The 56071-nt window shown below is 61.8% G+C and carries 57 protein-coding genes and 15 pseudogenes (2 of these 72 running past the window's edge); 56 read left to right on the top strand and 16 right to left on the bottom strand.

Going from position 1 to position 56071, the window contains the following annotated elements; translation table 11 throughout:
- The 38 genes and pseudogenes from rpsL to L0A91_RS08300 form a co-directional block, all read left to right on the top strand.
- Positions 1-317 (top strand): annotated as a pseudogene (gene rpsL, locus L0A91_RS08485) (30S ribosomal protein S12) (it extends 57 nt beyond the left edge of the window).
- 31 nt (positions 318-348) lie between these two features.
- Positions 349-785, top strand: a pseudogene (gene rpsG, locus L0A91_RS08480) (30S ribosomal protein S7).
- Positions 786-875: 90 nt separating this feature from the next.
- A complete protein-coding gene (gene fusA, locus L0A91_RS08475) occupies positions 876-2978 on the top strand; it encodes an elongation factor G (protein ID WP_235243878.1) in 2103 nt (700 codons plus the stop codon).
- A gap of 110 nt (positions 2979-3088) precedes the next feature.
- Positions 3089-4284, top strand: a pseudogene (gene tuf / locus L0A91_RS08470) (elongation factor Tu).
- 451 nt (positions 4285-4735) lie between these two features.
- On the top strand, positions 4736-5029 hold the full coding sequence (gene rpsJ, locus L0A91_RS08465) for a 30S ribosomal protein S10 (RefSeq protein ID WP_235246575.1): 294 nt from the start codon (positions 4736-4738) through the stop codon (positions 5027-5029).
- Between the two features lie 14 nt (positions 5030-5043).
- Positions 5044-5700 carry a 50S ribosomal protein L3 gene (gene rplC / locus L0A91_RS08460; protein WP_235243872.1) on the top strand — a complete coding sequence of 219 codons (657 nt, stop codon included), beginning with the start codon at positions 5044-5046 and terminating at the stop codon, positions 5698-5700.
- A gap of 4 nt (positions 5701-5704) precedes the next feature.
- Positions 5705-6355 (top strand): 50S ribosomal protein L4, encoded by a 651-nt coding sequence (rplD, locus tag L0A91_RS08455; protein WP_235243870.1) that lies wholly within the window; start codon positions 5705-5707, stop codon positions 6353-6355.
- A pseudogene (rplW, locus tag L0A91_RS08450) lies at positions 6352-6647 on the top strand (50S ribosomal protein L23). Before rplD ends, rplW begins: the two are co-directional and overlap by 4 nt.
- Before the next feature lie 41 nt (positions 6648-6688).
- A complete protein-coding gene (rplB, locus tag L0A91_RS08445) occupies positions 6689-7525 on the top strand; it encodes a 50S ribosomal protein L2 (RefSeq protein WP_235243868.1) in 837 nt (278 codons plus the stop codon).
- Between the two features lie 19 nt (positions 7526-7544).
- Positions 7545-7826, top strand: coding sequence for a 30S ribosomal protein S19 (gene rpsS, locus L0A91_RS08440; protein ID WP_220121641.1), 282 nt, complete (start codon positions 7545-7547; stop codon positions 7824-7826).
- Positions 7827-7852: 26 nt separating this feature from the next.
- The gene (gene rplV, locus L0A91_RS08435; RefSeq protein ID WP_397333869.1) at positions 7853-8308 is read left to right on the top strand and encodes a 50S ribosomal protein L22; all 456 of its coding nucleotides are present in this window, start codon (positions 7853-7855) and stop codon (positions 8306-8308) included.
- Positions 8226-9070 (top strand): annotated as a pseudogene (gene rpsC / locus L0A91_RS08430) (30S ribosomal protein S3). Before rplV ends, rpsC begins: the two are co-directional and overlap by 83 nt.
- Positions 9070-9488 (top strand): annotated as a pseudogene (gene rplP / locus L0A91_RS08425) (50S ribosomal protein L16). The pseudogenes rpsC and rplP overlap by 1 nt, the downstream one beginning before the upstream one ends.
- Entirely contained in the window at positions 9488-9751 is a 264-nt protein-coding gene (gene rpmC, locus L0A91_RS08420) for a 50S ribosomal protein L29 (protein WP_235243866.1), read from the top strand. The pseudogene rplP and the gene rpmC overlap by 1 nt, the downstream one beginning before the upstream one ends.
- Position 9752: 1 nt before the next feature.
- Positions 9753-10049, top strand: coding sequence for a 30S ribosomal protein S17 (gene rpsQ / locus L0A91_RS08415; protein WP_220121637.1), 297 nt, complete (start codon positions 9753-9755; stop codon positions 10047-10049).
- 94 nt (positions 10050-10143) lie between these two features.
- On the top strand, positions 10144-10512 hold the full coding sequence (gene rplN, locus L0A91_RS08410) for a 50S ribosomal protein L14 (RefSeq protein WP_220121636.1): 369 nt from the start codon (positions 10144-10146) through the stop codon (positions 10510-10512).
- 2 nt (positions 10513-10514) lie between these two features.
- A complete protein-coding gene (rplX, locus tag L0A91_RS08405; RefSeq protein ID WP_235243864.1) occupies positions 10515-10880 on the top strand; it encodes a 50S ribosomal protein L24 in 366 nt (121 codons plus the stop codon).
- Positions 10880-11449: a 50S ribosomal protein L5 gene (gene rplE / locus L0A91_RS08400; RefSeq protein WP_235243862.1), complete on the top strand. Its 570-nt coding sequence runs from the start codon at positions 10880-10882 to the stop codon at positions 11447-11449. The genes rplX and rplE overlap by 1 nt, the downstream gene beginning before the upstream one ends.
- A 1-nt stretch (position 11450) precedes the next feature.
- Positions 11451-11636: a type Z 30S ribosomal protein S14 gene (locus L0A91_RS08395; RefSeq protein WP_220121634.1), complete on the top strand. Its 186-nt coding sequence runs from the start codon at positions 11451-11453 to the stop codon at positions 11634-11636.
- 107 nt (positions 11637-11743) lie between these two features.
- A complete protein-coding gene (gene rpsH / locus L0A91_RS08390; RefSeq protein ID WP_220121633.1) occupies positions 11744-12142 on the top strand; it encodes a 30S ribosomal protein S8 in 399 nt (132 codons plus the stop codon).
- Between the two features lie 18 nt (positions 12143-12160).
- Positions 12161-12699: pseudogene (gene rplF, locus L0A91_RS08385) on the top strand (50S ribosomal protein L6).
- 61 nt (positions 12700-12760) lie between these two features.
- Positions 12761-13078 carry a 50S ribosomal protein L18 gene (rplR, locus tag L0A91_RS08380; protein WP_235243860.1) on the top strand — a complete coding sequence of 106 codons (318 nt, stop codon included), beginning with the start codon at positions 12761-12763 and terminating at the stop codon, positions 13076-13078.
- Positions 13079-13121: 43 nt separating this feature from the next.
- Positions 13122-13760 (top strand): 30S ribosomal protein S5, encoded by a 639-nt coding sequence (gene rpsE, locus L0A91_RS08375; protein ID WP_235243858.1) that lies wholly within the window; start codon positions 13122-13124, stop codon positions 13758-13760.
- A gap of 17 nt (positions 13761-13777) precedes the next feature.
- Positions 13778-13936, top strand: coding sequence for a 50S ribosomal protein L30 (gene rpmD, locus L0A91_RS08370; RefSeq protein ID WP_220121629.1), 159 nt, complete (start codon positions 13778-13780; stop codon positions 13934-13936).
- Positions 13937-13938: 2 nt separating this feature from the next.
- Positions 13939-14424, top strand: a complete 486-nt coding sequence (gene rplO / locus L0A91_RS08365; protein WP_235243856.1) for a 50S ribosomal protein L15 — start codon at positions 13939-13941, stop codon at positions 14422-14424.
- 176 nt (positions 14425-14600) lie between these two features.
- Entirely contained in the window at positions 14601-15929 is a 1329-nt protein-coding gene (gene secY, locus L0A91_RS08360) for a preprotein translocase subunit SecY (protein ID WP_235243853.1), read from the top strand.
- Complete coding sequence (locus tag L0A91_RS08355) at positions 15929-16516, top strand: adenylate kinase (RefSeq protein ID WP_235243851.1); 588 nt, start codon at positions 15929-15931, stop codon at positions 16514-16516. Before secY ends, L0A91_RS08355 begins: the two co-directional genes overlap by 1 nt.
- A gap of 5 nt (positions 16517-16521) precedes the next feature.
- The gene (gene map / locus L0A91_RS08350) at positions 16522-17388 is read left to right on the top strand and encodes a type I methionyl aminopeptidase (RefSeq protein ID WP_235243849.1); all 867 of its coding nucleotides are present in this window, start codon (positions 16522-16524) and stop codon (positions 17386-17388) included.
- A 103-nt stretch (positions 17389-17491) separates the two neighbouring features.
- Entirely contained in the window at positions 17492-17713 is a 222-nt protein-coding gene (infA, locus tag L0A91_RS08345) for a translation initiation factor IF-1 (RefSeq protein ID WP_235243847.1), read from the top strand.
- A 76-nt stretch (positions 17714-17789) separates the two neighbouring features.
- Positions 17790-17903 (top strand): 50S ribosomal protein L36, encoded by a 114-nt coding sequence (rpmJ, locus tag L0A91_RS08340; RefSeq protein WP_007928044.1) that lies wholly within the window; start codon positions 17790-17792, stop codon positions 17901-17903.
- Positions 17904-18109: 206 nt separating this feature from the next.
- Positions 18110-18487, top strand: a complete 378-nt coding sequence (gene rpsM, locus L0A91_RS08335; protein ID WP_220121623.1) for a 30S ribosomal protein S13 — start codon at positions 18110-18112, stop codon at positions 18485-18487.
- 23 nt (positions 18488-18510) lie between these two features.
- The gene (gene rpsK / locus L0A91_RS08330) at positions 18511-18921 is read left to right on the top strand and encodes a 30S ribosomal protein S11 (RefSeq protein ID WP_235243845.1); all 411 of its coding nucleotides are present in this window, start codon (positions 18511-18513) and stop codon (positions 18919-18921) included.
- A 26-nt stretch (positions 18922-18947) separates the two neighbouring features.
- Positions 18948-19561 (top strand): annotated as a pseudogene (rpsD, locus tag L0A91_RS08325) (30S ribosomal protein S4).
- Positions 19562-19715: 154 nt separating this feature from the next.
- Positions 19716-20738: a DNA-directed RNA polymerase subunit alpha gene (locus L0A91_RS08320; protein WP_235243843.1), complete on the top strand. Its 1023-nt coding sequence runs from the start codon at positions 19716-19718 to the stop codon at positions 20736-20738.
- A gap of 23 nt (positions 20739-20761) precedes the next feature.
- Complete coding sequence (gene rplQ / locus L0A91_RS08315) at positions 20762-21556, top strand: 50S ribosomal protein L17 (protein ID WP_235243841.1); 795 nt, start codon at positions 20762-20764, stop codon at positions 21554-21556.
- Positions 21557-21876: 320 nt separating this feature from the next.
- On the top strand, positions 21877-22527 hold the full coding sequence (locus tag L0A91_RS08310) for a hypothetical protein (protein ID WP_235243838.1): 651 nt from the start codon (positions 21877-21879) through the stop codon (positions 22525-22527).
- Positions 22524-22697 carry a hypothetical protein gene (locus tag L0A91_RS08305; protein WP_235243836.1) on the top strand — a complete coding sequence of 58 codons (174 nt, stop codon included), beginning with the start codon at positions 22524-22526 and terminating at the stop codon, positions 22695-22697. The genes L0A91_RS08310 and L0A91_RS08305 overlap by 4 nt, the downstream gene beginning before the upstream one ends.
- Before the next feature lie 612 nt (positions 22698-23309).
- Entirely contained in the window at positions 23310-23960 is a 651-nt protein-coding gene (locus L0A91_RS08300; protein WP_311197732.1) for a tRNA pseudouridine synthase A, read from the top strand.
- A gap of 194 nt (positions 23961-24154) precedes the next feature.
- Here the strand turns inward: L0A91_RS08300 and L0A91_RS08295 are convergent, their stop codons facing one another.
- From L0A91_RS08295 to L0A91_RS08280, 4 genes and pseudogenes are all read right to left on the bottom strand, one after another.
- The gene (locus tag L0A91_RS08295) at positions 24155-25018 is read right to left on the bottom strand and encodes an ABC transporter permease (protein WP_235243834.1); all 864 of its coding nucleotides are present in this window, start codon (positions 25016-25018) and stop codon (positions 24155-24157) included.
- Complete coding sequence (locus L0A91_RS08290; RefSeq protein WP_235243833.1) at positions 25018-25995, bottom strand: ATP-binding cassette domain-containing protein; 978 nt, start codon at positions 25993-25995, stop codon at positions 25018-25020. The genes L0A91_RS08295 and L0A91_RS08290 overlap by 1 nt, the downstream gene beginning before the upstream one ends.
- A gap of 197 nt (positions 25996-26192) precedes the next feature.
- A pseudogene (locus L0A91_RS08285) lies at positions 26193-26509 on the bottom strand (DUF779 domain-containing protein).
- 122 nt (positions 26510-26631) lie between these two features.
- Positions 26632-28154, bottom strand: a pseudogene (locus L0A91_RS08280) (aldehyde dehydrogenase family protein).
- 200 nt (positions 28155-28354) lie between these two features.
- Here L0A91_RS08280 and L0A91_RS08275 point away from each other — a divergent pair.
- On the top strand, positions 28355-29497 hold the full coding sequence (locus L0A91_RS08275) for a GAF domain-containing protein (protein ID WP_235243831.1): 1143 nt from the start codon (positions 28355-28357) through the stop codon (positions 29495-29497).
- A 19-nt stretch (positions 29498-29516) separates the two neighbouring features.
- Here the strand turns inward: L0A91_RS08275 and L0A91_RS08270 are convergent, their stop codons facing one another.
- Positions 29517-30074, bottom strand: a complete 558-nt coding sequence (locus L0A91_RS08270) for a helix-turn-helix transcriptional regulator (protein WP_235243829.1) — start codon at positions 30072-30074, stop codon at positions 29517-29519.
- 154 nt (positions 30075-30228) lie between these two features.
- Between L0A91_RS08270 and rplM the strand changes: the two are divergent.
- From rplM to L0A91_RS08250, 4 genes and pseudogenes are all read left to right on the top strand, one after another.
- Positions 30229-30670, top strand: a pseudogene (gene rplM, locus L0A91_RS08265) (50S ribosomal protein L13).
- Positions 30671-30683: 13 nt separating this feature from the next.
- On the top strand, positions 30684-31178 hold the full coding sequence (gene rpsI, locus L0A91_RS08260; RefSeq protein ID WP_235243827.1) for a 30S ribosomal protein S9: 495 nt from the start codon (positions 30684-30686) through the stop codon (positions 31176-31178).
- A 129-nt stretch (positions 31179-31307) separates the two neighbouring features.
- Positions 31308-32655: pseudogene (gene glmM / locus L0A91_RS08255) on the top strand (phosphoglucosamine mutase).
- A gap of 105 nt (positions 32656-32760) precedes the next feature.
- Positions 32761-33174, top strand: coding sequence for an Ohr family peroxiredoxin (locus L0A91_RS08250; protein WP_235243825.1), 414 nt, complete (start codon positions 32761-32763; stop codon positions 33172-33174).
- 73 nt (positions 33175-33247) lie between these two features.
- On the opposite strand, the gene L0A91_RS08245 is transcribed toward L0A91_RS08250, so the two are convergent.
- The 5 genes and pseudogenes from L0A91_RS08245 to glpX form a co-directional block, all read right to left on the bottom strand.
- Complete coding sequence (locus L0A91_RS08245) at positions 33248-33763, bottom strand: carbonic anhydrase (RefSeq protein ID WP_235243823.1); 516 nt, start codon at positions 33761-33763, stop codon at positions 33248-33250.
- Positions 33760-35469, bottom strand: a pseudogene (locus L0A91_RS08240) (fumarate hydratase). The gene L0A91_RS08245 and the pseudogene L0A91_RS08240 overlap by 4 nt, the downstream one beginning before the upstream one ends.
- A 19-nt stretch (positions 35470-35488) precedes the next feature.
- On the bottom strand, positions 35489-36022 hold the full coding sequence (locus L0A91_RS18870; protein WP_311197731.1) for a PfkB family carbohydrate kinase: 534 nt from the start codon (positions 36020-36022) through the stop codon (positions 35489-35491).
- Positions 36010-36414, bottom strand: a complete 405-nt coding sequence (locus tag L0A91_RS18865; RefSeq protein ID WP_311197730.1) for a PfkB family carbohydrate kinase — start codon at positions 36412-36414, stop codon at positions 36010-36012. The genes L0A91_RS18870 and L0A91_RS18865 overlap by 13 nt, the downstream gene beginning before the upstream one ends.
- 54 nt (positions 36415-36468) lie before the next feature.
- The gene (glpX, locus tag L0A91_RS08230) at positions 36469-37485 is read right to left on the bottom strand and encodes a class II fructose-bisphosphatase (protein ID WP_235243821.1); all 1017 of its coding nucleotides are present in this window, start codon (positions 37483-37485) and stop codon (positions 36469-36471) included.
- A gap of 115 nt (positions 37486-37600) precedes the next feature.
- Here glpX and L0A91_RS08225 point away from each other — a divergent pair, with 115 nt between their 5' ends.
- The gene (locus L0A91_RS08225; protein ID WP_235243820.1) at positions 37601-38137 is read left to right on the top strand and encodes a DUF4245 family protein; all 537 of its coding nucleotides are present in this window, start codon (positions 37601-37603) and stop codon (positions 38135-38137) included.
- A 12-nt stretch (positions 38138-38149) separates the two neighbouring features.
- Here L0A91_RS08225 and L0A91_RS08220 read toward each other — a convergent pair.
- The 3 genes and pseudogenes from L0A91_RS08220 to L0A91_RS08210 form a co-directional block, all read right to left on the bottom strand.
- Positions 38150-38362, bottom strand: a pseudogene (locus tag L0A91_RS08220) (exodeoxyribonuclease VII small subunit); the annotation flags it as partial.
- A 10-nt stretch (positions 38363-38372) separates the two neighbouring features.
- Positions 38373-39514, bottom strand: a pseudogene (gene xseA / locus L0A91_RS08215) (exodeoxyribonuclease VII large subunit).
- 179 nt (positions 39515-39693) lie between these two features.
- The gene (locus L0A91_RS08210; protein ID WP_235243819.1) at positions 39694-39987 is read right to left on the bottom strand and encodes a hypothetical protein; all 294 of its coding nucleotides are present in this window, start codon (positions 39985-39987) and stop codon (positions 39694-39696) included.
- Positions 39988-40065: 78 nt separating this feature from the next.
- Between L0A91_RS08210 and L0A91_RS08205 the strand changes: the two genes are divergently transcribed.
- A complete protein-coding gene (locus tag L0A91_RS08205; RefSeq protein WP_235243818.1) occupies positions 40066-41091 on the top strand; it encodes a 4-hydroxy-3-methylbut-2-enyl diphosphate reductase in 1026 nt (341 codons plus the stop codon).
- Positions 41092-41141: 50 nt separating this feature from the next.
- Here the strand turns inward: L0A91_RS08205 and L0A91_RS08200 are convergent, their stop codons facing one another.
- On the bottom strand, positions 41142-42362 hold the full coding sequence (locus L0A91_RS08200; RefSeq protein ID WP_235243817.1) for a DNA recombination protein RmuC: 1221 nt from the start codon (positions 42360-42362) through the stop codon (positions 41142-41144).
- A 125-nt stretch (positions 42363-42487) separates the two neighbouring features.
- Between L0A91_RS08200 and L0A91_RS08195 the strand changes: the two genes are divergently transcribed.
- The 6 genes from L0A91_RS08195 to L0A91_RS08175 all read left to right on the top strand — a co-directional run bounded on the left by L0A91_RS08195 (position 42488) and on the right by L0A91_RS08175 (position 52017).
- Positions 42488-43411: an alpha/beta fold hydrolase gene (locus L0A91_RS08195; protein ID WP_235246574.1), complete on the top strand. Its 924-nt coding sequence runs from the start codon at positions 42488-42490 to the stop codon at positions 43409-43411.
- A 91-nt stretch (positions 43412-43502) separates the two neighbouring features.
- Positions 43503-44606 carry a redox-regulated ATPase YchF gene (ychF, locus tag L0A91_RS08190; protein WP_235243816.1) on the top strand — a complete coding sequence of 368 codons (1104 nt, stop codon included), beginning with the start codon at positions 43503-43505 and terminating at the stop codon, positions 44604-44606.
- The gene (locus tag L0A91_RS08185) at positions 44603-45991 is read left to right on the top strand and encodes a class I SAM-dependent DNA methyltransferase (protein ID WP_235243814.1); all 1389 of its coding nucleotides are present in this window, start codon (positions 44603-44605) and stop codon (positions 45989-45991) included. The genes ychF and L0A91_RS08185 overlap by 4 nt, the downstream gene beginning before the upstream one ends.
- A gap of 902 nt (positions 45992-46893) precedes the next feature.
- Entirely contained in the window at positions 46894-47400 is a 507-nt protein-coding gene (locus L0A91_RS19840) for a restriction endonuclease subunit S (RefSeq protein WP_397333684.1), read from the top strand.
- The gene (locus tag L0A91_RS08180) at positions 47400-50732 is read left to right on the top strand and encodes a type I restriction endonuclease subunit R (RefSeq protein WP_235243812.1); all 3333 of its coding nucleotides are present in this window, start codon (positions 47400-47402) and stop codon (positions 50730-50732) included. Before L0A91_RS19840 ends, L0A91_RS08180 begins: the two co-directional genes overlap by 1 nt.
- A gap of 235 nt (positions 50733-50967) precedes the next feature.
- The gene (locus L0A91_RS08175) at positions 50968-52017 is read left to right on the top strand and encodes a hypothetical protein (protein WP_235243810.1); all 1050 of its coding nucleotides are present in this window, start codon (positions 50968-50970) and stop codon (positions 52015-52017) included.
- Between the two features lie 66 nt (positions 52018-52083).
- On the opposite strand, the gene L0A91_RS08170 is transcribed toward L0A91_RS08175, so the two are convergent.
- Positions 52084-52560, bottom strand: a complete 477-nt coding sequence (locus tag L0A91_RS08170) for a hypothetical protein (protein ID WP_235243809.1) — start codon at positions 52558-52560, stop codon at positions 52084-52086.
- Positions 52561-52678: 118 nt separating this feature from the next.
- Between L0A91_RS08170 and L0A91_RS08165 the strand changes: the two genes are divergently transcribed.
- The 5 genes from L0A91_RS08165 (at position 52679) to L0A91_RS08150 (ending at position 55139) form a co-directional block, all read left to right on the top strand.
- Complete coding sequence (locus L0A91_RS08165) at positions 52679-53353, top strand: recombinase family protein (protein WP_235243807.1); 675 nt, start codon at positions 52679-52681, stop codon at positions 53351-53353.
- A 223-nt stretch (positions 53354-53576) separates the two neighbouring features.
- A complete protein-coding gene (locus L0A91_RS08160; protein ID WP_235243805.1) occupies positions 53577-54230 on the top strand; it encodes a hypothetical protein in 654 nt (217 codons plus the stop codon).
- A gap of 137 nt (positions 54231-54367) precedes the next feature.
- Complete coding sequence (locus L0A91_RS19835; RefSeq protein ID WP_397333683.1) at positions 54368-54583, top strand: antirestriction protein ArdA; 216 nt, start codon at positions 54368-54370, stop codon at positions 54581-54583.
- Positions 54547-54921: an antirestriction protein ArdA gene (locus L0A91_RS08155; protein WP_260115165.1), complete on the top strand. Its 375-nt coding sequence runs from the start codon at positions 54547-54549 to the stop codon at positions 54919-54921. Before L0A91_RS19835 ends, L0A91_RS08155 begins: the two co-directional genes overlap by 37 nt.
- 11 nt (positions 54922-54932) lie before the next feature.
- A complete protein-coding gene (locus tag L0A91_RS08150) occupies positions 54933-55139 on the top strand; it encodes a hypothetical protein (protein WP_235243804.1) in 207 nt (68 codons plus the stop codon).
- Positions 55140-55188: 49 nt separating this feature from the next.
- On the opposite strand, the gene L0A91_RS08145 is transcribed toward L0A91_RS08150, so the two are convergent.
- Positions 55189-56071: the 3' portion of a hypothetical protein gene (locus tag L0A91_RS08145; protein ID WP_397333682.1), read on the bottom strand. Its footprint extends 422 nt past the window's final position; 883 of the gene's 1305 nt are visible here — the last part of the coding sequence; the start codon falls outside the window, past its right edge — the gene reads right to left on this strand; its stop codon occupies positions 55189-55191.

Here is a 56071-nt window from a genome sequence, read left to right as displayed (position 1 = left end):
ACAGTCCTGCGCTGAAGTCCAACCCGCAGCGCCGTGGTGTTTGCACTCGCGTGTATACCACCACCCCGAAGAAGCCGAACTCCGCTCTGCGTAAGGTCGCCCGTGTGCGCCTCACCAGTGGCGTTGAGGTCACGGCTTACATCCCAGGCGTTGGTCACAACCTGCAGGAGCACTCGATCGTGCTCGTGCGTGGTGGCCGAGTCAAGGACCTTCCCGGTGTCCGCTACAAGATCATTCGTGGCTCGCTTGACACCCAGGGTGTCAAGGGCCGCAACCAGTCGCGTTCGCGCTACGGAGCAAAGAGGGTGAAGAAGTAATGCCACGAAGGGACCAGCACCCAAGCGTCCGCTGATCGCGGACCCGGTTTACGGCTCACCGCTCGTCACCCAGTTGATCAACAAGGTCCTGGTGGATGGCAAGAAGTCCGTCGCTGAGCGCATCGTCTACGGCGCTCTCGAAGGCTGCCGCGAAAAGACCGGTACCGACCCCGTCGCAACCTTGAAGCGTGGCCTGGACAACGTCCGTCCCGCCCTTGAGGTTAAGAGCCGCCGTGTTGGTGGCGCGACCTACCAGGTGCCGATCGACGTCAAGCCCAACCGCGCCACGACCCTGTCGCTGCGTTGGTTGGTTGGCTACTCGCGTCAGCGTCGGAGAAGACCATGACCGAGCGTCTGATGAACGAAATCCTCGACTCCAGCAATGGGCTGGGCGCCGCTGTGAAGCGTCGCGAGGACATGCACAAGATGGCCGACGCCAACAAGGCGTTCGCCCACTACCGCTGGTAATTCGCGAGCTGCGGCTCGTGGCCTTGATGGTCGCGAGCCGCGCCCCGAAGTACCGCACCCCGTATACGCACTGAGCAGAGAAGAGAGACAGTGGCACTCGACGTCCTCACGGACCTCACCAAGGTCCGCAACATCGGCATCATGGCTCACATCGATGCTGGCAAGACGACGACCACCGAGCGGATCCTGTTCTACACCGGGATCAACTACAAGATCGGCGAGACACACGATGGCGCCTCGACGATGGACTGGATGGAGCAGGAGCAAGAGCGCGGCATCACGATTACGTCCGCCGCGACGACTTGCTTCTGGAAAGACAGCCAGATCAACATCATCGACACCCCGGGCCACGTGGACTTCACCGTTGAGGTGGAGCGTTCCTTGCGTGTGCTCGATGGTGCAGTCGCAGTCTTCGACGGCAAGGAAGGCGTGGAGCCGCAGTCCGAGACTGTCTGGCGCCAGGCCGACAAGTACGACGTTCCCCGCATTTGCTTCGTCAACAAGATGGACAAGTTGGGCGCCGACTTCTACTTCACCGTCCAGACCATCAAGGACCGCTTGGGCGCGACCCCGCTCGTTCTCCAGTTGCCGATCGGCGCTGAGAACGACTTCATCGGTGTCGTTGACCTGATCAAGATGCGTGCCCTGACCTGGCGTGGCGAAGTTGCCATCGGCGAGGACTACACCGTCGAAGAGATCCCCGAGGACCTTCAGGCCAAGGCCGTGGAGTACCGCGAGACTCTGGTTGAGCAGGTCGCTGAGACCGACGACGCCATGATGGAAAAGTACCTGGGCGGCGACGAGATTTCCGAAGAAGAGCTGGTTGCTGGCATTCGCCGGATGACCGTCAACTCCGAGGCATACCCCGTCATGTGTGGTTCGGCGTTCAAGAACAAGGGCGTTCAGCCCATGCTGGACGCTGTCATCGCATACCTGCCTGGCCCGCTTGACGTGCCGCCAATGGTTGGTCACGACATCCACGACGAGGAAAAGGTCATCACGCGCCTTCCCTCGGCTGACGAGCCGTTCTCGGCTCTGGCGTTCAAGGTTGTCACCCACCCGTTCTTCGGTCGTCTGACCTACGTCCGGGTTTACTCCGGCCGTGTGGAGGCCGGCACCCAGGTGATGAACTCCACCAAGGGCTCCAAGGAGCGCATCGGCAAGTTGTTCCAGATGCACTCCAACAAGGAGAACCCGGTGGGCTTTGCCACCGCGGGTCACATCTACGCGATGATCGGCCTCAAGAATGTCACCACCGGTGACACCTTGTCGGACTCACAGAACCAGGTTCTGCTCGAGTCGATGACCTTCCCGGAGCCCGTCATTCACGTGGCGATCGAGCCCAAGACCAAGAGTGACCAGGAGAAGTTGGGTACGGCCATTCAGAAGTTGGCCGAAGAAGACCCGACCTTCACGGTCAACTTGGACGACGAGACCGGCCAGACCGTCATTGGCGGTATGGGCGAGCTCCACTTGGACATCTTGGTCGACCGTATGCGTCGCGAGTTCAAGGTTGAGGCCAATGTGGGTGCACCTCAGGTTGCCTACCGCGAGACCATCCGCAAGGTTGTCGACAAGTTCGACTTCACGCACAAGAAGCAGACTGGTGGATCTGGCCAGTTCGCAAAGGTGCAGTTGCGCTTCGAGCCCCTGGAGACGGGCGAAGGCGAGCTCTACGAGTTCTCCAACGCCGTGACCGGTGGTCGCGTGCCTAAGGAATACATCCCCAGCGTTGACCAGGGAATTCAGGACGCCATGCAGTACGGCATCCTGGCTGGTTACCCGTTGGTCGGTGTCAAGGCAACGCTGCTCGATGGTGCTTACCACGACGTGGACTCCTCGGAAATGGCATTCAAGATTGCCGGCTCCATGGCGTTCAAGGAAGCGGCTCGCAAGGCCGGCCCCGTCCTCCTCGAGCCAGTGATGGCCGTTGAGGTTCGTACTCCTGAGGAGTACATGGGCGATGTGATCGGTGACGTCAACAGCCGTCGCGGTCAGATCCAGTCGATGGAAGACATGAGCGGCGCCAAGGTTGTTAAGGCAACCGTGCCGTTGTCCGAAATGTTTGGGTATGTTGGCGACCTGCGTTCGCGCACTCAGGGTCGTGCCAACTACACGATGCAGTTCGATTCTTACGCCGAGGTTCCCAAGAACGTCGCGGAAGAGATCATCAAGAAGGTCCGTGGCGAGTGAGCATTTCGCTCATTGCGTCCTAACGGGCAACAATAGTTAAATCCAATCCACTCGTGTGATGTGCCAACAGGGCACACACCGATACGCAACAAGTCCTGAGGAGGACCCCAGTGGCGAAGGCTAAGTTCGAGCGGAGCAAGCCGCACGTCAACATCGGCACCATTGGTCACATTGACCACGGTAAGACGACGTTGACCGCTGCGATCTCCAAGGTGCTGCACGACAAGTACCCGGAACTCAACGAAGCGTCTGCGTTCGACATGATCGACAAGGCGCCCGAAGAGAAGCAGCGCGGTATCACGATCTCGATCGCTCACATTGAGTACCAGACCGAGAAGCGTCACTACGCGCACGTTGACTGCCCCGGTCACGCTGACTATGTCAAGAACATGATCACCGGTGCAGCGCAGATGGACGGCGCAATCTTGGTTGTGGCCGCAACTGACGGTCCGATGCCTCAGACGAAGGAGCACGTCCTGCTCGCTCGTCAGGTCGGCGTTCCCTACATCGTTGTTGCCTTGAACAAGGCCGACATGGTGGACGACGAAGAGATCATGGAGCTCGTCGAGCTCGAGGTCCGTGAACTGCTCTCCGAGTATGAGTTCCCCGGCGACGACCTTCCGGTTGTCCAGGTCTCGGCTTTGAAGGCACTCGAAGGCGACAAGGAGTGGGGCGACAAGTTGCTCGGCCTGCTCGATGCTGTCGACGAGTACATCCCCGAGCCCGAGCGCGACACCGACAAGCCGTTCCTGATGCCCGTTGAGGACGTCTTCACGATCACCGGTCGTGGCACCGTCGTTACCGGTCGTATCGAGCGCGGTATCTTGAAGGTCAACGAAGAGGTCGAAATCGTGGGTATCCACGAAGGACCCCGAAGAAGACCACCGCTACCGGTATCGAAATGTTCCGCAAGCTCCTCGATGAGGGTCGCGCTGGCGAGAACGTTGGTCTGTTGGTTCGCGGTATCAAGCGTGAAGATGTCGAGCGCGGTCAGGTCATCGTCAAGCCCGGCACCATCACCCCGCACACCCAGTTCGAGGGCAACGTCTACATCCTGAGCAAGGATGAGGGTGGCCGTCACACGCCGTTCTACGACAACTACCGTCCCCAGTTCTACTTCCGTACCACGGACGTGACCGGTGTCGTTAGCCTGCCCGAGGGCACCGAGATGGTTATGCCCGGTGACAACACCGGTATGACCGTTGAGCTCATCCAGCCCATCGCCATGGAAGAGGGCCTCCGTTTCGCTATTCGCGAAGGTGGCCGCACCGTGGGTGCTGGTCGAGTGACCAAGATCATCAAGTGATCTGAGGCTGGGCTAGCCCAGTTGTGCTTGAGAGGCCCCGCTTTCCCTGATGGGAAGGCGGGGCTTCTTGCATGCGCGGGTATGCGAGGGGGGCCGCCCATAAATCGAGCACAGTGATGCAGGTCTCCGGTTCTCGATTTGGGTGAGATAGGCAGACGTGGCACTATGGACAAGTTGCTTGTTGCGCGGTGCTGACCCATGTCTGCCCCGCCGGCCACGTGCACGACCCGCAGACTGCGGTCGACGCTTGTTCGACCATCTGCGAAACGGTCGGGCTGTGGCAGCACAAGCCCCGGCCAGACCGGGCTGCGGACCACACGGATGATCTTTTCGATTGTTCGTGACCGGAGAGAGGGCGACACGCCCGACCTCGGGGGTCGGAGCCCACTAGCCGGCCAGAACTGTAAGCGGTACGACGAGAGAGAGTCAGACACGCGATGGCGGGACAAAAATCCGCATCCGGCTTAAGTCTTATGACCACGAGGTCATCGACAGCTCGGCGCGCAAGATCGTCGACACGGTGACCCGTGCCGGTGCGACCGTAGTGGGCCCGGTGCCGTTGCCGACCGAAAAGAACGTGTATTGCGTTATCCGGTCGCCACACAAATACAAGGACAGCCGCGAGCACTTCGAGATGCGGACGCACAAGCGTCTCATCGACATTGTTGACCCCACCCCCAAGGCGGTTGACTCGTTGATGCGTCTGGATTTGCCGGCTGACGTCAACATCGAGATCAAGCTGTAAGGAGGTTGACAAATATGACGACTACCTCTGATCGCAAGCTCGCCGGTGTGTTGGGCGAGAAGCTTGGTATGACCCAGGTGTGGGACGCCAACAACCGCCTCGTGCCTGTCACGGTGGTCAAGGCTGGCCCCTGCGTTGTGACGCAGGTGCGCGACGCCGAGGCAGATGGCTACAACGCTGTTCAGATCGCATTCGGTGCGATTGACCCGCGCAAGGTCAACAAGCCAATGAAGGGCCACTTCGAGAAGGCAGGCGTTACGCCTCGCCGTCACCTGGTGGAACTGCGTACCTCCGACGCGGCTGAGTACAGCCTCGGCCAGGAGATCACGGCCACGACCTTCACCGACGGCCAGACCGTCGACATCACTGGCACCACCAAGGGCAAGGGCTTTGCCGGCGTTATGAAGCGCCACGGTTTCCACGGTGTTAGCGCCTCGCACGGTGCGCACAAGAACCACCGCAAGCCAGGCTCCATTGGTGGCTGTGCCACTCCGGGTCGCGTTTTCCGCGGCACGAAGATGGCTGGCCGCATGGGTGGCGTTCGCCAGACCACTGCCAACCTGATCGTCCACGCTGTGGACGCGGAAAAGGGCTTACTGCTCATCAAGGGCGCCGTTCCTGGCCCTCGTGGCAGCGTTGTTCTGGTCCGCACGGCCGCAAAGGGGGCCTGAAACTATGACGACCATTGTTGTTAACAAGCCTGCCGGTGGCGAGGCTGGCACAATGGAATTGCCCGCGAACTTGTTCGACGTGCAGACCAACGTGCCGCTGATCCACCAGGTTGTTGTCGCTCAGTTGGCCGCCGCTCGTGCGGGCACTGCTTCGACGAAGACCCGTGGCGAAGTCCGCGGTGGTGGCCGCAAGCCATACCGTCAGAAGGGCACCGGCCGGGCTCGTCAGGGCTCGACGCGTGCACCTCAGTTCGCTGGTGGTGGCACTGTCCACGGCCCGCAGCCGCGTAGCTACTCGCAACGCACCCCCAAGAAGATGAAGGCTGCCGCATTGCGCGGTGCCCTGTCGGACCGTGCACGTCACGGCCGCATCCACTGCTTGGCTGCTGTTGTTGAGAGCGATGCGCCTTCGACCAAGGCCGCGCTGAACGCTCTGTCGGTTCTTTCGACCCGCCCGAACCTGCTCGTGGTCATTGACCGCAGCGACCAGGTCGGCATCAAGAGCCTGCGCAACCTGGCTGATGTTCACGTTTTGTTCGCCGACCAGCTCAACACGTATGACGTGCTGTGCGCCGACGACGTCGTGTTCACCCAGGCTGCACTGTCCGCCTTCATTGATGGCGCCAACGGCGCTGCTGGAGAGGAGACCAAGTGAGCACGGTCAACAAGGACCCGCGCGACGTCGTTTTGTCGCCGGTCGTTTCTGAGAAGTCCTACGCACTGTTGGACATGGGCAAGTACACCTTCTTGGTGGACCCCGTTCCAACAAGTCCGAGATCAAGAGGGCCGTTGAGTCGATCTTCGGTGTGAAGGTCGACTCGGTGCACACGCTGAACCGTCAAGGTAAGACGCGTCGCACCCGCTTCGGGATGGGCAAGCGCAAGGACACCAAGCGTGCCATCGTGACGCTTAAGGAAGGCACCATCGACGTCTTCGGCACGCTGTAAAGCCTGCTGAGTCGATAAGAGATCCGAGGACTGCAAAAACTATGGCTATCCGTAAGTACAAGCCGACAACCCCGGGCCGTCGTGGCTCGAGTGTGGCCGACTTCGTTGAGGTGACTCGCTCCACTCCGGAGAAGTCACTGGTTCGCCCGCTGCATAAGACCGGTGGACGTAACTCCTCCGGCCGCATCACGACTCGTCACATTGGTGGCGGTCACAAGCGTGCCTACCGCGTCATTGACTTCCGCCGCGCGGACAAGGACGGCGTCAACGCCAAGGTCGCACACATCGAATACGACCCCAACCGCACTGCGCGCATCGCGCTGTTGCACTACACGGACGGTGAAAAGCGCTACATCATTGCGCCAAACCGTCTTGTCCAGGGCGACGTCGTTGAAAACGGCCCGTCCGCAGACATCAAGCCGGGTAACAACTTGCCTTTGCGCAACATCCCGGTCGGTACTGTCATCCACGCCGTCGAGCTTCGCCCCGGTGGCGGAGCCAAGATCGCTCGCTCCGCTGGTGTGCGCGTTCAGTTGGTGGCCAAGGAAGGCAAGCTTGCCCAGTTGCGTATGCCCTCGGGCGAAATCCGCAACGTTGACGCTCGTTGCCGCGCCTCCATTGGTGAGGTCGGTAACGCCGAGCAGAGCAACATCAACTGGGGTAAGGCCGGCCGTAACCGCTGGAAGGGCAAGCGCCCCTCCGTCCGCGGTGTCGTGATGAACCCGGTTGACCACCCGCACGGTGGTGGTGAGGGTAAGACCTCCGGTGGACGTCACCCAGTCAGCCCATGGGGCCAGGCTGAGGGTCGTACCCGTCACCAGAACAAGTCGAGCGACAAGATGATCGTGCGACGTCGTCGTAGCGGCAAGAAGCGCTGAGTAGGGAGCTGACAAAGACATGCCTCGCAGTCTGAAGAAGGGCCCCTTCGTCGACGATCACCTCGTCAAGAAGGTCGATGCCCAAAACGAAGCCGGGACCAAGAACGTCATCAAGACGTGGTCCCGCCGGTCCATGATCACCCCCGACATGCTGAGCCACACGCTGGCCGTGCATGACGGTCGCAAGCACGTCCCGGTCTTCGTGACCGAGTCGATGGTTGGCCACAAGCTGGGTGAGTTCGCGCCTACACGTACCTTCAAGGGCCACGTGAAGGACGACAAGAAGGGCCGTCGCCGATGACCACCAGTGAAATCGAAGGAACAACGATGGACGCCAAGGCGCAGGTGCGGCACATCCGCATTACGCCCATGAAGGCTCGCCGTGTCGTTGACCTGGTTCGTGGAAAGCGTGCAGTTGACGCTATCGCCATTCTGCAGTTCGCGCCGCAGTCTGCTAGCGAAGCCGTCTTGAAGGTGCTGAAGAGCGCCATCGCAAACGCTCGCTACCGCGCCGACCAGGAAAACTCGGCATTTGACGAGAACAACCTGGTGATTTCCGCTGCTTGGGTCGACGAAGGTCCGACCATGAAGCGGTTCCGCCCGCGTGCACAGGGTCGCGCAAGCCAGATCCTGAAGCGCACGAGCCACATCACCGTCGTGGTCAGCGAAGCCACGCAGAACGCCAAGGAGGTGTCCGCTAATGGGACAGAAGATCAACCCGAACGGTTACCGCCTCGGCATCACAACCGATCACCGCAGCCGCTGGTTCGCGGACTCGACTAAGCAGGGTCAGCGTTACCGCGACTTTGTGAAGGAAGATGTCGCCATCCGTAAGTTGATGGCAACCGGCATGGACCGCGCTGGCATCTCGAAGGTTGAGATCGAGCGCACCCGTGACCGTGTCCGCGTAGACATTCACACCGCACGCCCGGGTATCGTCATCGGTCGCCGCGGCGCCGAAGCCGACCGCATCCGTGGCGAGTTGGAGAAGCTCACCGGCAAGCAGGTTCAGCTGAACATCCTCGAGGTCAAGAACCCCGAGACTGACTCTCAGTTGGTGGCCCAGGGTATTGCCGAGCAGTTGGCAGCCCGTGTCACTTTCCGTCGCGCCATGCGCAAGGGCATTCAGTCCGCGCTGCGCGGTGGCGCCAAGGAATCCGGATCCAGTGTTCGGGTCGTCTTGGTGGCGCTGAAATGTCTCGCTCGGAGTTCTACCGCGAAGGCCGTGTGCCGCTGCACACTCTGCGCGCGAACATCGACTACGGCTTCTACGAAGCCCGCACCACCTTCGGCCGCATTGGTGTGAAGGTTTGGATCTACAAGGGTGACCTGACGGCCAAGGAATTGGCCCGCGAAGAGGCTTCCGCAGCCCCGTCGCGTCCGGCCCGCGGTGGACGTCGCGATGGTGGCGACCGCCCCGGTGGCCGTGGAGGTCGTCGCCCGGAGCGTCGCGAGCGCGGCAACGACTCGGCAGCACCTGCTGCTACCGAGGCGCCTGCCGAAACCGCTGCAGCTCCGGCTAGCAGTGAGGGAGACAAGTCCTAATGTTGATTCCCCGTCGAGTCAAGCACCGTAAGCAGCACCCCCCAAGCGTGGTGGCATGGCTAAGGGCGGCACCGAGATTGCCTTTGGTGACTACGGCATTCAGGCGCTTACCCCCGCCTACGTGACGAACCGTCAGATCGAGTCCGCTCGTATCGCCATGACGCGTTACATCAAGCGTGGCGGAAAGGTGTGGATTAACATCTACCCCGACCGTCCGCTGACGAAGAAGCCGGCTGAGACCCGCATGGGTTCCGGTAAGGGCTCGCCCGAGTGGTGGGTCGCCAATGTTAAGCCTGGCCGTGTGATGTTCGAACTCTCCGGTGTTTCCGAAGAGGTGGCCCGCGAGGCCATGCGTCTGGCCATGCACAAGTTGCCGATGAAGTGCCGCTTCATCGCGCGTGAAGGTGGTGACAACTGATGGCAGTTGGATCGTCCAACCTGACCACCGAGCAGTTGCAGGGCCTGGAAGACCAGCCCCTCGCAGACGCGCTCGTTGAGGCCAAGAAGGAACTCTTCAACCTGCGCTTCCAGTCCGCCACCGGGCAGCTGGAAAGCCATGGCCGACTGCGTGCAGTCCGCAAGGACATTGCTCGCATCTACACCGAAATGCGTGAGCGTGAGCTCGGCATTGGTCGCGCTGTGACCGCAGACGAGACTGACAAGACTGAGAAGGTGGGTTGATATGACCGAAACGCCAGATGTGACCCCCGCCGACGTCCTGGACCCGGACCGTCACTACCGCAAGACCCGTCAGGGCTACGTGGTTAGTGACAAGATGGACAAGACCGTCGTTGTCTCGGTCGAAGACCGCGTCAAGCACGCGCTGTATGGCAAGGTGCTTCGTCGCAGCAGCAAGGTGAAGGCCCACGATGAGAACAATGACGCCGGTGTCGGCGACTTGGTCCTCATCATGGAGACCCGTCCGATGTCGGCCACCAAGCGCTTTCGCGTGGTGTCCGTTATCGAGCGTGCTAAGTAATTCACAGCATTCTTAACGCTATCCATCCACAACGTTCGGCAAGGCTCAACCGAACTATCGGTCAGAGAACCGGCTCGACGACAGGAGTTAGACAGTGATCCAGCAGGAGTCGCGACTACGTGTTGCGGACAACACCGGGGCGAAGGAGATCTTGTGCATTCGTGTACTCGGTGGCTCCGGACGCCGGTACGCGGGAATTGGTGACACGATCGTTGCCACGGTCAAGGACGCTATTCCCGGCGGAAACGTCAAGAAGGGTGACGTCGTCAAGGCAGTCATCGTTCGGACCAAGAAAGAGCGTCGTCGGGTAGACGGCAGCTACATCAAGTTCGACGAGAACGCAGCGGTCCTCCTCAAGAACGAGGGCGACCCCCGCGGTACGCGCATCTTCGGACCAGTCGGTCGTGAACTGCGTGACAAGCGCTTCATGCGCATCGTCTCGTTGGCACCGGAGGTGATCTGATCATGGCGAAGATGAAGATCAAGAAGAACGACCTGGTCCAGGTCATCGCCGGACGTCGTCAGTCCAAGGGCGGCGACCGTGGCAAGCAGGGCCGTGTGATTGAAGTTTTCCCCGAGACCAACCGTGTCTTGGTTGAAGGCATCAACCGCATCACCAAGCACACCAAGGCTGGCGGCGCCGAGCGCGGCGTCAACACCGGCGGCAAGCTGGTCACCGAGGCCCCCGTTCACGTGAGCAACGTGGCCGTGGTGGACCCCGAGACCAACAAGCCGACCCGCGTGTCGACGCGCGTTGACTCGGTCGAGCGCAATGGCCGTACCAAGACGCAGCGCACTCGTGTTTCCGTGCGCTCGGGTAAGGACCTGTGATGACGACGACTGACAACGAAAAGACGATGCCGCGTCTGAAGCAGCGCTACAACGACGAGATCGTTACCGCGCTGACTGAAGAATTCAGCTTCGCGAACCGCATGCAGGTTCCCGGAGTCGTCAAGGTCACCGTGAACATGGGTGTCGGCGAAGCAGCTCGCGACAGCAAGCTGATCGAAGGCGCCATTCGCGACCTGGCCACGATCACCGGTCAGAAGCCGGCCGTGACTAAGGCTCGCAAGTCGATTGCTCAGTTCAAGCTGCGTGAGGGTATGCCGATTGGCGCCCACACCACGTTGCGTGGCGACCGTATGTGGGAGTTCCTGGACCGTCTGTTGTCCTTGGCTCTGCCGCGTATCCGTGACTTCCGGGGCCTGTCCCCGAAGCAGTTCGACGGTCGTGGCAACTACACCTTCGGTCTCAACGAACAGTCCATGTTCCACGAGATCGACCAGGACCGGATTGACCGTGTCCGCGGAATGGACATCACGGTGGTCACCACTGCCACCAACGACGATGAGGGTCGCGCGCTGTTGCGTCAGCTGGGCTTCCCGTTCAAGGAGAACTGACGTGGCGAAGACTGCACTCGTTAACAAGGCCAACAAGAAGCCGAAGTTCAAGGTTCGTGGCTACACGCGCTGCCAGCGCTGTGGTCGCCCCCACTCGGTCTACAAGAAGTTCGGCCTGTGCCGTATTTGCTTGCGGGAAATGGCTCACGCCGGCCAGCTGCCGGGCGTGACCAAGTCCAGCTGGTAATCGCACAGCAATACCGCACATACCAACTTTCCACACGACATCGCAGGTCGGACCACGCCGCTCGCGGCAGTGGACTGAAACCACGATGAGGAAGGGCCTGAAGCCCCATGACCATGACTGATCCCATTGCGGACATGTTGACTCGCATCCGGAACGCCAACTCGGCGCACAAGGATGAGGTCAGCATGCCGTTCTCGAAGTTGAAGTCCCACATTGCGGAGATCCTGCTTGAGCAGGGTTACATCGCCAGCTGGTCCGTTGAGGACGCTGAAGTGGGTAGCACGTTGAAGCTTGACCTGAAGTACGGCCCGAACCGTGAGCGTGCAATCGCTGGCGTTCGCCGTATCTCGAAGCCCGGTTTGCGTGTGTATGCCAAGTCCACCAACCTGCCCCGCGTTTTGGGCGGCTTGGGCGTGGCGGTCCTGTCCACCTCCTCCGGCTTGTTGACCGACAAGCAGGCAGCCGAGAAGGGCGTAGGTGGGGAAGTCCTCGCCTACGTCTGGTAACGAAGGGAGTGACCAGATATGTCACGTATTGGACGACTTCCCATCACCGTTCCTAACGGTGTCGACGTCACCCTCGACGGCCAAAACGTTGCCGTGAAGGGCCCCAAGGGCGAGCTTTCGATCGTTGTTTCGAGCCCATCCGCGTGGAGCGCGACGACGATGGTGTCCTCACCGTCACCCGTCCGAACGACGAGCGCGACTCGCGTTCGTTGCACGGTCTCTCGCGCAGCCTGATCGCCAACATGATCGAGGGCGTTACCAACGGTTACACCAAGAAGTTGGAAATCCACGGAACCGGTTACCGCGTTCTGGCTAAGGGTTCTGACCTTGAGTTTGCGTTGGGCTACTCGCACCCGGTGCCGGTGAAGGCACCTGAGGGCATCACGTTCGCTGTCGAGGGTCCGACGCGGTTCTCCGTGTCTGGCATCGACAAGCAGCAAGTCGGCGAGGTGGCTGCCAACATCCGCAAGTTGCGCCGTCCCGACCCGTACAAGGGCAAGGGTGTGCGCTACGAAAACGAGCGCATCCGCCGCAAGGTCGGAAAGGCTGGTAAGTAAGCCATGGCAATGATTGTGAAGCGATCAAAGCGGTAAGGACGCGGCTCGCGGCCGTCGTCACTTGCGCCTCCGTAAGAAGATCAGTGGCACGGGCGAGCGCCCGCGTCTGGTCGTCAACCGCTCCTCGCGTCACGTCTTCGTCCAGTTGGTCGACGACACGCAGGGTGTGACGCTGGCATCGGCCTCCACCATGGAAGCCGACCTGCGAGCGATGGATGGCGACAAGACGGCCAAGTCCAAGCGCGTTGGCGAGCTTATCGCTGACCGCGCAAAGGCTGCTGGCGTCGAGGCCGTTGTCTTCGACCGTGGCGGAAACCGGTACGCCGGCCGCATCGCCGCGATCGCAGAGGGCGCCCGCGAAGGCGGGTTGGCACTGTGAGCCCGCGGATGACACTGACCGACTCTGTCGAGAGGAACGACTGATGGCTGCAGAACAGCAGCGCCGAGGTACCGGCGACAACGCCGGTAACAAGGACCGTCGCGGCGGCAACAGCCGTGACGGGCGCGACAACCGTCGAGGCGGCGGTCGCGAAGAAGAGCGCAACCAGTACGTCGAGCGCGTAGTCACCATTAACCGTGTGTCCAAGGTCGTCAAGGGTGGTCGTCGCTTTAGCTTCACCGCTCTCGTCGTCGTTGGCGACGGTGACGGCACCGTGGGTGTCGGCTACGGCAAGGCCAAGGAGGTGCCCGCGGCAATCGCCAAGGGTGTCGAGGAGGCGAAGAAGAACTTCTTCCGCGTCCCACGCATTGGTGGCACCATCCCTCACCCCGTCCAGGGTGAGCGTGCCGCTGGCGTCGTGCTCCTGCGTCCGGCTAGCCCTGGTACCGGTGTTATCGCCGGTGGCCCAGTGCGCGCCGTGTTGGAGGCCGCTGGCATCCATGACGTGTTGAGTAAGTCGCTCGGCTCAGACAACGCCATCAATGTGGTTCACGCCGCTGTCCAGGCTCTTCGCGAGCTTGAGGCACCTGAGGCTGTCGCGGCTCGCCGTGGCAAGGCTCTGGAGGACGTGGCACCGCACGCGATGCTGAAGGCTCGTGCAGAGGCGGCTGGTGCCAAGTGAAGCTCAAGGTGACTCAGATGAAGTCGAGCATCGGTAACAAGCACATGCACCGGGAGACCTTGCGGTCCCTGGGCCTGAAGCGCATCGGTGACTCGGTCGTGAAAGAGGACCGTCCCGAATTTCGGGGAATGGTCCGCACGGTTCGCCACTTGGTGACCGTTGAGGAGGTTGACTGATCATGGCTGACGCCAAGACCAAGCCCGAGGGTGCCCAGAGCGCTCCTGCGCTGAAGGTCCACCACCTGCGTCCCGCTCCTGGTGCCAAGACTGCCAAGACCCGTGTTGGTCGTGGTGAGGGCAGCAAGGGTAAGACCGCTGGTCGTGGAACCAAGGGTACGAGGGCTCGTTACCAGGTTCCCGTGGGCTTCGAAGGTGGCCAGACGCCAATGCACATGCGTCTGCCCAAGCTTCGCGGCTTCAAGAACCCGTTCAAAGTCACCTACCAGGTGGTGAACCTGTCCGCATTGAGCGAGCTGTTCCCCTCCGGTGGTGACGTGAGCGTCGCGGACCTCGTGGCCAAGGGTGCCGTTCGCAAGAACCAGCCCGTCAAGGTGTTGGGCACCGGTGAGATCACCGTTGCCATCAACATCACGGCCGACAAGTTCTCCGGCTCCGCTCGTGACGCTATCGTCGCGGCTGGTGGCTCGGTGACCGAGGCCAACTAAGTTCAAAGCTCATTGCGTGTAGCGACCTCGTGGTCGTGACGACGCAGAGAGTTGCAAAGATGCCCCGAGCAATCGCTCGGGGCATCTTTGTCACCCTAAGGTGTTATCGTCAGCCGGTCCGGGCTTGATCCCACGGACCGGTTAAGTCGTATCGGGATCATCGAGGAGGATCCGACGTGCTCTCCGCGTTCGCGCGGGCGTTTAGGACGCCCGATCTTCGCAAGAAGATTCTGTTTACGCTCGCCATCATGGCGCTGTTCCGCTTGGGATCGCACATACCTGCGCCCGGCATTGACTACACCCTTGTCGAGGCCTGCCAAGCGGCGGCTACGCAGGGCGCGACGACGGCTCTTGGCTTTGCCAACCTGTTCAGTGGCGGCGCGTTGCTGCAGTTGTCAATCTTTGCGCTCGGCATCATGCCCTACATCACCGCAGCCATCATTGTTCAGCTGCTCACCGTAGTCATTCCGCGGTTTGAAGCGCTGAAAAAGGAGGGCCAGTCAGGTCAAGCGAAGATGACGCAATACACGCGTTATCTGACGATTGGTCTGGCCGTTCTGCAGTCCTCGACACTGGTGACGTTTGCCCGCAACCCTTCATCGCTGTTCGGCACTCAGTCGTGCACGACGGTGATGCCCGATGACGGCACCGCGACGATTCTGATCATGGTTTTGACCATGACGGCTGGCACCGGCCTGATCATGTGGCTGGGGGAGCAGATCACCGAGCGTGGCATTGGTAACGGGATGTCGCTGCTGATCTTCACCGCCATCGCAGCTGGCTTCCCGGCGAGCTTGGGCGCTATCTGGACTGAGAAGGGCTGGACCACCTTTGCGCTGGTCATTGCCATCGGCCTAGTGATCATGACCATGGTCGTTTTCGTTGAGCAGAGCCAGCGCCGTATCCCGGTGCAATACGCCAAGCGGATGATCGGACGACGTCAGTATGGCGGCACGTCCACCTACATCCCGTTGAAGCTCAACATGGCCAACGTGATCCCCATTATCTTTGCTAGCTCGATCCTGACGCTGCCGACGCTGATCGCCGGCTTCAATCGCCCGAACGACGGCTCCGTGCCGCCGGACTGGGTGACCTGGATCGACACATACCTGGGCTTTGGCACCAACCAAACGCACTGGATCTACATGCTGCTGTACGTAGCACTGATCATCTTCTTCACCTTCTTCTACGTGTCGGTCACGTTTGACCCGGTTGACGTAGCGGAAAACATGAAGAAGTATGGCGGGTTCATACCGGGTATTCGTGCAGGTCGTCCTACTGCTGAGTACTTGAGTTATGTGATCACCAGGATCACCACGCCGGGCGCGATATATCTCGCGGGCCTTGCGCTGATCCCCTTGATCGCGTTCAATCTGCTCAACACCTCGACGGACTTCCCCTTCGGTGGTGCGTCAATCTTGATCATCGTCGGCGTCGGTTTGCAGACGGTGAAGCAGATTGAGTCTCAGTTGCAGCAACACGACTACGAAGGGTTCCTCCGCTGATGCGTTTGTTGATTCTTGGCCCTCCCGGAGCAGGTAAAGGCACACAGGCTGCCTTGATTGCCGAACGGCACAACATCCCGGCCATTTCCACTGGTGACATTTTCCGCTCGAACATCAAGAACGAAACCGAGTTGGGTGTCCAGGTCAAGGAGATCTTGGCTTCCGGTGGATTCGTGACGGACGAGATCACCAACGCCATCGTTCGTGACCGGTTGGGCGAAGAAGACGCACTTCCGGGATTTCTGCTGGATGGCTACCCGCGCACCCCCGGTCAGGTTGAGGCACTCGATGAGATGCTCAGCGACCACGGTGTCGCGTTGGACTGCGTCCTGGAATTGACCGTGGACACCGACGAGGTTGTGCAGCGCCTGTTGGAGCGCGCCAATGTCGAGGGTCGTTCGGATGACACCGAAGACGTCATCCGGGAACGGATGCGTCTCTATGCTGAGGAGACCGCTCCGCTGGCCAAGATCTACCGTGAGCGCGGCTTGCTGTGCCAGGCAGATGGCATGGGCGAGGTTTCTGAGGTCACCGACCGCATTGATGCAGTTCTCGCTGAAGCACACGTACCGGAAGCGACCAACTGAGCCGTATGTCGTTTTTGCGCAAGTCGAAGATTCAGGCGAAGTCCCACGACGAGATCATCAAGATGCGAGCCGCTGGTCTCGTCGTGGGCCACACCCTGGAGTTAGTGCGTCAATCAGTGAAGCCGGGCATGACTACGGCTGAGTTGGATGCCTTGGGGGAGGACAGCATTCGGTCATCGGGTGCAACGCCGTCGTTCTTGGGCTACTACGGCTTCAAGGGTTCGCTCTGCCTCTCGGTGAACGAGGAAATAGTGCATGGGGTGCCAGGGTCGCGGGAGTTGGCTGCAGGGGACCTGCTGTCAATCGACTGTGGAGCCATCGTCGACGGTTGGCACGGCGACGCCGCGATCTCCCTGATCGTGGGCGGCCGGGACGCTGCTTCAGAGCAAGACTTGGCTCTGATGGATGACACCGAAAAGAGTCTGTGGGCTGGCATCTCTGCGATGCGCGCCGGGGGGCGATTGCATGCGATCGGCGAAGAGGTTGAAGCCTCGGTGCTTGAGTCGCAGGCTGCTCGCCAGGCCACTGGTATGGATTTGGCGTATGGCGTCATCGAAGACTTCGTGGGTCACGGCATTGGCCGTGAAATGCATATGGACCCCAACGTGCACAACTACGCGGTCGCTGGGAAGAGCCCGATGATCCCCTCGGGTGCCACGTTGGCCATTGAGCCGATGGTCACTCTAGGAACCATCGAGAGCAAGACCCTCGCCGATGAGTGGACAGTGATCACCGCTGACAACTCGCGTGCGGCTCACTGGGAACACTCCGTGGCCGCCACGGACGCCGGGCTGTGGGTGTTGACCGCCGTTGATGGCGGGGCTGCCAAGCTGGCCGAATTCGACGCGGATTTCGCTCCGCTCGCTGACTGAGTGCATACCTGCACCGATCAGGGCGATAGCCCCTCCTGCCGTAGGATAGTGCGTCGGCCCCCTGTGGGCCGATTCTGTGTGCAGTCAACGAAAAGTGGAGGACATGGCGAAGAAGGACGGCGTCATTGAGATCGAGGGAACGGTCGTAGAGGCCCTTCCCAACGCAAATTTCCGGGTGGAGCTGACAAACGGTCACATTGTTTTGGCCCACATCTCCGGCAAGATGCGTCAGCACTACATTCGTATCCTCCCTGAGGACCGCGTTGTGGTGGAGCTCAGCCCGTACGACCTGACTCGCGGACGCATCGTCTTCCGCTACCGCTGACGCATCACAACGGCCAATCTGACACTCGTGTCGGTATGGCCTGACCATTATCAGATCGAGAGACGGCAGGTGGATCATGAAGGTTCAGCCCAGCGTCAAGAAGATCTGCGACAAGTGCAAGGTGATTCGTCGTAACGGACGAGTCATGGTGATCTGCGACAACCTGCGCCACAAGCAGCGCCAGGGCTGAGCAGCCACCGCCGGGCTTAGCGCAAGTTGAGCCCAGCACGCGTCGCGGTATCCCGCACGCAACACAACAGAACATCGCAGCACCCGCCCCCCGAAAAGGGACGACACCCTCGGATGTGAAGGCTGAGGACCGCCGTGGTTTGACCACGGATTAACGGAATGGTGTTGCTCCATGACCTTCGCGAGACATATGAGGAGAACGCCCAGATGGCACGTCTCATTGGTGTCGACCTCCCGCGTGAAAAGCGCGTCGAGATTGCCCTTACGTACATCTTCGGTGTGGGTCGCACCCGCGCCGACTCGACCTTGGCAGCGACGGGTATCGACCCGTCCATTCGCGTCAAGGACCTGACGGACGAGCAGCTGGTGCAGCTGCGTGATCACCTTGAGGGCAACTTCCGCCTCGAAGGTGACCTGCGTCGTGAGGTTGCCGCTGACATCCGCCGCAAGGTGGAAATCGGCAGCTACCAAGGTTTGCGTCACCGTCGCGGCTTGCCCGTGCACGGACAGCGCACCAAGACCAACGCGCGTACCCGCAAGGGACCAAAGCGCACCGTGGCCGGCAAGAAGAAGGCCACGAAGTAATCCAGCTTCCTTCGTCAGGAGATTTGAATGCCCCCAAGAGCCGTAGCACGGCCGGCGCCCGCAAGGTGCGTCGCAAAGAGAAGAAGAATATTGCCCTCGGGCAAGCTCACATCAAGAGCACCTTCAGCAACACCATCGTTTCGATCACTGACCCCACCGGTGCTGTGATCGCCTGGGCCTCGTCGGGCCAGGTCGGATTCAAGGGCTCGCGTAAGTCGACTCCGTATGCCGCACAGTTGGCTGCTGAGGCCGCCGCTCGTCGCGCCATGGAGCACGGTATGCGCAAGGTCGACGTCTTCGTGAAGGGCCCGGGTTCGGGCCGCGAGACGGCAATCCGTTCGTTGACTGCAGCTGGCCTCGAGGTCGGCGCCATCAGTGACGTGACGCCCCAGGCGCACAACGGAGTCCGTCCGCCCAAGAAGCGTCGAGTCTGAGCACCGGAAGGGAAAGGTAGAGAACTATGGGCCGTTACACCGGACCAATCACCAAGAAGTCCCGCCGTCTCAAGGTTGACCTTGTCGGTGGAGACAAGAACTTTGACCTGCGTCCATTCCCCCGGGTCAGCACGGCCGTCGCCGTAGCCAGGAGAAGGAATACCTGACGCAGCTGCAGGAGAAGCAGAAGGCTCGCTTCACCTACGCCGTCATGGAGAAGCAGTTCCGTCGTTACTACGAGGAAGCAGCGCGTCGTCCCGGCCAGACCGGTCACAACTTGCTGATCATCCTCGAGTCGCGTTTGGACAGCGTGATTTACCGCGCAGGCCTGGCTCGCACTCGTCGTGCAGCTCGCCAGCTGGTGACTCACGGTCACTTCGAGGTCAACGGTCACCGCGTCGACGTTCCGTCGCAGCGTGTGCACCAGTACGACATCATCACCGTTCGCAAGCAGTCCGTTGAGACCTTGCCGTTCGAGTTGGCTCGTCAGACCTTCGGTGACCGCCCGATTCCCGCGTGGATGAAGGTTGTTCCCGGTTCCTTGCAGATCCTGATCCACCAGGTGCCTACGCGTGAGCAGATCGACACGATCCTCACCGAGCAGCTGATTGTGGAGCTTTACTCAAGAACTGATTCATAGCGGTATGCCGTGCGCTCGTGGTGAGCGCACGGCATACCGCTTGATCGTGCCTTAGGCGAGGTGCAAAGACAGAGTTGCTCTCGCCCTGCTGGCCCTTGAGGCCGCACACATCACGAGGCGTCATATAGCGGATGCCCGTGGGAAGGAATTGAACGTGCTGATTGCACAGCGTCCCGCCCTCTCCGAGGAGGTCATCTCGGAGTCCCGTTCCAGGTTCTCGATTGAGCCTTTGGAGCCCGGCTTCGGATACACCCTTGGTAACTCCCTTCGTCGCACCTTGCTTTCGAGCATCCCCGGTGCGTCATTGACCAGCATCCGCATTGACGGCGTGCTGCACGAGTTCTCGACGATCCCCGGTGTCAAGGAAGACGTCACCGAGATCATCTTGAACCTGAAGGGCCTGGTTGTTTCCAGCGAGCACGACGAGCCTGTCGTGATGTACCTGCGCAAGCAGGGTGCTGGTGCCGTCACCGCCGCGGACATTGCTCCGCCGGCCGGTGTTGAGGTGCACAACCCCGATCTGCACATCGCCACCTTGAACGACTCGGGCAAGGTTGAGATGGAGCTCACCGTTGAGCGTGGCCGTGGCTACGTCTCGGCTGCGCAGAACAAGTACGGTGACCAGGAAATCGGCCGTATCCCGGTCGACTCCATCTACTCGCCGGTGCTGGCTGTGACCTACAAGGTTGAGGCCACCCGTGTGGAGCAGCGCACCGACTTCGACCGCCTGGTCGTTGACGTCGAGACCAAGAACTCCATGGCTCCGCGTGACGCCATGGCCTCGGCCGGCACCACCTTGGTGGAGCTGTTCGGCTTGGCTCGTGAGCTCAACGTCGAAGCAGAAGGTATCGAGATCGGCCCATCGGCCGGCGACGCTGCCATGGCTTCGGACTTGGCACTGCCGATCGAAGACCTGGACCTCACCGTTCGTTCCTATAACTGCCTCAAGCGTGAGGGCATCCACACCGTGGGTGAACTCGTTGGCCGCAGCGAGGCTGACCTGCTCGACATCCGCAACTTCGGTGCGAAGTCGATCGACGAGGTCAAGGAGAAGCTGGCCGAGATGACTCTCGCGCTCAAGGACAGCCCTCCCGGATTCGACCCCGCCAACGCTGACCTCACTGAGGACTTGGAGGACGACGGCGACGCCTCGTTCGCCGAGGACGAGCAGTACTGAAATTTCGCTGAAGGAGAATTCTTATGCCTACCCCCAAGAAGGGTCCGCGCCTCGGTGGCGGACCGGCGCACGAGCGCCACTTGCTGGCCAACCTGGCCACCGCGCTCTTTGAGCACGACCGCATCACCACGACTGAGGCCAAGGCACGTCGCTTGCGCCCCATCGCTGAGCGTTATGTGAGCTTCGCCAAGCGCGGAGACCTGCACGCTCGTCGTCGCGTCATGGCCACGATCAAGGACAAGAGCGTCGTTCACCGCCTCTTCACCGAGATCGCTCCTGACGTTGCAGACCGTCAGGGTGGTTACACCCGGATCACCAAGATTGCTCCCCGTAAGGGCGACAACGCTCCGATGGCGATCATCGAATTGGTTCGTGAGCCGATCGCGAAGAAGAAGGTCGTTGAGCAGGCTGAGGGCGCTACCAAGCGTGCAGCCAAGGATGCGAATGAGGCTGCGGCTGACTCGGAGCAGACGCCAACCGAGACGACCGAAGAGGTAGTCGTTGAGGCACCTGTCGCTCACGAGACAGCCGTCGAGGCACCCGCCGAGACCGCAGCCGCATCAGACGAGACCACCGAGAGCCGCTTCGGTGCTGGCTCGGCTGACGCTAACGAGGATGGCTCGCAGCCCGAGGGCTTCGACATCAAAGGCAACGCTGGCTCGATGAAGTACCACGTCCCCGGATCACGCTGGTATGACCAGACCGTGGCCGAGGTTTGGTTCAACACCGCTGACGCTGCTGTTGCTGCCGGATTCGCTCCGGCAGGCGGCGCTGCTGCTCAGGCTGGCGACAAGGGTGCAGATTCGGGCAAGGCTTGATCTAGCTCTTCAGCTTCACACGTTGCCGCTTCACCCTTGGGGGGTGGGGCGGCTTCGTCGTGCTCACGCTCGGCAACCTCCAGCCGCCCCACCAGCCGCCCCACCAACCGGCGATGAGTCAAAATGGGCTAGATGTGGCATTGTGCGGGCCGCATTCAGCCCATTTTGACTCATCGCGGCTATCGGGGGCGCTGAAATCTGGCGCGCTGCTAGCTCCACCAGCCGCTGCCTTCGGGACTGGCGCTGCTTTCGGGGGCGCTGCCAGGCGGACCTGTGGATGCGCTCACGCGTGCTAGGCCAAGCCGCGACATAGTTTGCAGATGGACGCAGAGATCGAGCAGTGGCTGCTGGCCCAAGGCGGCCTTGCCTCGACTCAACAACTGTCGGCACTCGGCGTTGATCGCCGATGCGTCAACCGGTGGGTGACTCAACGCCTGGTGCGCCGACGCGGCAAGGGCGTGGTGGTGATCGAAGCAGTCTGGCAAGCAGCCATGGCCTCGGAGCGACACCGACTTCGCGCCCAGGCGGCGCTGCTTACCCCGTGGAATGGCAGCGTGGCACTCTCACATCAGTCGTCGCTGGCTATGGCGCGGCTGCCGCTATTCGGTGTCGACCAGCGCGTTCACCTGATGCGTCTCGACAAGACTCGTCACAAGTCCACCCGTGAACTGGCCTATCACCAGGTCGTCGATCCCGCTTGGCTGGTCCCGTGCGGTCTGCCGTTTAGGGTGCGAGACGCGCTGGCAGCCCTCCAAGTCGCCGATGCCTTCGGGGTGGAAGCCGGCCTCGTGGCAGCAGATGCCATCGCTCACGCTGGAGTTGGCAGCGCGGTGTTTGCCGAGGCGCTGTCGGCAGGCAGATTTGCTCGCGGTCTCGCACGGCCACAATGCGTTGTCGAGATGGTGGACTGGCCAGAGTGGACTTCCTCTTCCGGACTCAGCGCACGATCGTTGAATTTGATGGCCGAGTGAAGTACGGCAACCCCAAGGCACTGTTCGACGAGAAGAATAGGGAGGACGAGCTGCGGCGGTTGGGATACGAAATGGTGCGGATCATCTGGACGGACCTTGATCGGCCTGATTTCGTGCGGGCAAAGCTGCTGGAGGCCTTTGATCGAGCCCGGCGAAACAGCGCTGCCTGACCGTGGGAGCATTGCGATGTTGCTCGCGCCGTGATTAATTGATGAGCAGAGTTGGCCACAGTCGCGATCGGCACTGTGATGGCTGTAGGGAATGGGCATGGGGGCTCACGATGATGTATTTGCTTCGGTCCTTGTTTATGGCGATTCTCTGTGTTTTTGCCGTGCTTGGGCTCACCGTGATGAAGGGTGAGGCGGGATTGTCAGCGTGGTGGTTTTTTCGTCTTGTTCAGCACAATCCCGGCAATCGGCCTTGAGCTTCACGAATTTCGCCAGACCCGCATGCTGACTCCGGAAGAGTTGGCCAGCAGGCCGAAGCGGTGGTGGCGAGCTGGCGGGTGAGTCGGCGGCTTCGGATTATGCTTACGTCGTGATTGGGATGGGTGATGCAGCTTCTTCGGGCGATCGTGAGGACGGCCTCGTTCGGCTCAGAATTGATCTCGCCTATGACGGGACCGACTTCTATGGCTGGGCTATTCAGCCTGGGCTACGCACCATCGAAGACCAGATCTCATCGGCCTTGGGCGTCATTCTGAGAGAGCCGTCGCCCAAGTTGTTTGTGGGTGGTCGCACAGACGCTGGCGTGCATGCCAGGGGTCGGTCTTTCACGTTGACGTGCCACTCGCGTCGTTTGAGGATGTTGTGGGGCGTGGCACCTGGACTCCCGAGGTGGCGTTGGCTAACCGACTGCGCAGCGTGCTATCGGATGAAATCCGGGTCTATCGGGTCATCCGGGCTCCCCAAGGGTTTGACGCTCGCTTTTCGGCGCTTCGCCGTCGCTACACCTATCGCATCGCGGACAACGTTGATGCGGTTGACCCGCTGAGGCGCCACGACACGGTGGCTTACGACCGGGGTCTAGACGTCGATGCGATGGATGAGGCGGCTCAGTGCCTTCTTGGGCTGCACGACTTTGCCGCCTTCTGTCGTAGGCGTGATGGGGCAACCACGGTGCGGACACTCTTGAAGTACGGGTGGAGTCGCGACGACAGGGGAGTCGTGGTTGCTGATGTCCAGGCTGATGCCTTTTGCCACAGCATGGTCCGTGCGCTTGTCGGTGCCATGGTGCGTGTCGGGGAGGGCCAGTTCTCACCGGAGACTATTCGCGAGATCTTGGGTGCTCGGGTGCGCGACCCCCGCATGATCGTGATGCCGGCGCACGGGCTAAGCCTCGAGGAGATCGTGTATCCACCCGATCACCTGGTGGGTCAGCGCGCAGAAGAGGCACGAAACACTCGCTCCTTGCCAGAGGCCACTACAGATTGAGCCTGTTACTTTGAAGGCACGTCGAGGTGGGAGGGGACCATGGACAAGGACTTGATCTGGGCGTTCGTGCGGCGCAAGTATCGGTTGACCCGAGGCACGCAGATGCAAAAGGCGTGCCGGACTGAGTGGTCTGTCACGCCTTTCGCGTTTGTATGGTCAGGGTCGCTATCGCGTTGACTCCGATCGCACTGTGGTTAACGCGACGAGGTGTTCGCGAACTTTTTGATCGCCAACGGGACAAAGATGATCAGCAACACCAGGGAGCCAGCGACTGCCGTGATGATGGGGTTTTGCATGGGCCAGGTGTCGGCCGCGATGGTGCCGCCGGTGTTGCCGAACAGCTCGCGGGCTCCCTGAATCAACGCAGACACAGGGTTCCAGTTAGCGAACACCTCAAGCACACGGGGCAATGACTCAGCTGGCACGAACGCGTTCGAAATAAAGGTGATCGGGAACAGGATCATGAAGGACGCATTGTTAATCGTCTCTGGCGACTTCACCATCATGCCGAGCAGCGCCATCACCCAACTGAACGAATACGAGAAGAGCATGAGCAGGACGACGCCGCCGAAGAAGCTCAAGAAGCCGCTTTCGAAGCGCCACCCAATGGCAAAGCCAGTCAGGATCATGATGATCATGGACAGGGTGTTGAGCACGAGGTCAGAGTTGGTCCGCCCAACCAACACCGCCGAAGGGTTCATCGGCAAGGTGCGGAAACGGTCAATCAGGCCTTCTTTGAGGTCTTGAGCCATGGCGGCACCCGAGAAGGTTGAGCCAAAGACAACAGTCTGGGCAAAGATGCCAGCCATCAAGAAGTTGGTGTAGTCGAAGTCAGCGTTGCCGCCGCCGATCGCTCCACCGAACACTTGGCTAAACAACAGGACGAACATGATTGGCTGCAAGATCGCAAAGACCAACACGTCGGGGGAGCGCTTGACCTTGCTCAGGTTGCGCCAGGTCACCGTCCAACCGTCGGCAAACCAGGTGGCCACGGGGCCGGTCACTTCTGGCTGCAGAGGCCCTTCGACAGTCGTCTTTTGCGCGTCAATGGTGGTCATCAGCTCGCCTCCTTCTCGTCTTCGTTGTCTTCGGCGCGGTGACCGGTCACGGTCAGGAAGACGTCGTCCAGTGTTGGGCGCTGCATACCGGCATCGTGCAGGGCGATCTGGGCTTCGCCGAGGTCGCTCAGCACGGCCTGGAGTGCAGAAGGCCCGTGGTCGACAACGACGTCCAATTTACGGCCGCCGTCACCCACGTTGATTTCGCCACTGCCATGGCGGCTCAGGATCTCACGCGACACACCGGAATCGGATTCGTTGACCAGGGTCACGACGACGCGGTGCCCGCCAATCTGAGCCTTTAACTCGTCAGCGGTGCCCTCAGCGATCACGTGTCCAGAGTCGATGACCGAGATGTGATCAGCGAGATAATCCGCCTCTTCGAGGTATTGCGTGGTCAGCAAGACGGTGGTGCCGCCCTTGACCAAGTCGCTGATCGTTTCCCACAAGCCCAAGCGGCTGGCCGGGTCGAGACCTGTCGTGGGCTCATCCAAGAACAGGATGCGCGGACGGTTGACCAAGGCGCCTGCTAGGTCAATGCGGCGGCGCATCCCGCCAGAAAATCCTTTGACGGGTCGATTTCCCGCTGCGCTGAGGTCGAAGGCCTCGATGAGCTCTTTAGCCCGAGCCCGGGACTTCCTGCGCCCAAGGTGGTAGAGGCGGCCAACCATCTCGAGGTTTTCGAGGCCCGTGAGGTTTTCATCGACCGCTGCGTATTGACCAGAAGCGCCGATCACTCGGCGCACGCCCTGTGGGTCGCTGGCGACATCAATGCCATCCACGGTGGCAGTGCCCGAGTCAGGCTTGATCAACGTGTTCAGCACCTTGACAGTGGTGGTCTTACCAGCGCCGTTGGGGCCAAGCAGGCCCTTAACGCTCCCTTCGGGGACGCTCAAATCCAGCCCCGCTAGCGCATGCACGGTCCCGCTGCGGGTTGAGTATGTCTTCGTGAGGCCGTCGGCCTCAATGATGCTCACTGAAGGATTCCTCTCTCTACTCTGCCTGCGGGCCGGGCAGAGGAATGCCGTTGGGCACACCGGCCCAACGCTGGGTACGCGTGTCCAAGTAGGAATTCAGGTTACGCCACCGGTGTGACACACCTAAGACACCACACAAAGCACGTGGCCCCAGCCGGTGTTCGGCTGAGGCCACGTGGCGCGGGGGACGCGCCTACTTAGTTGGCGAGGCTTTCTTGCTCGGCAAAGTAGCTGTCTTCGGCATCGGTCAAGAGACGGGAGCGGATCAAGAACCGCTTGCCTTCGGGGGCCTCGAGGGAAAACCCGGCTCCCCGTCCCTTAACGACATCGATGGTGAGATGCGTGTGCTTCCAATATGCGAACTGGCTCTTGGACATCCAGATCGGCACTGCCTTATCGACATCAGCGACCTTTACCTCGGCGAGCAAAACGTCGCTGTCACCGGTGATGAAGTCACCCAGGGGTAGCACATCGGGGAGGACCCGTCGCAGCATCCGCCCGACTGGTGAAACATCACCGGTCCGTTGCGGTCGACGAGTTTGGCGATCAACTCGCCTGCCTCGGCGGTGATAGCAACGCGGCTCGGGTTGGGCTGCGACATGGATCCTCCTGATGTTGTGTTCGGCGGGGCCGGGATTAGAAGAAGCCCAACTTGTCTTGTCCAGTGGAGACAAGCAGGTTCTTCGTCTGCTGGTAATGGTCCAGCATCATTCGGTGGTTCTCGCGGCCAATGCCCGAGTTCTTGTAGCCACCGAACGCTGCGCCCGCCGGGTAGGCGTGGTAGCAGTTTGTCCAGACACGACCAGCCTGAATGCCACGACCCATCCGGTATGCGCGGGCTCCGTCGCGGCTCCACACGCCAGCACCCAAGCCGTACAGGGTGTCGTTGGCGACCTCCAGTGCGTCGTCTTCGTCGTCGAAGCGGGTCAGTGCAAGCACCGGCCCGAAGATCTCCTCTTGGAAGATACGCATCGCGTTGTTGCCCTCAAATACTGTCGGCTCAACGTAGTAGCCGCCGGCTAGGTCGCCGTCAAGCTCGGCACGTACACCACCGGCGAGCACCTTGGCGCCCTCCTGCTTGCCGATGTCGAGGTAGGACAGGATCTTTTCCAACTGGTCGTTGCTGGCTTGGGCACCCATCATGGTGTCGGTGTCCAACGGGTTGCCCATCTTGATCGCCTTGACTCGCTCAATGGCGTCCGGCACGAACTTGTCGTAGATGGAGGACTGCACCAGGGCGCGCGACGGACAGGTGCATACCTCGCCATTATTGAGCGCGAAGAGAACGAAGCCTTCGAGTGCCTTGTCGTAGAACGCGTCATCGTGCAGAGCAACGTCCTCAAAGAAGACGTTGGGGCTCTTGCCACCCAACTCCAGCGTGACCGGGATCAGGTTCTGGCTCGCGTACTGCATGATCAAGCGACCTGTGGTGGTCTCGCCGGTGAAGGCGATCTTGGCGATGCGCGGGTTGGATGCCAGCGGCTTGCCAGCCTCAACGCCAAAGCCGTTGACGATGTTGACGACGCCATCGGGGAGCAATTCGCCGATGAGTTCAAAGACCTTCAAGATCGACCAAGGGGTCTGCTCGGCCGGCTTGAGGACCACAGCGTTGCCAGCGGCAAGTGCCGGGGCCAACTTCCAGTGGCCATCAAGATCGGGAAGTTCCAGGGAATGATCTGCCCAACAACGCCCAGTGGCTCCTGGAAGTGATACGCGATCGTGTTTTCGTCGAGGTCGGTCAGGCTGCCCTCTTGAGCGCGGATGCAGCCAGCGAAATAGCGGAAGTGGTCGACGGCTAGCGGTAGGTCCGCCATCAGGCTCTCGCGAACAGCCTTGCCGTTGTCCCAGCTCTCGGCCACAGCGAGCATCTCGAGGTTTTCTTCAAGACGGTCAGCGATCTTGTTCAAAACCTGTGCGCGAGCGGCAGCCGGCGTCTTGCCCCACGCGGGGGCTGCGGCATGGGCTGCATCCAGAGCAGCCTCGATGTCCTCACTGGTGCCACGTGCGATCTCGGTGAAGACCTGGCCGGTTACGGGGGTGATGTTCTCGAAGTACTCGCCCTTGATCGGGTCGACCCATTGGCCGCCAATGAAGTGGCCGTAGCGTTCTTTGACGCTGACGAGCGAGTCTGCGGTGCCTGGTGCTGCATAGACGGTCATAACTAATGACTCCCAACATCGATGGTGGGCCCTGGAAATACAGGGTTATGGTCACCGTAGAACGAACGACGTTGCAATAACGTTGCATTCGCGCCGGGGCTGTTGAACTTAAGCAAACTCTGCGCATAACTCTGGGCACCTGTTGCGCTGAGCAGGAAGAGGACTGTACTGGCAGGGTGCCCAAGGCTATGAGGTCCCAGGTGGCCGAGTCCTGGCGTCGATCCGCTGCGGCTGGTGTCGACGCCGATGCCAATGAGCCCACTATCTTGATGCCGACCAGTGACCTGCGGCAATACCGTCAAGCGCACCGGCTTGCTGCGATTTATCCACTCCTGGAAGAAGTGCTGGGGGCGGCGGCCATCGAGAGCAACGCCCTCCTGGCGCTCGCCGATGAGGCTGGACAATTGCTCTGGGTCAGTGGTTCGCACGCCACATTGCGCAGGGCCGAGTCCACCGGATTTATCGAAGGCTCCATTTGGGATGAGCGAGCGGTGGGCACCAACGCCCCTGGAATGGCGCTTGCCCTCGATCAGCCGCTGATGGTGACGGGAGCCGAGCACTACCGCACCGTGGTGCAGCAGTGGAATTGTGTCGCCAGCCCGATCCATGACCCGGCCTCGGGGTCCGTGCTTGGTGTCCTCGATGTCACCGGTGGCGATCAAGTCGCGGGCGCTCAGACGATGGCCATGGTGCGTGCCGCGGCGTTGCTCGCTGAGGCCGAGTTGGCCAAAGACGCGCATCAAGAGGCCAGCAGTGGCGGCTTCACCCTCGAAGTGCTGGGCCGCCGCGAGGGGATCTTGCGGAAGGGCGCTAAGTCCATCGTGCTGAGCCCCCGGCATACCGAGATGTTTGTGGTCTTGGCCGATGCACCGATGGGCCTGAGCGGCGAAGAGCTCGCTGTCCTGATCTATCCGCATGAGGTCACGGCGTCGACCGTGCGCGCTGAGATGAACAGGTTGAGGCACGTTGTCGGTGACGAACTCTTGGGGTCTCGGCCCTATGCACTGCGGGAGCAGGTGACGCTAGACGCGGCTGTCGTATCGCAAACCGCTGACATCGGGGAGATCGCTAGCGCTTTGCAAAAATATCGTGGACCGGTGCTGCCACATTCGGAGGCTCCGGGGGTGATGCGCTATCGCAGTCAGGTCGAAGCAGACGTGCGGCGCGGTGTGCTAGCCAGCGAGCGCGCCGACTTGATGGCGGTCTGGACGCGCACCTCCTGGGGCGGCGATGACTATGAAGTATGGGCGGCGCAACAGCGCATCATGCCTGCCAGTTCGCCGCTGCAACCGTTAGTGCGCTCGCAGTTGGCTCGCCTCGACCGCGAAGCGATGCCGAAGTAGCACGACCGCGTGTGCCGGGTCATTTCTGACGCGGCGGGCTGTCCAGGGGGAGCGGGCAGGTATAAACAACGACACGTTTGGCTGCCGGGTTACCTTGCCCTACGCGGCGATAGCGCTGCAGGACTTCATCGATCTCGGCCCGCATCGCCGTGAGTTGCTCGCCAGTGACCTGCACGAGGTGATCTTCGAGACCACTGGACTGCCACTCAGGCGGCCAGTCGCCCTTGGCCTTGAGCCAGGCGTGGGCCTGGTCGGAAAAGTGCGCCAGGTAGTCGAGGGCAAGCCAATCGGCGGCGCTCGCATCGTCGTCATCAAGCACGGGGTCTAACTCATCGGGCCGGCTCTGATCAGGAGTGGCCCGCCACAATCGGCGGCGACCGGTCCCGTTGAGGGTGTCCTCAATGAGGCCCACTTCGGCCAGTTGGCGCAAGTGATAACTCGTTGCGCCAGAATTTGTGCCCAGCGCACTGGCGAGGTCGGAGGCCGTAGCGTCGCCGTGCACCCGCAGATGAGCCAACAGGCGGGAGCGCAACGGGTGAGCCAAGACGCGCAGGGCGGTCGATGTTTGAGCAGCCATATGCACAATAGTTTTGCATGGAGCGGCTCTCGGCGCCAGCGTCAGACCGACGGCAGGGGCTCTGACGTGCAATTTTGCTCGCTTTGGGTGGACTGCGCAGACTCCGTAAACTAGAGGTAAGTACTTATCCACCGACAGAGAAAAGGTTTGCAACGTGAAAACCTATTCGCCAAAGGCTAGCGAGATCACTCGCACCTGGCATGTCATTGATGCACAGGACATTGTCCTGGGTCGCCTCGCGTCCCAGACCGCCATCCTGCTTCGTGGCAAGCACAAGGCGACGTACGCCCCCACATGGACATGGGCGACTTCGTCATCATCATCAACGCCGACAAGGTTGCTCTGACGGGCTCCAAGCTCGTGCAGAAGAACGCCTACCGTCACTCGGGTTACCGGGCGGTCTGCGCTCCACGCGTTACGAAGAGCTGCTGGAAAAGCACCCGACGCGCGCCGTCGAAAAGGCCATCCGCGGCATGATCCCCAAGAACTCCTTGGGTCGCCAGCAGATGAGCAAGCTGAAGGTCTACGCCGGTGAGAACCACCCGCACACGGCCCAGCAGCCCGTCCCGTACGTGCTTTCCCAGGTCGCGCAGTAAGGAACTCTGACTCATGACTGTTAACGAAACTGAGCTTGAGGGCAACGAGCCCGAGCTGACCGAGTACACCTCCGAGTCGGAGTCGTCGACCGGTGCAGCCGTCGCCCAGCGCGACGTGTCCGTTCCCGGCGCCGCTACCGGTCGTCGCAAGCAGGCCATTGCCCGCGTGCGCATCGTCCCCGGCACCGGTGAGTGGAAGATCAACGGCAAGTCGTTGGAAGACTACTTCCCGAACAAGGTCCACCAGCAGATCGTGAACGAACCGTTCACGGTGCTTGAGCTCGGCGGCGCGTATGACGTGCTGGTCCGCGTTCACGGTGGTGGCCCCTCTGGCCAGGCCGGCGCTGTTCGCCTCGGCGTTGCTCGTTCCTTGAACGGCATCGACGAAGAGCTGAACCGCCCCACGCTGAAGAAGGCTGGCTTCTTGACTCGCGACGCTCGCGTGCCAGAGCGCAAGAAGGCAGGCCTCAAGAAGGCCCGCAAGGCGCCTCAGTACAGCAAGCGTTGATCGCTTTCGCTTAAAGGTCAGGCCTCGTCCCGGAAATCCGGGACGAGGCCTGACCCATTTCTGCGGGTTTTGTCGATAGTGTTGCGCAGGCGCATGCCGCTCGCTGCATGCAGGGAATGAGGTAACCACATGGCACGACTGTTCGGCACCGATGGGGTGCGAGGGCTGGCTAACCGCGACGTGACCGCGGAATTGGCATTGAATCTTTCAGTTGCGGTGGCGCACGAGTTGGGTGGGCGGGGAGCCTTCGGTGGCCGCCGCTCAACAGCAGTGCTGGGCCGCGACCCCAGGGCGTCGGGGGAGTTCTTGGCGGCAGCGGTCAGTTCGGGCTTGGCCTCGGCAGGGGTGGATGTGCTGGACGCGGGGGTCTTGCCCACGCCGGCCATCGCATACCTGACGAAGCGGTTGTCTGCCGAGATGGGCGCCATGCTGTCTGCCTCTCACAACGCGATGCCAGATAACGGTCTGAAGTTCTTTGCCGCTGGCGGCCACAAGTTGGCTGATGCCCTCGAAGACCGGATCGCCGAGCGGATGGGCGCCGATTGGGAGCGACCTACGGGTGCCGGGGTCGGTCGCATTCGCCCCTTCCCGCAAGGTGCAGAGTTTTACATCTCGCACCTGCTGAGCGCTGTTCCACAACGCCTTGATGGCCTGCGGATTGTCCTAGATGGCGCCAACGGAGCGGCTAGCGTGGTCGGGCCAGAGGTGTTCATGCGGGCGGGTGCCACGGTGGACGTCATCGGTGGCGACCCCAGCGGACTCAACATCAACGATGGGTATGGCTCGACGCACCTCGAGCAGTTGCAGCGCGCTGTTGTGGAGCGCGGCGCCGACCTCGGGGTCGCCTTTGATGGTGACGCCGACCGTTGCCTTGCTGTAGACGCCGACGGGCAAACCGTTGACGGTGACCAAATCATGGCAATCCTGGCCATTGAGTTGCACGAGCGCGGTCAGTTGAAGGACGACACGCTCGTGGCAACGGTGATGAGCAACCTAGGCTTGCTTCGCGCGATGGCCGAGGCCGACATTCACGTGAAGCAGACCGGTGTCGGCGACCGCTACGTGCTCGAAGAGATGCGCCGCGGCGGCTACTCCCTCGGTGGTGAGCAGTCTGGTCACGTGATCATGCTGGAACACGGCACGACCGGAGACGGTGTGCTGACGGCGCTGACTTTGGCTAGCGCTGTGGTGTCGTCGGGTAAGCCGCTCTCGGAATTGGCTGGCGTGATGACCCGCATGCCGCAGGTGTTGATCAACGTCAAGAACGTCGATAAGAACGCTGTCGAGTCCAACGAGACGTTGCAGGCCTGAGGTCACATCGATCGAGGCCGAGTTGGGCGAGGCTGGGCGCGTTCTGCTGCGCAAGTCGGGCACTGAGCCGGTGGTGCGCGTGATGGTCGAAGCGGACACGGCTGAGCGTGCGCAAAGCCAGGGCGAGCGGTTGGCCGAAGTAGTCAAGCAGCAACTGTCACTGTGACTGGCGCCACGTTGAGGGAATAAATCACCGGGCGTGGTTAGTTGTGGAGTTTGTGATCGGCTGCAGAGCCGGTCGCCCCAAACACTCACGATGGGAAGGACAAGCATGGAACAGGTCAACAAGGTTGCCTACACAATCGCTGCTACCGCAAAGGGTGGTCGTGGTGGCCGAACCACGAGTGAAGATGGCTCTGTCGATGTTGAGTTGGGCAAGCCTGGCTCTAAGAAGGCCAACCCCGAGACCCTCTTTGCTGCTGGCTATGCCGCTTGCTTCAACGGCGCGCTGAACATGGTTGCTTCGCAAGAAGACGTGGACACCACCGAGTCACAGGTCACCGCAGACGTCACCTTCGGCGAGACGGACAGCGGATTTGGCTTGGCAGTCGACATCGTCGCCCTCATCCCCGGTGTTGACGACGCTCAGGCCCAGGAGTTGGTCGAGAAGGCCCACCAGGCCTGCCCGTACAGCAAGGCAACTCGTGGCAACATCGAAGTCACCGTTTCCGGCAAGGCCGCCTGAGTCCTTTCCGCATAGCAATCCCCGCTCACCTTCTGGTGGGCGGGGATTTGTCGTTGGTATGCGGTGGTTCGGGCTAGACCACCGGCTCCAGTTCGCCGGAGTTCACGTGATAGAGGAATCCGCCGACCTCAACGCTGTCTGGAATCAGCGGGTGTGCGCAGACCCGAGAGATATCTTCGCGGAGCGCCTGCATTTGGTCCTCCACGACGTGGAAGCGCTGCCAGGTGGCGTCTTGCCCAGCCGAGTCGCCGACCCGTCTGCGCAGGTCGGCTTCACTGGAACTGGCCATTGCACAGTGGGTATGCGGGGCGATCACCACGCGGTCCACATTAAGCAGGTGCGAGCCCAGAACGAGTGCCTCCAGTGCAGCGTCGGTGACACGTCCGCCGGGGTTGCGGAAGATCTTGGCGTCACCGTGCTTAAGGCCTAGCATCCGCAACGGGTCAATCCGGGAGTCCATACACGTCACAATGGCGACGCCGGCCTTCGCGACGCCGTCAAAGCCCTCAAACGTGAACTCCTTGGCGTATGCGGCGTTGGCAGCCAACAGGTCATCGAAAGCGCCGTCGGTGTGTGGCTGTGTGCTCACGCGTTCTCCTTGAGGCCGGGTCGGGTGGTAATGGTGGTGCCTAGTGGTTTGCTGACTTCAGCGAAGAAGTCATTGCCCTTGTCATCAACGATAACGAAGGCGGGGAAGTCTTGAACCTCGATCTTCCAGACGGCCTCCATGCCGAGTTCTTCGTATTCGAGGACTTCCACGTTGGTGATGCAGTCTTGCGCCAGCCGGCCGCGGGGCCACCAATGCTGCCTAGGTAGAAGCCACCATGCTCGCTGCACGAGTCGGTGACTTGCTGGGAGCGGTTGCCCTTGGCCAACATCACCATCGAGCCACCGGCTGCCTGGAAACTGGCGACGTAGGAATCCATGCGTCCCGCGGTCGTCGGGCCGAACGAGCCTGAGGCATAGCCTTCGGGCGTTTTGGCTGGGCCGGCGTAGTAGACCGGGTGGTTCATCATGTAGTCGGGCATCGGCTCACCGGCATCGATGCGCTCTTGGATCTTGGCGTGGGCCAAGTCGCGGGCCACGACAAGCGTGCCGGTCAGCGACACTCGCGTCTTCACTGACAGTTTGCTCAGGGTGGCCAGAATGTCGTCCATGGGCTGATTGAGATCGACCGGCACAGCAGACATGGCGCCGGTGCCGGAAACGCCCTGAGTCTCAGCCTCCATCTCCGCGTCGACTTCCTCGGGCATGAAGCGCGCTGGATCCTGCTCCAACTGCTCCAAGAAGATGCCTTCGGGGGTGATCTTGGCCAGGGCTTGGCGGTCGGCGGAGCATGAAACGGCGATCGCGACGGGCAGTGAGGCTCCGTGGCGGGGTAGTCGGACGACCCGGACGTCGTGGCAGAAGTACTTGCCGCCAAACTGGGCGCCGATGCCAATGTTGCGGGTTAACTCGTGGACCTGCTCTTCGAGGTCGGTGTCGCGAATGCCATGCCCAGCCAGGGTGCCTTCGGTGGGCAACGTGTCGAGGTAGCGAGCCGAGGCATACTTGGCCGTTTTGAGGGCGAACTCGGCTGAGGTGCCGCCGATGACAATGGCCAGGTGGTAGGGCGGGCAGGCTGCCGTGCCCAAGCCCCGCAACTTCTCATCGAGCCAGGTCATGAGTTTGTCGGGGGCGAGCAGTGCCTTGGTCTCTTGGAACAGGAAAGACTTGTTGGCTGAGCCGCCGCCCTTGGCCATGAAGAGGAACTTGTAGGCGTTCTCGTGGCCCGGCGCGGTGTCGGCATACAACTCGACCTGAGCGGGCAAGTTGGAGCCAGTGTTCTTTTCTTCCCAGGTGGTCAGCGGTGCCATCTGTGAGTAGCGCAAGTTCAGACGGGTGTATGCGTCAAAGACGCCCTGAGAGATCGCTTCCTCGTCGGGGCCTGGGGTCAGCACTCGCTGCCCACGCTTGCCCATCACAATGGCGGTGCCAGTGTCCTGGCACATCGGCAAGATGCCGCCGGCAGCGATATTCGCGTTTTTCAGCAGGTCGAGGGCGACAAACTTGTCGTTGTTGCTGGCCTCGTCGTCATCCAGGATGTTGCGCAGTTGTTGCAAGTGGCCAGGCCGTAAATAGTGTGCGATGTCGTGCATCGCGGTCTCGGTCAGTAGGCGCAGCGCTTCGGGGCGACCTTCAAAAAGAATTGCCGTCGGGCCCGTCAACAACCTCGACACCTTCTGTGCTCAACAGACGGTGCGGAGTGCCATCGGTGCCCAACGGCAACATGTCGGTGTAGCGAAACTCAGCCATACCAACAGATTAACCCTGGTTAGGAGTCAGTGAGTTCTTCGCGGGTCGGAGCCTGCGCCCCAGCGCGCACCACAGTGAACGATGCGGTGGCGACGGCGCGTGCCACGGCACGTTTGATCGGCTCAAAGCCCGTTGTACGCAGGCGCTGACGGGCCTCGACGGAGCCCAGCAAACCTTCGTCCAACAACCCGGAAACCAATCCCGACATGAACGAATCGCCTGCACCCACGGTGTCTTCAACCTCAACGCGACGGGCATCGACTTCGATGGACTCGCCAGTCTCAGACAGATAAGCCATCGCGCCATCGCCACCACGGGTGATGATGATCAGCGGCGGGCCTAGTCGGCCCCACTCACGGGCGATGTCTGCCATCGAGGCGCCCTCGTAGAGCCACTCGGCATCCTCGGTGCTGCACTTGACCACGTCGCTGCGGCCGATGCAGTCCTCAATCCGCTGGCGAGCATCCTGAGGTGTGCCCATGATGGTGGGACGTGCATTCGGGTCATACGACACGGTGCCGTGTGGCCGGATGGCTTCCATCAACTGGAGCACCTCGGTGCCACCGGGCTCCAGGTGCAGGCAATCGAGCCAGTGTGCAGGTGCCCATAGGCCGATGCGTCGGTCGGCGGCACGGTCCACTGCAGGTCAAAGACATACGTCGCGACGCCGTCCTCATCCACCGTGGCTTTGGCCGTGGGGGTGCGTTCGGCACTATCGCTGCCCGGGGTCAGGCTGACACCGCGCTCGGCGAGGTGCTCGGCAATGCGAAGACCTCGGTCATCCGAGCCGACGTGCGTTGCCAAGTCGCTCGGGTGGCCAAGTCGAGCGAGACCCATGGCCACGTTCGCTGGGCTGCCCCCGACATACTCAGCGACTTTTCCCCCAGGTGAGTGGACGATGTCGATGAGCGCTTCCCCTGTGGTGAGCACACGCGTTTCGGTCACTGTCAGTCCTATCGATTGCTGATGTCGTGAGGCTCGTCGAGGTGGCTGAGAGGCTCAGCTAGGGGCAAAGGCGTCGGCGATGGCTGCCACCTTGTCGATGCGGTGGTGCGACTCGATGACGCGAATCGTGCCCGACTTGCTGCGCATCACGAGCGAGTTGGTGATCGCGGTGCCAGAGCCGTAACGAACACCCTTGAGCAGTTCGCCGCTGGTGATGCCGGTTGCGACAAAGAAGCAGTTGTCGCCGGTGACCAAGTCATCGGTATGCAGGACGCGGTCCAGATCGTGACCGGCATCGATGGCACGCTGACGCTCTTCGTCGTCGATGGGCCACAGTTTGCCCTGGATGACGCCGCCCATGGCCTTGACTGCACAAGCAGTGATGATGCCCTCGGGGGTGCCACCAACGCCGAGCAGCATGTCGACACCGCTGTTTTCCTGGCAGGCGGCGATGCCGCCAGCAACATCGCCGTCACTGATGAAGCGTAGGCGGGCACCGGCTTCACGGACTTCCTGAGCCAACTTTTCGTGGCGCGGACGATCAAGCATGATGACCGTGACGTCTTCGACATACTTCTTTTGAGCGCGAGCCACCCGGCGCACATTTTCGGCGATCGGCAGGCGAATATCGACGCGATCGGCGCAGTCCAGGCCAACGACCAGCTTGTCCATGTAGAAGACGGCGCTGGGGTCATACATGGTGCCGCGCTCGGCGACAGCCATCACCGAGATCGCGTTGTCCATGCCTTTGGCGGTCAACGTGGTGCCGTCGACCGGGTCAACCGCAACATCGACGGCTGGACCGGTGCCGTCACCGACGTTCTCGCCGTTGTAGAGCATGGGAGCCTCGTCTTTTTCGCCTTCACCGATGACGACGACGCCATCCATGGAGACCGAAGAGATGACCTTGCGCATGGCCTCGACAGCCGCGTTGTCGGCCTGGTTCTTGTCACCCAGGCCAACCCAGCGACCAGCCGAAAGGGCAGCTGCCTCGGTCACCCGCACCAACTCCAGGGCAAGGTTGCGGTCGGGAAGGACTGACTCGCGGCGCGTACGGGTCTCTTTAGCCATGGGGTTGGACTCCTGTTGTCGATCAGTAATGGGTTCCTTCTGACCCTATCTGTCCCGACGCCGCAGGGGAATGCGATTATGGAGATGTGAGCACTCCAAGCAAGCGGCTGATGTCGTGGTCGAGCAAAAACATGTTCTATTCACTGGCTGCCTGCTTGATCCTGGTCTTCGGCATTTGGGCGATTTCGCCCTCGCCCCCGAAACGCAGCGGCGAGATGCCGAGTATGGGTTGGCTGCCAGCAACGCCGCTGAGACTGTCGATTGGCAGGTGTGGTCGCCCGTTGGGCTCGACGAAGACTGGACGCCTTCGACGGTGACGTTCGGTCAGCGCGCTGATGTGCCCGAAACACTCCGAATGGGCTGGATCACCCCCGAGCAGGAGTACATCGAGTCTCGCCAGGCAGAAAACCCGACGCAGGCGTGGGTCGATGAGGTTGTGCTGCCAGGGATGGACGCCCAAGAACCAATCTCGATCGACGGGCCCAACGGAACGACCGCTTGGCAGTTGTCGACGGGCTTCGACGACAACGAGGTGCCGGTTTCGGCTCTGGTGCTTGAGCCGTCGGGGGATCAAAGCGCCACCACGATCGTTTCGGGGACGGCCAGCATCCCGGAGTTGCTCACCTACATCGAGGCGCTCGAAACGCCCTAGTTTTTCGGCCTCTGCCTGCTGTTCAGTGGAGGCATCCAGTTGAGCCTGAGCCTGGTCGAGTTTGGCCTGGCAATGCGCGGCTAACTCCTCGCCGCGACCCCACAACTTCATCGACTCTTCGAGTGGGGCGTTCCCCGACTCAATGCGGGCCACTAAAGCCACGAGCTCATCGCGTGCCTGCTCGTACGACAGATCGGTGACGGGGGTCTGGGTCTCATCAGCCATAGCCGCCACCCTAACTGCCAGACTGAGCAGCCACCTGGGCCGCAAACTCGCCGTCAGCGGTCAACACGGTGAGCGAATCCTTGACAGCGACTTCACTAGCGGTGCGGATGACGTGACCGTCGCCGTTGCGGACCACCGCATACCCACGCTCGAGGGTTTGTTGGGGTGAGACAGCGCGAAGGTGCCGGGCCATGCCCTGCAGGCGGTCGTGCTCGCGGTCGACCAATCGGGTGATAGCGACGTTGCCACGTCGGGCTGTTTGATCAATGTCGGCTCGGTGGGTGTTGATGATGGCGCTCCGGTTGGCCATCACTGGGCGGGTCAGCAGAGCGTGAATGCGTTCGCGCTGTTGATCGATCCGTTTGGACAGTGAGCCACGCCCTCGGCGGACGACGGTGAGCAGGCCGCGCACCTCGTCGGCGTGGTCCGGGACGATGCTGCTGGCCGCATGGGTCGGGGTCGACGCGCGCAGGTCGGCGACATAGTCGAGCAAAGGAGTGTCGGTTTCGTGCCCAATCGCACTGACGATCGGGGTGCGGGCGGCGCTCACCGCACGGACGAGGGCCTCGTTGCTAAAGGGCAGGAGATCCTCAAGGAGCCACCTCCGCGGGCAATCACGATCACGTCTACATCGGGTATGGCGTCTAGCTCAGCCAGCGCTTTAGTCACGCTGGGAACCGTGTCGGGGCCTTGGACCGCGACCTGGCGGATCTCAAAGTTGGCGCCGGGCCAGCGACGTCGGGTATTGACCACGATGTCTCGCTCGGCTGCTGTCTTTCGGCCAGTGATCAGACCGATGCGTCGCGGCAAGAAGTGCAGTGGTTTGCGCCGGCCGGGATCAAAGAGTCCCTCGGACGCCATGAGTTGCTTGAGGTGTTCAATGCGGGCGAGGAGTTCACCGACGCCGACATGGCGCATTTGGCGAGCCTCAAGCTGCAGGCTGCCGCGTTTGGTCCAGAAAGTTGGCTTGGCCTGCACGACGACGCGTGTGCCTTGAGTTGGTGGGCTAGGCATGGCATCGAGGGCAGCGCCGGGAATCGACACCGAGAGCGACATGTCCACATCGGTGTCGCGCAGCGTGAGGAAGACAGTCTTCATGCCAGGACGGCGGTTGAATTGGACGATCTGCCCCTCAACCCACAGGCCAGACATCTTGTCGACGTAGTCAGAGATTTTGAGCGAGAGGGTGCGCACCGGCCAGGGCGACTCGGCGGTGGTTTCGCGTGCCGTCGCGGGCAATCGGGAGGATCCGGAGGCTGGCTCTGGTGGTGTGCTGGAAGTCACAGGTCCCACAGTAATCGGCTTCACCAGCGCGGCTGCCTGGCCCTTGCTCAGAGTGCGGCAAGGCAACTTAGGAGTACACGCGTCTCGTGCGACACTTTCGTCCCATGGGTCGTCATCGTCAGGTCAATCACGAAGGTGCGCTCGCGGCTGAGCGTGAAACGGTCGCCTTGGAAGAACGTCTGCGCGCTGAATGTATCAATGCCGCCTCGCGCGGCGATTCGGTGGCCGCGGTCCTGCGCCGATTTGTGAAAGAGCATGACGGTGTAGATGTGGGGGAACTTGAGGACCGTGACTATTTGGCGTGGGATGCAGCCACTGCCCGACATCTTCATGGGCGTCACTCCGCGTAGATAGAGCGTGATCAGCGGCTATCCAGGCGTGGCCTTTACGATAGACGTGTGACTGTTTCGCCTGAACCCATGACTGTGACCACCCCGGACAACGAATCTGCTGGTAAGCGTGTTTTGTTGGCAGCTCCCCGTGGCTATTGCGCTGGCGTCGACCGCGCTGTCGTGACTGTCGAAAAGGCACTCGATCTGTATGGAGCCCCGGTCTATGTCCGCAAGGAAATCGTGCACAACAAGCACGTGGTCCGCACGCTTGAGAAGCGCGGCGCCATCTTTGTGAACGAGACCGACGAGGTCCCCGAGGGCAAGACCGTCATCTTCTCAGCACACGGTGTTTCACCTCAGGTCCACCGCGAGGCTGAGGCGCTGTCGTTGAAGACGATTGATGCCACCTGCCCGTTGGTGACCAAGGTGCACCGCGAAGCCGTGCGTTTTGCTTCCGATGACTACGACATCCTGCTCATTGGGCACGATGGACACGAAGAGGTTGAAGGCACAGCTGGCGAGGCCCCCGAGCACACGATCTTGGTGCAGAACCCGCAGGAAGTAGAAGATGTCGAGGTTCGCGACCCCGACAAGGTTGTCTGGCTTTCGCAGACCACCCTGTCGGTCGACGAGACCATGGAGACGGTTCGCCGCCTGCGTGAGAAGTTCCCCAAGTTGCAGGACCCGCCCAGCGATGACATTTGCTACGCCACGCAGAACCGCCAGGTAGCGGTTAAGCAGATGGCCAAGGAATGCGACCTGGTCATCGTGGTTGGTTCCACCAACTCTTCTAACTCAGTCCGCCTCGTTGAGGTCGCGATCGAACACGGCGCCAAGGATGGCCACTTGGTCGACTACGCCGACGAAATCGAAGAGGCGTGGCTAGATGGCGTCACCACGGTAGGCGTGACGAGTGGTGCAAGTGTGCCCGAGTTGCTGGTCCGCGATGTTTTGGACTGGCTCACTGCCCGTGGTTATGGCGACGTGAGCTTGGTCCGGGCGGCCGATGAGTCCCTGACCTTCAGTCTCCCGAACGAGTTGCGCCGTGACCTTAAGAAGCGTGATGGCGCCGAAGCGGCGAAGCTGCGTCACGACGCTGGCTCGCTGCACTAGCCGCATCTGATTCGTGCACTTCGAGGCCTTCCTCATCAGTGAGGGAGGCCTCACGTGCCCAGGGCCTCGGAGAGCTCGTGATCGAGCAGGTCGGGCTGCGTCAGCCGGCGAGCTGACTTGTCGATGGGGGCGAGCTCGGCTGCGGGTGGAGCCACAACACCCAACTCGTGCATCTTGCGGCTGGTGACCATGACGCGTGACTCAACCGTGCCGACCATGCGGTTGTAAGAGTCGACCGACTTATTCAGCGAAGCACCCAGCGCGGCGATGTGCCCGCCGAGGGTCCCGATCCGGGAGTGCAACTCGGAGCCGAGGGTCAGCACCTGCCGAGCATTGTCAGCCAGGGCATCTTGCTGCCAGACAGCCGCGGTTGCCTGCAACACGGCGAGCAGGCTGGCCGGGGATGTCAGGATGACCTTGGAGCGCTGAGCGTGGTCGTACAACTCGGGCTGGGCATTCAGCGCAGCGATCAACACCGCGTCACTGGGGACGAAGCAGATGACAACCTCGGGGCTGGAGTCGAACGCGCTCCAATAGGCCTTAGCGGCCAGGGTGTCGACGTGGCCGCGTAGGGCCTTGGCGTGGTTGACCAATAGCTTGGCGCGGGCCGCATCGTCTAGATCGGGAGCCTGAGCCTGTAAGAAGGCATCCATTGGCGCCTTGGCGTCCACGACTAGTGACTTGTCTCGGGGCAGGCGAATCAAAACGTCTGGTCGCACGGCGATGTCGTGCGCCGTCCGGCTCGCGACCTGCTCATCGAACATGCTGTGCGCCAACATGCCGGAGTGCTCCAGGACCCGTCGCAGTTGCGTTTCGCCCCATGACCCTCGCGTCGTTGATGAGTTGAGTGCGCCGGTCAGGCTCGCGGTCTGATCGCGCAATGCGGTGGTGCCCTCAGCGACTTGCGCAATGACCTGCTGCAACTGACCGAAGTGCGCAGCCCGCTCTCGCTCAAGAGTCCCCACCTGCTCGCTGACATGCGTCAGTGTCTGGCGCAACGGACCAAGTTGGAGGGCGAGGTCGCGATCGTGGTGGGACTGGTCGCGCAAGGTGTCGAGTTGCAGCGCCATAGCGTCTCGCTCGGCGATCGCGGCGGCAGCCTGTGCCTGATCATTCGCGCGTTGAGACTCAACCGCCCGGACCTGGTCATGGGCGGTGCGCTGAGCGTCCGAAACTGTTGATGAGGTGCGCAGAGCAGCCACTAGCCACCCGAGGGCTACTCCGAGAGCCAAACCGACGATCAAGATCCCAATCACTGCGATGACGTCCATGCGTGCACTCAATCAGGGAGTACTGACAGACCCTGGTAAGGCCCGATAACGTCGAGGCACGTGTCGGCCGGGATTTGGCGATGTGAGGCCAGTGCCAGTTGACGGATGGACGGAGTGTGAAGCAGATGGTGAGCGGTCAAGACCCGAGCGCTGATGTTGTTGGTCCGAGGTACCGCGAGATCGAGGTGCCGGTGCGTGGCGGGGCTTTGCATGCTGCGGTGTGGGAGCCAGAGGAGGGCGTTGAAGATGCGCCGACTCTGGTGGCGATCCACGGGATCACTTCTAGCCACATGGCATGGCCAGAGGTCGCGGTGCTGCTGCCTGGCGTGCGTGTTATTGCTCCAGACTTGCGGGGCCGTGGGCACTCGAACGACCTTCCTGCACCATATGGCTTGCAGAGCCACGCAGATGATGTAGCTGGCCTGCTGAGGTATCTGGATATCCAGGTCGCCACCGTCGTTGGGCACTCCATGGGAGCGGCAGTTGGTGTGGTTTTGGCTGATCGACACCCCGAGTTGGTGCATGCTCTTGTCCTCGTTGACGGCGGGATGCCACTGCTTCCACCGGCGGTTGCTGAGCCAGAAGCAATGGCCGAAGCCGTGCTGGGCTCAGCCGCTCAGCGACTAGAGATGACATTCTCCGGACGCGACGCATACCGAGCGTTTTGGCACGACCACCCCGCGTTAGGGCCCTATTGGTCTGATTCTGTTGCGGCCTATGTTGACTATGACCTGGAAGGGGAGGAGCCCGCCACGCAACCGAGGACTCGAGTTGAGGCGCTACAAGAAGATATCCGCGAGTTAGTTGACGGTGAGGCGTTGATCACTGGGCTGGAACGACTTCGTCACCCTTCGGCCTGGGTCGTGGCGGCTCGAGGGCTGCACGACGAAGCCACACCGCTGTATCCACAGGCCGCTCGTGAGCACTGGGCGCAGCAGTTCCCGCAGTTGAGTGTCAGCGAGATCGAGGACGTCAACCACTACACGATTGTCATGGGAAGCAATGGTCCTGCCGCTTTAGAGAAGACGATCCGGGCAGCGTTGGTCTGATCCGTCGAATGCGCCGAGTCGCTCCCGGATCCAGTCGCCTTGCGTGACATCTGCGCTCCACTCGACCGATGTCGACTAGACTCTTGTCCTTGTGGCACTCTCTATCGGAATCGTCGGCCTGCCCAACGTTGGCAAGTCCACGCTCTTCAACGCGCTGACCAAAAACAACGTCTTGGCTGCGAACTACCCGTTCGCGACCATCGAGCCCAACGTCGGAGTCGTGTCGCTGGCCGACCCTCGACTGAAGCGGCTCGCCGAGATCCACGGCAGTGCCAAGATCCTGCCCGCGACGGTGGCTTTCACCGACATCGCTGGGATTGTGCGTGGAGCCTCCGAGGGTGAGGGCCTGGGCAACAAGTTCCTGGCCAACATCCGTGAGTCGGATGCCATCTGCCAGGTCGTGCGGGCCTTCAACGATGACGACGTGATGCACGTTGACGGCAAGGTCTCGCCCAAGGACGACATCGAGACGATCAACACTGAGTTAATCCTGGCTGACCTGCAGACCCTTGAGACCGCGATCCCGCGCCTCGAGAAAGAGGTCAAGGGCAAAAAGACTGACAAGGCTGTGCTCGACACCGCCAATGCCGCGCTGCCGATCCTTGAAGCTGGCGACACGTTGTATGCCAAGGGCAAGGCTGCTGGTGTCGACATGGACATGGCCCGCCAGTTAGGCCTGCTCACCACCAAGCCTTTCCTGTATGTCTTTAATCTGGACGAAGACGGCCTGACCGATGAAAAGCTGCACGCCGATCTGGCTGCCCTCGTCGCTCCGGCCGAGGCGATCTATCTCAACGCCAAGCTTGAAGCTGACTTAGCTGAGCTGGACGAGGAAGAAGCCGCAGAACTGCTGGAGTCCGTTGGCGTGACTGAGCCTGGCCTGCAGCAGTTGGCCCGAATCGGTTTCGACACCCTGGGGCTGCAGACCTACTTGACGGCTGGCCCCAAAGAAACGCGTGCCTGGACGATCAAGCAGGGCTCGACTGCTCCCGAGGCTGCCGGTGTCATCCACACCGACTTCCAGCGGGGCTTCATCAAGGCTGAGATTGTGTCGTTTGAGGCGCTCGATGAGTTTGGCACGATGAACGAATGCCGCTCCAACGGCAAGGTGCGTATGGAGGGCAAGGAATACCTCATGCAGGATGGCGACGTGGTCGAGTTCCGGACAGGGATTCCGTCTGGGGGCAAGAAGTGAAAGCGACTGATCTTGCCAAGGTTCGCGCGACGCTCTGGAGCGCCGCAGACGAGCTGCGTGCGAACTCCAAGCTGACACCCGTCCAGTATCGCGACCCGGTCCTCGGACTGGTGTTCCTCGCGTACGCCGAGAACCGCTTCGAGGCCGTGCGTGGGGAGGTCGAGGCTAAGTCCAGCGCACGCAACCCCGCGACGCCCGCGGACTACAAGGCGAAGTCGGTGCTGTACGTCCCCGACAATTCTCGACTCTCCCACCTTGTCGATCTGCCCGAGGGCGCCGATATTGGGAAGGCCACCGACGAAGCGGTCAAGGCCATCGAAGAGGCCAACCCGGAACTCAAGGACATCCTGCCGCGCGGCTACCAGAAGCTTGAGCGTTCGACATTGATCGAGTTGCTTCGGCTCTTCGCGCCGTTGCCTACCGAGCTCGCGGGCGATGCCTTCGGCTTCATCTACGAGGATTTCCTCTCCAACTTCGCGGCACAGGAGGGCAAGGGCGGCGGTGAGTACTTCACGCCGTACTCCATCGTCCGGCTCATCGTCGAGATCATCGAGCCCTTCCACGGGCGCGTATTCGACCCTGCCTGCGGGTCGGGCGGCATGTTCGTCCAGTGTGCGAAGTTCGTCGAGCGTCACAATGAGTCGGCCAGCCGCAAGCTCTCGGTCTTCGGCGCGGAGAAGACCGACGACACTGTGCCGCTGGCCAAGATGAACCTGGCGCTGCACGGGCTGTCCGGGGACATCCGGCAGGCCAACAGCTACTACGAGGACCCGCACAGCGCCGTGGGTGCCTTCGACTACGTGATGGCCAACCCGCCCTTCAACGTCGACAAGATCAAGAAGGACCAGCTCGCCGGTGACAGGCGGTTCCCGTTCGGCCTGCCCAGGGCCGACAACGGCAACTTCCTGTGGATCCAGCAGTTCTACGCTGCGCTGTCCCCGAAGGGCCGTGCCGGCTTCGTCATGGCAAACTCCGCCGGCGACGCGGGCCACTCAGAGAAGGACATCCGCAAGCAGCTGATCGAGTCTGGCACCGTCGACGTGATGGTCGCGATCAGTTCCAACTTCTTCTACACCGTCACCCTGCCGGTGACGCTGTGGTTCCTCGACAAGGCCAAGGTGGGCACGCCACGCGAGGACACGGTGCTCTTCGTTGACGCCCGGCACGTCTTCCGCCAGATCGACCGCGCGCACCGTGACTTCACGGCCGAGCAGATCGAGTTCCTGGCGAATGTCGTGCGGCTCTACCGCGGCGAGGACGTCGAGACCAAGGAGGGTAGCGACTCCTGCTCGCGGAGAACTTCCCCGACGGCACGTACGTCGACGTCGCCGGCCTTTGCAAGGTCGCCACCCGGGCGGAGATCGAAGCACAAGGCTGGAGCCTGAACCCCGGCCGCTACACCGGCACCGCTGCAGTCGACGAGCGTGAAGTCGACTTCATAGGCGACCTTGCGGTGCTGCACGAGGAGTTCACGAAGCTGAGCGACGAGGCCGATGTGCTCCGAGCGAAGGTCGACGCGTCCGTGGGATCGGTCCTAAACCATGGGTAGAACGGTTAGATTGCCCTTCTGTCCCACAGCGGCAGATGTCGTAGCGCCTGAAGGTTGGCATGTATCCAGGATTGTCGATGCCTACGAACAGCTACCGACCGGGCAGCGATACGACTCGAAAACAGTCGAAATCGATGGCGATGTGCCGGTTCTTGATCAATCTCAAGAGGGGGTCCTAGGCCATCACAGTGGCGATCCCGGCGTGTTCGCTTCGTTGGATGCTCCTGTAGTGACTTTTGCTAATCACACATGTGCGATGCGGGTGTTGACGACGCCCTTCTCGGTTATTCAGAACGTCTTTCCGTTGATTGGACGGCCGGGAATCTGTGACACTCGATTCTTGTACTATGCCACCAAAGGCAGGCAGTCGACAGAGGAATATAAGGGTCACCACCCGGCGTGGAGGAATAGCTACTTCGCATACCCCGACCTGGAAATGCAACGCAGAATCGTGGAGATTTTGCAGCCTTTCGACGACTTGATCGAGAACAACCGCCGGCGGGTCGAGGTGCTGGAGGAGATGGCGCGGGCCATCTACCGCGAGTGGTTCGTGAAGTTCCGCTACCCCGGCCACGGCGATGTGCCCATGGTCGACTCCGCTCTCGGTCCAATCCCTGAGGGATGGCATGTCGGTCGAGTCGGTTCCTTTGGTCGAATTGTAACTGGCGCTACACCGTCGACTAAGCAACCACGCTACTGGGGGAGGCACATGATACGCCATTCCTGACCCCAACCGAAATGGGATGGCGGCGCTTATACGCCCGACCCGCGCGGCATCTCTCAGACGCGGGCGTTGCTAGTGTCAAATCGCGACTCCTGCCAGCGGGTGCCGTTTGCTTCTCATCTATCGGATCGATCGGCAAGGTTACCCTCGCTGTTAAGCCGTTGGTGACGAACCAACAGGTGAACTCAGTTGTCGTTGATCACTCGGTAACATCCGAGTCTTATGTTTATGAGGCCTTGAGTCACGCATCTGAGAGGATCAGAGGAATGGCTTCCGGATCGGCTACACCAATTATCAACAAGTCTACTTTTGCGGACATCAGAATGGTGATGACTCCACCGTCTCTAGCCCATTTATTTGGTCGTGAAGTGGGCTTGCTCCATTCGCTCATAACTAAACTGGAGGAGCACTCTAGTCGACTCGGAGCGATTCGCGATCTACTGCTACCCCAACTCGTGACAGGGCAGATCGACGTGTCGTCGCTCAACCTGGACACGCTGATCGCGGAGAAGGTGGCGTAATGACTCCCACGGGTCCTGAGTACCGGTACGTCGAGAAGCCGAGCATCGAGCTTCTGGCGGAGCTCGGCTGGACTCCAGTCGACGCCTTCCAGGAGATCTTGGGACCCGAGGGCAGCCTGGGGCGCGACTCCCAACGTGATGTCGTGCTCGTTCACCGGCTGCGGCTTGCTATGCGCAAGATCAACTCTGAATACGTGCCCGATATCGCTATCAACGAGGCGATCGAGGTGCTGACGAAGGACCGCACAGCCATGGACCGGGTCCGCGCCAATCGGGAAGTCCATGACCTGCTGCGTGACGGCTATCTGGCGGAGTGGACTGACGACCAGGGCACGAAGCAGATTGAGACCTTACGGTTCCTCGACTTCAAGGATCCGTCGAACAATGACTTGCTGGCGGTGCAGCAGATGTGGGTCAAGGGCAACCTGCACAGCCGGCGGCTGGATCTGGCGCTGTTCGTCAACGGGGTACCGCTAGTGCTGATGGAGTTCAAGGAGCCCAACGAGTCGGTCAAGGCGGCCTACGACAACAACTTGACCGACTACCGCGACACCATCCCGCAGCTATTCATCCCTAACTGCTTCGTGTTGCTGTCCAATGGAAGCCAGGCGAAGGTCGGGTCAACTTACGCGCCGTGGGAGTTCTTCAACGACTGGAAGATCATCGACGCCCACGGCACCCGCGGTGCGGTCGCCCTGGAGACTGCGCTTCGAGGTACCTGCGACCCGTCCGTTCTTCTAGACCTACTAGAGAACTTCGTCGCGTACATGGAGCGGCCCGGTGGCCTGATCAAGGTTCTCGCGCGATCCCACCAGTTCCTCGGAGTCAACGCCGCGATCGAGAACCTGCACCGGGCGCGTGCTGAGCAGGACAAGCGCCTGGGAGTCTTCTGGCATACCCAGGGCTCGGGCAAGTCGCTGTCGATGCTGTGGTTCAGCCAGAAGGTGCTGCGACGGGTGCCGGGCAGGTGGACGTTTGTCATGGTCACCGACCGCACCGAGCTCGACACTCAGCTCCACGGGGAGTTCGCCGACGCCGGGGCGATCTCGCCCGAGGCCAGGGTGCACGCAGACTCCGTGGCGCACCTGCGTGAGCTGCTGGCGGCTGACCACCGGTACGTGTTCACGTTGATCCACAAGTTCCAGCCGTCGAAGGCGTTGGGGGAGCGGCAGATGCCGGTTCTCTCAACCCGTTCGGATGTCATCGTCATCACCGACGAGGCGCACCGAAGCCAGTACGACACACTCGCCCTGAACATGCGCACTGCGCTACCGAACGCCTCGATGATGGGCTTCACCGGCACACCGCTGATCGCCGGTGAGGAGCAGGCCACGCGCGAGCAGTTCGGTGACTACGTCAGCGTCTACAACTTCCGCGACGCGATCGAGGACGGCGCGACGGTCCCGTTGTACTACGAGAACCGCATTCCCGAGCTGCAGCTGGTCAACGAGAATTTCTCCGAGGAACTCAACGAACTCCTCGAGGAGGCCGAGCTCGACGAGGACGCCGAGGGCCAGCTCGCTCGGGCGTTCGGTACGCAATACACGCTGCTGACACGTCCTGAGCGCCTGAAGACGATCGCCAAGGACCTCGTGACCCACTTCGTCGGCCGGGGCTTCACCGGCAAGGCGATGTACGTCGGGCTCGACAAGGCCGCAGCCGTGCGGATGTACAACCTCGTCCGAGAAGCCTGGACCGAGCATCTGGCTGACCTGAAGGCGGAGCATGACGCGTTGCCAGAGCTCGAGCGTCCGTGGCTGGCATCGCGGATCGAGCTCATGGAGACCACCGACATGGCGGTCGTGGTCTCGCAGAGCCAGAACGAGCTGAAGATGCTTGACGAACAGGGCCTCGACATCCGACCGCACCGCGAGCGGATGATCCGCGAGGACCTGGCCGAGAAGTTTAAGGACGCCCAGGACCCGCTGCGGCTCGTGTTCGTCTGCGCGATGTGGATGACCGGCTTCGACGCGCCCAGTGTCTCGACGGTCTACCTCGACCGGCCGATGCGTAATCATACGTTGATGCAGACGATCGCCAGGGCCAACCGGGTCTTCCCGGAGAAGGACAACGGGTTGATCGTCGACTACGTCGGTGTCTTCCGGAACCTGGAGAAGGCGTTGGCGATCTACGGGGCCGCGAACGCCGGCGACTCACCGATCGAAATTATCGACGCCCTCGCCGCCGAGCTGAACGCTGCCGTGGCCGACCTGTTCGCCTTCTGCACCGGCGTCGGAGTCGACCTTGCTGCGATGCGCGACGCCGAAGGATTCGACCACGTCGCCAAGCGCGACGCAGCTGTCGAGGCGCTACTCGTCGACGAGGGCACACGCACCGACTTCCAGCAGAAGGCACGCCAGGTGCGGAAGCTCTTCAAGGCCCTCCTGCCCGACCCCAAGGCTGCTGCGCAGCAACGCAACGTCGCAGCGATCAGGGTGCTCGCCGAGCGCATCGCGGAGGTCACACGGCCGGCCGAGGCGGACCTCGGTTCGGTCATGGATGCGGTGGACGCGCTGCTCGACCGCTCCGTAGGTGCCGAGGAATATGTCATCCGAGCCGCTGCCGAGGGGACCAAACCCGATCCGCTCATTGACCTGTCACAGATCGACTTCGAAGGTCTGTCGGCCAAGCTCGCCGGACGGGAACGAGCCGAGACCGACCGACTGGCGCAGCTGTTGCGCCAGCAGGCCATCGCATCGGCGACGCGGAACCCGACCCGATACGAACTTGTGGAGCGGATCGAACAGCTCATCAATGATTACAACGCGGGCAGTGTGAACATCGACGAGTACCTCCGCCGCCTCATCGAGCTGTCGAAGACTCTGACCCATGAGGAGGAGCGATCCGCTCGCGAGGATCTGACAGAGGAGGAGCTGGCGATCTTCGACCTGCTCACCCAACCCAATCCCGTCCTGACTGACGAGGAGCGTGAGACCGTCAAGGCCAGCGCCCAGAAGCTTCTCGTGCACCTCCACGAGAAGCTCGTCCAGGACTGGCGTCGCAAGGTCGACGTGATGAATGACGTCGACAGCACGATCCGACGAGTCCTGGACCAAGAGCTGCCCGAGACGCCCTACACGCTCGATATCTTCTCCTCGAAGGTGCGGCTTGTCTTTGATCATGTCCTCACTGCCTACGGCGACGACGGAGAGAGCGCCTACACCCCGCGGGTCGATTTCCAGTGGCCCGCGCAGTCGGTGGAGTACGACGGCCCAGACGGGCCTCTTGATGTGGACAAGATCGCTGACGACGTCGTCGCCCGCATCCACGTCGATCCGACCTTCGCCTCTCAAGTGGCCGCACAACTGGGTGCCACCGACTCAGCGATGTAGAGCGCCCAAGAGTCTCTGAGAGTGCCGACAACGGTCTCGATGATGCAACGTCGGTTCGAGCGAGCGTGGCGACCAGGAGAGTGTCGTGACACACGACGATGACCGTGAGGACGATCTCAAGCCTGCCCAAGAGAGGGAACGCAACTCGGAGAGCGAGCAAGACGGAGACTCTGCTGCGGACGTCGGGGCTAGGCTTCGACTGCCGCCAAGGTTCGCGCAGTCTTTGATGCCCAGCATGGATGCCGCCGTCGCGAAGATGGTCGCGCCCATCCGAGAGCAGATGAAGGCGATGATCCCGGGCACCTCGGCGTACGCGCGGGACATCATGGGGCCGCTGAACCGACGCCTCCAGGAGCAGATGAAGTCGGCGCTGCCTGACTACGACGTGCTGGTCAAGAATGCGCTCGAGCCGTACAACGAGCGAGTCCAGTCGCAGGTGGCGTCGATCGTGGCGAGCCTACCGACGTTCACGGCTCCGATGATCGACTTCCCGGCGCTGAAGGGCGTCGGAGTCAGCCCAGCGATCGAGCCGATGCTCAAGCAGATCGCGAGCCAGCAGGCCGCGATGCTCGAGGGGCTGCGCGGCTCCCTGAAGCCGCTCTTCGACCCGCAGATGCTGCGCGGGTTCAACCGTGCGCTCCTCCCGCCTAATCTGAGGAGCCACGCAGACGAGATCAAGGCCTATCAAGTGCATGAGTTCCTCGAGCAGGAGGGCATCCCGCTCTACCTGGTGCCTCGCGGCCGCACAGCGCTCCGCCTGCTCCGGGCACAGGACCGCTCGGGCCGTCGGCGGGTGCTGGGTGACTGTTACGAGTCGATCACCGACGACTGCGCTACCGTTCTTGAGCAGGCGAACCGCGACGTAGTCGGCGACGAGCTGAAGTTCGTACTCGACGGGCTCGGCGCGATGCGTTCTGGACACTTCCGCTCGGCCCAGGCGATGTTCACCGTCACGCTCGACACGATCATCTACCGCTTCTACCCCGACCAGGCCGCCCGACGCCTCATCACGAATCGGAAGAAGGGCGCGGACGTGCCGGCCGCCATCGACGAGATGGGTGTCCACGAGGCGATGGTCTGGCTGCCGATCTGGAACGCCCACGAGCAGTTCTGGAAGCACAAGGGCGACAAGGTGCCGAACTACTACTCGCGCCACGCGAGCGTGCATGGCGTCTCCTCGCGTCAGTTCAGTAAGCGCAACTGCATCCAGGTTCTCATGCTGATCACCAGTCTCATCGGCTACGCCGACCGGCTTATGTCGTCGGCTGGGCGTGCCAGAGCTTGATCGCGTCGTCGCCGTCGGAGTAGACGGCTTCGCTGCCTTTGCCCATTGCGCGCTCGACGAGCTCCTCTACCCCTCACACCGCTTCGACAGAGAAATAGGCCCTGACGTGGACCTACGCTCTAGAGAGGGGGGCGCTCGTGGCTTGGTCGGGGTCCAGCTCGAGTTCGAGTTTCCTGCCGCGATCTCTTTCGCTCGGTGGTAGAGGGCGCCCGCGTATGTGTCGACCGTTGCCGCCCATGCATGCTGGATGATATCGCGGACATCCGTAGTCTCGCCGCCCTCCGGCAACGTAAACGTCAAGACGCGCTTGAAATCATTGTTGGCGTCGATGTTTGTATCGATGTTAGGCAGCCGGCCATCGAGTTGAAGAGTGTTGAGTAGTTTCTTGAATTCGGGGTCAATCCACGTCTCACACAGTGACGCTGACTCTGTGAACCGGGCGCGGTCGGTCTCGGCGAATTCCTGAACGAGCGTCCTAAGCTCGGGGTGGACTCGGCTTGCGTGCTCGGCAAGGTCGGGGAAGCTGAGCGTCAGCTGCGGCATGGGTGTCTCCTGGGGCGTCTTGTGCGTTTGGTCAGATGGTGCAACTCTACCACTGTGCACACTGATGGTGACATCATCAGTTACGGACGGAACTTACGTCATAGTGTAGTCTGGCTACATGAACGAGCGTTCCACCGCGCCCCGCAAGGCAGCCATCTACCTCCGAATCTCACAGGATCGCGAGATGGACGGGCTCGCTATCGACCGCCAGCGCGAGGACTGCGAGAACCTTGCACGATTCCGGCGTTGGGAGGTAGTCGAGACCTACGTTGACCAGTCGAAGAGCGCCACCGACCGCACCGCGGTACGCCCCGACTATGACCGCATGGTTGCCGACTACCTGCTCGGACGGTTCGACTCGATCATCTGCTACGACCTCGATAGGCTAACCAGGCAGCCCCGGCAGCTGGAGGACTGGATCGACGCCGCCGAGCTGCGCGGCCTCGCCCTCGTCACGGCCAACGGCGACGCGGACCTCTCCACCGACGGCGGGCGCATGTATGCACGCATCAAGGCCGCCGTGGCGCGTGCTGAGATGGAGCGCAAGAGCGCCCGTCAATCCGCGGCGCAGAGGCAGCGCGCCATGCAGGGGCGCGCTCCGAAGGGCATGCGACCGCTCGGCTACGCCGTAGACGGCGAGGTAATCCGCCACGAGGCTGAGGCCGTGAGGGCGATCTACGACCTGTTCACGAGGGTCGAGCACCCCGAGTCGTTGCGTTCCCTGCCCGGGCTCTCAGTGGCGTCGAGGAGATTGATGGGATCACACCACTGCCCAAGCACACGCACACCGTGAGTGTCGAACGCGCGGCAGCCCGCGAGCAGCAAGGCCTCGAACCCCGGCCGATCGTCGAGGACGGTCCGTGGTCTCCCTCGACCGTGCTGGGCATTCTGCGGAACCCGCGCTACGCGGCCCTCAGCACGTACACGCCGAAGTTCGCCCAGGCGGATGGGAAGCGTCGTCGGATGTGGAAGGCGCAGATCCTCCGTGATGACGCTGGAGAGCCTATCCGGGGGCAGTGGAGCGGATCGTTAGCGATGAGACGTGGTGGAAGGCGCAGCAGGTCCTCGATGACACGGAGCGGGTGACGAATACATCCGGCTCGACCAAGCGCAAGCACCTCGGCAGCGGGCTCTACCGGTGCGGATACGCCGACGAGGAGACCGGCGAGGTGTGCGGGAGGAAAGTAACCGGAGCACCGCGCGGCTACAAGTGCGCGGGCCACATCGTCCGCTCGGGCGCGGCCATCGACGATTTCGTCATGACGGTCATCGACAAGCGTCTTGCGCGCAAGGACGCGAGGGTGATGGTCGAGGTTCCGGACGGCGGGCCGCACGCGGCAGGCATCGACTCGGCGATCAGCGACCAGAGGGCGCGCATTCTGCGAGCCGAGGCCGACTACGATTCCGAGATCATTGAGGCACGCGACCTCAAGCGCGTACGGGACGCCGCAGAAACGCGGATCCAAGAGCTGGAAGCCGAAAAGCTCATGCAAGGCCGCGCAGGCGCGCTGTCGCCGATCCTGGGCGTCGATGACCCTGCTGCAGCATTCCGGGAAGCGTCACTGGCCTCCGTCGTCAGACCATCGACGCCCTCGCCACGATCACGCTTCTCCGCAGCCGCGCGGGCGCAAGGGTTCAGGACCGAGTCCGTCGTCGTCAACTGGAGGTAGACCACCTGGTTGGGTAGCCACGCGGAGCGTGGCCGGGAGACCTCTTGAGAGCGGCGACGTGGCGTAAGCGCGTCGATTCACCGAGCACGACTGCCCGTCGCGCCCGCCGCTTTCCTCAACCACGGAGGAGACCCGCCATGACCACCCGAACGAACACCGATACCACGCCCCGTGCCTGGATCGGCTGTCTCGCCTGCTACAACAACGCTCGCCTCGTCGGCGAATGGTTCGACGCTGAGACCGCCGACGAAGTCACCCTGCTGACGTCCACGGCGACGCTCATCGCGTGCGCCCTGGATGCGAGGAGCTGTGGGTCATGGACCACGAGAACATCCCCACCTCGGGCGAGATGAGCCCGGCGGAAGCCGCCGAGTGGGCGCGCGTCCTCCTCGCGGTCCCCGAGCATCAGCGCGAGGCCCTGTGCGCCTGGACGGCCTCCGGGAGCTACGTCGCCGAAGGTACCGGAGACCTACCGTCTGTTCCCGACTTCGAAGAGCGCTTCTGCGGAACCTGGGGCAGTTTCCGGGACTACGCCGAGACTCTCGCCGAGGAGATCGGCCTCATCCCGCAGGACGCGCCGGAAGAGCTTGTGCGCTACTTCAACTGGGTTGCCTGGACACGCGACCTCGAACACGACTACACGGTTGTCCGAGCCGACGCGATCTCCGTGTACGTCTTCAGGGACCTGTGAAGGGAACGATCATGAGTGCTGAGTCCAACGCCTACAGCCACGCCGAATCGTTTCGCTGGTGGGTCGGCAACCCCGAGATGGGCGATGAGGAGGGTCACCTCCATGACCTGCTCGCCTTGCACAAGGCAACCGTCGAGCTGATCCGCCAGCAGCGCGACCTTCTCGGGTATTACGACACCGATGCCGAGCTGTTCGGCGATGACCCCGACGTCGACTGAGTTCAGAGTTCCCGTAGCTTCGGCTACGGGCACTCGCTTTTTCTTCCGACTACCAGCCGCGGTAGCTCTCGTACAGCTTCTTTCCGAGCCACCAGAGCAGCCAGGCGAACAGAGCGCATCCGCCGAGGGCGGCGAGGGCAATGAGTGCCTTCGCCCACCAGGCACTCGCGGCGGCGAAGGAGTCCCAGGCCCATCCGAGCAGCGGTCCGAGGCCGAGCATCTGCGTGATCCCGCCGACCATCCCCGTGAGCATGATGAACGCGACGGTGAACGGGACCAGGGCAAGGCACATACGACCGACCGTCGCCCAGGTGACCCTCGCCGAGAGTCGCTCGACTCGCCGCTCGGCCCGCCCGACGGCGCTGACCACTTCGTGGGCGCGGCCGGTAAGCTCGGCGAGCTTCTCGGAGCCGAGCCTGACCACCCGCTCTTCGAGCCCCTCGACGGTCTTCTCGACCCTCTGGACGGGAACCTCGACAGCCTCTGCAAGTCGGTCATCGAGTACCTTCACAGCGTGCTCGGTGAGCTTGCCCGTGTCGATACGGACGTGGCCGCGCTTACGGACGGCCTCGGCGAGGTCAGCCGAGGCTGAAGTCGTCGTCTTCAGCTCCTCGCTGATCTTCTGTGTCATCGTGTATGCGGCCAGGTCCGCCCTGGTGACCGAGGACCCGTCGGGCAGCTTCACGACCTCGCTGCTGCTCAGCTGCTGCGCGACGGCGCTCAGCGTCTTCTCGATCTCGTTCAGCCGCTTCTTCGTCTCGGCGTCGAGCGGCAGCGTGGAGGAAGCTCGTGCTGCCGCGAGGTCGACAGGCGATCCAGCCGCGTCATCTGCTCCTCGTCCATCACCTTCACGTACTCGGTCAGGTCGGCGACGGTGTTCGTCAGCTTCGCGATCTGCTGCATGTTGGCGTCGTGCTGTGAGATCAAGTTCT

The organism is Ornithinimicrobium sp. INDO-MA30-4, from assembly GCF_021535045.1.
Lineage (GTDB): Bacteria > Actinomycetota > Actinomycetes > Actinomycetales > Dermatophilaceae > Ornithinicoccus.
Note: the sequence above shows the minus strand (reverse complement) of the source record. Positions and strands in the feature narration are given on the sequence as shown.

Coding starts and splice junctions, on each gene's coding strand:
- map (WP_235243849.1), top strand. CDS start 16,522: ATGTCGTTTTTGCGCAAGTCGAAGATTCAGGCGAAGTCCCACGACGAG.
- rplX (WP_235243864.1), top strand. CDS start 10,515: ATGGCGAAGATGAAGATCAAGAAGAACGACCTGGTCCAGGTCATCGCC.
- L0A91_RS08150 (WP_235243804.1), top strand. CDS start 54,933: ATGAGTGCTGAGTCCAACGCCTACAGCCACGCCGAATCGTTTCGCTGG.
- rpmJ (WP_007928044.1), top strand. CDS start 17,790: ATGAAGGTTCAGCCCAGCGTCAAGAAGATCTGCGACAAGTGCAAGGTG.
- rpsQ (WP_220121637.1), top strand. CDS start 9,753: ATGACCGAAACGCCAGATGTGACCCCCGCCGACGTCCTGGACCCGGAC.
- rpsI (WP_235243827.1), top strand. CDS start 30,684: ATGACTGTTAACGAAACTGAGCTTGAGGGCAACGAGCCCGAGCTGACC.
- L0A91_RS08155 (WP_260115165.1), top strand. CDS start 54,547: ATGGACCACGAGAACATCCCCACCTCGGGCGAGATGAGCCCGGCGGAA.
- L0A91_RS19840 (WP_397333684.1), top strand. CDS start 46,894: ATGGGATGGCGGCGCTTATACGCCCGACCCGCGCGGCATCTCTCAGAC.
- L0A91_RS08195 (WP_235246574.1), top strand. CDS start 42,488: ATGGTGAGCGGTCAAGACCCGAGCGCTGATGTTGTTGGTCCGAGGTAC.
- rplO (WP_235243856.1), top strand. CDS start 13,939: ATGGCTGACGCCAAGACCAAGCCCGAGGGTGCCCAGAGCGCTCCTGCG.
- glpX (WP_235243821.1), bottom strand. CDS start 37,485: ATGGCTAAAGAGACCCGTACGCGCCGCGAGTCAGTCCTTCCCGACCGC.
- rpsS (WP_220121641.1), top strand. CDS start 7,545: ATGCCTCGCAGTCTGAAGAAGGGCCCCTTCGTCGACGATCACCTCGTC.
- rplQ (WP_235243841.1), top strand. CDS start 20,762: ATGCCTACCCCCAAGAAGGGTCCGCGCCTCGGTGGCGGACCGGCGCAC.
- rpsE (WP_235243858.1), top strand. CDS start 13,122: ATGGCTGCAGAACAGCAGCGCCGAGGTACCGGCGACAACGCCGGTAAC.
- L0A91_RS08175 (WP_235243810.1), top strand. CDS start 50,968: ATGGATGCCGCCGTCGCGAAGATGGTCGCGCCCATCCGAGAGCAGATG.
- rplC (WP_235243872.1), top strand. CDS start 5,044: ATGACGACTACCTCTGATCGCAAGCTCGCCGGTGTGTTGGGCGAGAAG.
- rplV (WP_397333869.1), top strand. CDS start 7,853: ATGGACGCCAAGGCGCAGGTGCGGCACATCCGCATTACGCCCATGAAG.
- infA (WP_235243847.1), top strand. CDS start 17,492: ATGGCGAAGAAGGACGGCGTCATTGAGATCGAGGGAACGGTCGTAGAG.
- rpmD (WP_220121629.1), top strand. CDS start 13,778: ATGAAGTCGAGCATCGGTAACAAGCACATGCACCGGGAGACCTTGCGG.
- L0A91_RS08250 (WP_235243825.1), top strand. CDS start 32,761: ATGGAACAGGTCAACAAGGTTGCCTACACAATCGCTGCTACCGCAAAG.
- L0A91_RS08200 (WP_235243817.1), bottom strand. CDS start 42,362: ATGGACGTCATCGCAGTGATTGGGATCTTGATCGTCGGTTTGGCTCTC.
- rplB (WP_235243868.1), top strand. CDS start 6,689: ATGGCTATCCGTAAGTACAAGCCGACAACCCCGGGCCGTCGTGGCTCG.
- rplD (WP_235243870.1), top strand. CDS start 5,705: ATGACGACCATTGTTGTTAACAAGCCTGCCGGTGGCGAGGCTGGCACA.
- rpmC (WP_235243866.1), top strand. CDS start 9,488: ATGGCAGTTGGATCGTCCAACCTGACCACCGAGCAGTTGCAGGGCCTG.
- L0A91_RS08170 (WP_235243809.1), bottom strand. CDS start 52,560: ATGCCGCAGCTGACGCTCAGCTTCCCCGACCTTGCCGAGCACGCAAGC.
- rpsM (WP_220121623.1), top strand. CDS start 18,110: ATGGCACGTCTCATTGGTGTCGACCTCCCGCGTGAAAAGCGCGTCGAG.
- rpsH (WP_220121633.1), top strand. CDS start 11,744: ATGACCATGACTGATCCCATTGCGGACATGTTGACTCGCATCCGGAAC.
- L0A91_RS08355 (WP_235243851.1), top strand. CDS start 15,929: ATGCGTTTGTTGATTCTTGGCCCTCCCGGAGCAGGTAAAGGCACACAG.
- L0A91_RS08270 (WP_235243829.1), bottom strand. CDS start 30,074: ATGGCTGCTCAAACATCGACCGCCCTGCGCGTCTTGGCTCACCCGTTG.
- L0A91_RS08295 (WP_235243834.1), bottom strand. CDS start 25,018: ATGACCACCATTGACGCGCAAAAGACGACTGTCGAAGGGCCTCTGCAG.
- L0A91_RS08205 (WP_235243818.1), top strand. CDS start 40,066: ATGACTGTGACCACCCCGGACAACGAATCTGCTGGTAAGCGTGTTTTG.
- rplE (WP_235243862.1), top strand. CDS start 10,880: ATGACGACGACTGACAACGAAAAGACGATGCCGCGTCTGAAGCAGCGC.
- L0A91_RS19835 (WP_397333683.1), top strand. CDS start 54,368: ATGACCACCCGAACGAACACCGATACCACGCCCCGTGCCTGGATCGGC.
- L0A91_RS08165 (WP_235243807.1), top strand. CDS start 52,679: ATGAACGAGCGTTCCACCGCGCCCCGCAAGGCAGCCATCTACCTCCGA.
- L0A91_RS08180 (WP_235243812.1), top strand. CDS start 47,400: ATGACTCCCACGGGTCCTGAGTACCGGTACGTCGAGAAGCCGAGCATC.
- L0A91_RS08310 (WP_235243838.1), top strand. CDS start 21,877: ATGGACGCAGAGATCGAGCAGTGGCTGCTGGCCCAAGGCGGCCTTGCC.